Source organism: Paenibacillus sp. FSL H7-0703 (genome assembly GCF_038003485.1).
GTDB classification, from domain to species: domain Bacteria; phylum Bacillota; class Bacilli; order Paenibacillales; family Paenibacillaceae; genus Paenibacillus; species Paenibacillus polymyxa_B.
Genome location: NZ_JBBOPF010000003.1, coordinates 114,899 through 158,436 on the forward strand (window position 1 = coordinate 114,899; position 43,538 = coordinate 158,436).

Here is a 43,538-nt window from a genome sequence, read left to right on the forward strand (position 1 = left end):
GCTGTGGCTGTACGGTACTTTGAGCAGGCAGCTTACTACCTTTTTCATACACAGGAACAGAACCGATAAGTTTACCTTCTATAAGGAATTCGACCCGCCCTCGTAAGCCAAAAGATACGTCCGCTCTGTCTGCAGAAGCAGAATTTTTATACAACACCAGTCTTTTGTGCAACTGGGTCTTCTCACCATCATGTAAAGGATAGGCAAAGCTTGTACCTGTTAATAGTGGGTAACCATCGATAGGTTGCTGCTTGTCCGTAATCGGAATGAGCGGATAATATCGGAATCCGTAATCAAGCATACGTGCATGATCGTTCCAATCGTCCCCGTCATTCAAGGTAACGGCAGCGAGCTGGCGGCCGTCCCGTGTGGCAGAGCTGACCAGACAGCGAAACGCTTTTTTGGTAAAGCCTGTTTTCACACCGTCAGCTCCCTCATACAGCCGCAGCATTTTGTTTTTGTTGTGCCATGAGTAGTCCCAAGAATCGTTGGGATTCGGTGCTTTTTTCAGTTCTGTTTTTACGATACGGGCAAAAGTTGGATTATGCAGCGCATAAGCAGTAAGTCGGGCCATATCATTGGCTGAGGAATAGTGTCCCTCGGCATCCAGCCCGTGAGGATTAGCAAAATGTGTGTGGCTTAGCCCAAGCTGAACCGCCTTGTCATTCATCAAATGGACAAATCCCTCTTCCGTCCCCCCCACATGCTCAGCAATGGCAGAAGCGGCATCATTTCCAGAACGGAGCATTAAGCCGTACAGCATATTTTCCAGCGACATTTGTTCACCCATTTGCAGAAAAAGCGAGGACCCTTCTTTGGCATACGCGGTTGGACTCACCTTTACCCGGTCCTGCAAGCGTCCATGTTCAATGGCCACGATTGCAGTCATAATCTTGGTCAGGCTGGCAATACGTAGCTCCCGGTCACCCTCGGTAGAATAAATGATTCTTCCTGATGTGACATCAATTAAAGAAGCAGCCTGTGCATGGGTTCCTAATGCGGGCGGCGCTGCTTCTGTTTTTATCGCTCCCCGAACGGGCTGTGGACTCAGCAACGTAAGCGGCAATGACAAAATAAGTAGAACCACCAGCGGCAAAACAAATGCGCGTGCCTTGTTCAAGAAATGGCTGTGGTCCGCGTGAATGTGTTGCTTTTTTTTAAACATTTGGATTCCTCCGGTTTTGAGCAAGTCTTGTACCAGTATATGTCCAAGCTGTTCAAAGTATGTCCACCTTTATAACAGAAAATTCCTTTACGGTACAGCCATTAGCTGCTCTCTTTTTGCTTTCTTTCTGCATAAACCAAGCAACTTGCCCTCCCGAGTACATATATATTAGTTACCAAAGTTAAATATGGATTTGGGGGTTACATCATGCTGCGTCTCCAGTTTGAAATGATTTTAAGATCACGGATTGTAGAGTCCGCAGAAGCATTGCATCGAAGCGGTGTATCCTTTGCCACTTTTGCTACCGCACGTTGCAACCAGCAATTTTGGGATTTAACGGAAAAGGGTGGTTTTCAGATTAAAGCAGGTGTCACTCCGGCAGAGGGGATCAGAGACATTTTTTTAAACGGTCATCAATACGCTTTTGAATGTGCAACAGCTATGGTTATTGTGCTGTACAAAGGAGTGCTGGATTCCATTCTGGAAAGTGAGTTTAATCGGATTTTTGCAGGTATGCTGCTGTATGACTGGCATTATGACAGTGACCTCAGGCTCATACAGCAGCAAGGGAGTCATAAAGCAGCTCCTGGCGATATTCTGTATTTCAACAATCCGGATGTGTCATCTGAAACATTGGAATGGAAAGGAGAAAATGTCGTTAAGCTGAAGGAAGACTTGTTTTATGGACATGGGATTGGCATCTTGCCGGCGAAGGGTATTATCGATTCCCTGAATCAACATCGTCGGCCGGAAGCCACGGTATCTGCTTATTTGACGAATGAAGTGGTCTATCCGGACTTCATCTACTTATCGCAGTTCGCTACCGAAGGAAATCGAAAAAATGAATTGTCGCTGCCTACTTTGTATCACCAGGAATACAGTCACCGTATACATGCTGTCATTGGGGGAAGGCAGTATATTCGGGGATAGGGCCAAGTGTAAGCAAAAAAGAAGGTATTCCTTAGCCTATACTCGGCTTTGGGATACCTTCCTGAGAGAACGCTTTTCATTTCCAATGACTTTTACAAGTAAGCCGGTCCAGAATTACTCTGATCAATATTAATATCTACAGGTACCTGTGGGGGTGGAGTCTGCACGTTGCCGCCTGCATTCCGGAAGATAGACTGAACCTTATCAATCAGGTATGGGGTGGAGTCAATGAGTTTCTCAATCAGATGCGTTTGATTGTCCAATGGAACGATTTGTGCCCCCTGTTTGCCAACAACCAGAAAAGCAATGGGATGAATAGATACACCACCACCGCTACCGCCACCAAAAGGATGACCTTCCTTCCCGCTATGATTACCCGAAGCCGAGGAAGTATGAAGTGCCTCTTCGTCTACGTTAAAATCACTTCCCCCGGCAGCGAAACCAAATCCTACCTTACTGATTGGTAAAATAACGGAACCATCGGGTGTTTCCACCGCGTCTCCCACAATCGTATTCACGTCTACCATGGCTTTAATGTTTTCCATTGCGGTTTGCATGAGCCCTTGAATCGGGTGATCTGACATGATTAATTCCTCCTCTGCTTATCTCAAGCGTAGACTGCCTTTTCTTTCGCTATTGTGCGCAGGAGTTCAAGGAAATATGTATGTCATTCGATTCGGCTATGCATTAATCTGGAGGACACTGAAATCCCAAAGTTTAGAAAGATTAAGTTTCACCACACTTCATTGTTTATCTTTCATTGTTAGCTTGAAGATCTTCATTTTTTTTGAAAAAAACCCGCTTCCATGCCTCGGGTCCACCCGGAACGCGCCATATGCGGTAAGATAAGATGAACATGGAGAAAATTAAATAGCCGAGCGATACGTTTGCTTCACAGTTCAAAGTGGTGGTAAAACGCAAGCGATCCACCCAATACGGCACAACATACAGCTTAGGGGTACAATCCATGCGCACAAAGCTGGAAGCAAAACCGATCAAGGTCGTTTTTAATCCCCACAAAATACCGGTTGAGGTAGCTGTATAAGCCGCGTCAGCAAGACTAATATTAGTGGACCACTCCATTTTGGACATCGTCACATGTGCCAATGTATATCGCAACCATCGATTGAAGGATTTCGTTCCCTTGAGCAAAACCCGTATATCATATATAAATTGCTTGATTTTTTCTGTATCAATATTACCGCTATCCACGGAGGCATCCGTTTTATGTATGTTTTTGTTGCGATCAAGCCGATAGAGAAGCCCTTTTTTCAAACCTGTTATGAGAATGGCCGGAACATCGTAATTTATTTTAATCATCCCGTATAGAAATCTGATCTCTAGATGCGCCCGATCATCATTGTCATGTTTGGCAATATCCAGCTTCAATCGAATACGAGAGAGCAAAATAGCCAGCACAAGTAATATAACGACGATGATGGCGATACTGATCCATTTCCACACTGGCGAGTCCTCCCTACCTTTTTGCTATAAATATCATGGCAAAAATAGTATGACCGTTCGCCGGAAAATCATGCATCTTAAAATACCAACAGCCAGCCCCTAACTACTTGAGGACTGGCTGTCTATTTGATATTTTACATAAGTGAGCTGCAAGATCCGGATGAACTTTATTGGGATTCAAGATCCAGATCGTTGGCTGCAGGCTGGCTGCTCTCCAGACGCTCGAACAATAATTGAGTCTCTTCCTCCAAATTGTCCGAATCTTCGAACAACTCCGGTTGTGGTAGATCTGCCAAAGAGCCCAGACCGAAATAATCCAAAAATGATTTCGTCGTTCCGTACAATATTGGCCGTCCGATGGCTTCAGCTCGACCTTTCTCTTCAATGAGCTCCTTGTTGACCAGTGTATGTATGGCCCGCTCGGATTTGACACCCCGAATCTCTTCGATTTCAACTCTTGTAATGGGCTGGCGGTAGGCCACAATGGCCAGCGTCTCCAAAGCAGCTTGAGACAGTGAGGCACGTGCCGGAGAGTATGCGAGCTTTTCAAAGTAAGGTGCATGTTCGGATAAAGTTGCAAGCTGATAATGACCGGCAATACGGACAAGTTGCAGGCCTCTTCCTCCCTGCTCCATGTCCTGCTTCATATCTTCCAGGCACTGTTCAACCAGCTCTTGCTGCTGCTCTACAATGTCGGCGATCTGCTTGGTGGACAACCCTTCCTCTCCTGCGAGAAACAGCAGTCCCTCAATAATTGATTTCAGCTTCAGATAATCCATTAACCCGTAAATCCCCTCTCCACTCCATTACAATATCATCGAAAAGCTTCTCCTGATAACAGAAAATTTGTTTCATTTTCATCAGTTCAAGGATAGCCAAAAAGGTCACAACCACTTCATGTCGATACATATCCTCATGCATCAGCTTAGAGAACAGCAGCCGTCCTCCATTCCCCACCATCTCTAAAGCTCCGATAACTTGCCGAATACGGTCCTTGACTGAAATTTCGTCCCGATGAACACGAGTTACCGTCGTACGTCGTTCTGCTTTGCGCAAAGCACGCTGAAAGGCCGCGACCAAATCGCTTGCATGCAGCCCATGTACCGGATTTACGGGTTCAGTAGGCAGGAATGCGCTTAGATCTTCTGGCTCCTTGCCATAAATTAGACTCCGCTCCCACTCACGTTCACTTAGATGGCGAGCAATCCCTTTATATTTACGATACTCCACCAGCTTGCGGACCAGTTCCTCACGTGGATCATAATCCTCTTCCTCATAAAAATCCAAATCGTCATATTCCATCACAGGTGGCTTGGGAAGCAACAATTTACTCTTAATAGATAAGAGCGTCGCCGCCATCACCAGAAACTCGCTCGTAATGTCCAGTTCCAGCTCCTGCATACTGTGCAAAAAAGCCATATACTGATCAGTAATATCGCTAATCGGGATATCCTGAATGTCGATCTCGGCTTTATCAATCAGATGCAACAGTAGATCCAGCGGACCCTCGAATGTTTCCAGCTTGTAATTTACGACTGTCAATGTGCTTCCCCCTGCCTTACTCCAATCATCATTCAACAATACCTTTCCCTATAGCACTTATGCTCTACGTTATCAATCCCTCTTTCTGTAGTATATACGTCATCGCCTTGCTTAACAATCCAATCCCTTTTTCACCTTGCAGTTTATAGCGTTCTATTCAGCTATTCCTATAATTAAAATTGCTTGCCGAGATTGGCCATTTCAATCGCAGCCAATGCAGAATCCCAACCTTTATTACCAGCCTTCGTACCTGCTCGTTCAATAGCCTGTTCAATGTTTTCTGTAGTCACTACACCAAAAATAACGGGCACTCCCGTTTTCAGGCTGCTCGCTGCCACACCCTTGGCCACTTCATTGCAGACGATATCATAATGAGAAGTAGAACCACGGATGACCGTACCCAGCGTAATTACGGCATCATATTTGCCGCTTGCAGCCATTTTTTGTGCAATCAGTGAAATTTCAAATGCACCCGGAACCCAGGCTACATCAATTTCATCTTCCTGTGCACCATGTCGTTGAAGTGCGTCAATTGCGCCGCTTAACAGCTTGCTCGTAATAAACTCATTAAATCTGCCCACCACAATACCATATTTTAAACCGTTCGATACGAGATTACCTTCTATAAAACGTGCCATGTTTAATCAACCTCTCTTAGTTTAATTATTTAGGGACTTCGGACAATACTTCAGATTTACTTGGAACCGAGATGTATTTTTACAATGACAAACGACGACGGTAGTCCACCAAATGCTGAATACTGATCAGCTTCAATTGATGTCGCTTGGCGACCACTGCCAGATCAGGCAGGCGGGCCATTGAGCCATCTTCCTTTATAATTTCGCAAATGACCCCAGCAGGCTTGAAGCCACTGAGTCGGGCCAGATCAACAGCCGCTTCAGTGTGACCAGCACGCTGCAAGACACCACCATCGCGAGCAATCAGCGGGAACATGTGACCAGGCTTGCGGAAATCACTGCCTGTGACTGCTTCGTCTGCCAAGGCGCGTACAGTCAAGGAACGCTCGGCCGCTGAAATACCCGTTGTTGTCTCCATATGATCTACCGATACCGTAAAGGCAGTACCGTGGAAATCTGTATTTTGCTCTACCATAGGATGCAATTCCAAGGCCTCGGCTCTTTGTCGTGTAATTGGCACACAGACCAACCCGCGACCTTCTGTAATCATGAAATTAATGACCTCAGGCGACGCTTTTTCAGCCAAAGCGATAAAATCGCCTTCATTTTCGCGCTGTTCATCATCCACCACAATAACAACTTTACCGTTTTTTAAGTCCTCCAACGCTGCTTCGATGGAATCCAAACGAATCTCTTCGTCATGTTCCAACTCGCCATGCTCTATGACGTTTGCCATTGCACTTGTTTGGCTACCTCTATCCATAACACTTTCCTCCTTATGTCTTGTGCCACGAATGCTCCTAAACAGGCTTACCCTTCAATATCAGGCAAAGCCGTGTTTCGCCAAATAGTCCAAACTGAGAGGAGCTTCTTCTACTCTCTCCGCCTCCGCTGCACCTCTGTAATTTAAAAGCTGTTCTACATATTTGCCCAAAATATCGCATTCGATATTGACGGTATCTCCCTCACGTTTGGCTTGTAAGGCCGTTTCGGATAAGGTGTGGGGAATAATGGATACGGCAAAGGTATCTCTCGTACGCTGTGCGACTGTGAGGCTGATACCATCAATTGTGATTGACCCTTTGAGAAGAATATATTTAAATAATGTTTGATTTTTAGGCTCAATTTCGAACACAACTGCATTCTGATCTGATGTTACCCCGCGAATCGTTCCCGTCCCGTCCACATGTCCTTGCACGATATGTCCTCCGAACCTTCCGCTCGCCGCCATCGCTCGCTCCAGGTTGACTCGGCTGCCTGATCTCAACTCTTTCAGATTACTGCTGCGAAAGGTTTCCGGCATCACATCAACCTTAAAGTCTTTCGTACCGATCTGTATCGCCGTCAGGCAAACGCCATTCACTGAGACACTGTCTCCTATTTTCAAATCGCCCAACACCACGGAACCCGAAATCCCCAGCACCATCGCTTCACCGCTTTTGGAAATAGTTTGAATGCGACCCACTTCCTCGACCAATCCGGTAAACATGCCTTCACTCCTTTCCACTACATTCAGTTTATCCCTAATTCATCAGCTATAAGCGCAAAAAACCCCCAGTTCGGATTCAATCCGTCATGGGGGTGATGAGAGTCACATTTGTAGTATACAAGCGCAGTTCATATGCATCTTAAGACGACATGAAATCATAGGTTTGCCAATAGAAAGCATGACTGAGGATACAACCAAATACGCTCTGAACACCATCAAAAAGAAAGCTTAAGCAAGCTATCGCCCGATGCTGTCCTACAACGAAATAAGCCGTACGCACAATTGGGTATGCTAAAAATTGGCACATGTCACGTCATGCACATGCGCTTCGTATCCTTCTCCCATCCAGACTATACTGTCGGTCCCGGATTTGCACCAGGTCCACCTTCTGCCGATCATTCAGCATCCGGGTCACGGACTAAGCCATGCTGTTTCTCACAAAAACGGTCCACAAACATGTCATCACCGCCGGTGGGGAATTTCGCCCCGCCCCGAAGGATCTTGCTCTTATTTAATTGAATTAACATTAAACTTGTTACGTATATTAGCACCGACTTCTAAAAAAAGCAAGTTATCTAATAGAAGCTCCTGCTTTGGTTTTGACATATTGGCTGGAGAGTTCTTCAAACCAGGTTTTATCATTCATATGAAGCGCCAAGTCAATCAGATCGGCCAGTTCCTCGACTCCCAACTCTGTTGCATGATCAAAGGTAATTACGGCTGAAGCAACCGGTCCCCGTCCTTCCTCAGAACATGCTTCATAATCCAGTCGCACATCAACATGTCCGTCAATAAACTCGCATTTCAGAAAATAAATAATTTCGCACATTAAAATGGGGCGTACCTGTGTTTCTAACACGCAATCCATCACCTTGGCAGAATAATGCTGGTTCGTCAGCGTGAATTTGTGTTCTGTCGCTGCCAGCGATGCCCGTCCAAAATCATCCGTAAACTTTAGCTCCACTGGCTTGATGTTCATAACCTTAGGGATCTGCTTCTTTATAATTTCGATTATTTCAACTGTATTCAGCTTAATCATTTCCTGCACCTCATTGCATCTTAAAATTCAGAAGAAAACTTTTTAACGTGCCTCTTATAGGCCTCCACTCCTATATCGGAAATCATTACCTGTTTTTTTATGCTTCAACCCATAAACGATAAAAAAGATTCTTTGCGCAATAAACGCAAAGAATCTTGATTGAACCACTACAGTAACAGCGGCTAACAATGTTAATCGATGATTATGCAAAAAACGGAATTATAGCTCTGAAATTTCATGTTTCTTTTTCAGGATAGTCCAGCGACGCTCAATCTCCTGCTCAAAGGTAGCCAGCGTAGCCTCCTCCTTGAGAAGATGCTTCGTTTTACCCATTAATTTCAACCATTCAGCAGCTGGAATCCGTTTTCCCTTGTCTTCCGGATTGTACGTAATTGTCGTACTGCCTTGCTCTATTTCGTACAAAGGAAAGAAACAAGACTCGACTGCAGCGCCCACAATGCTGGTGCCCAGTCTGTCTTCCGATTTCCAATTCAGTGGGCAGGCGCACAGGATCTTACCATAGGCCGTACCCACGTTGTTCGCATACCATTGAGCCTTGGCTGCTTTGCGCAGCATATCCTGCGGATGACTTTCAGCTGCTGTAAAAGCATACGGAATGTTACAAGCAGCCATGATTTGCACGGTATCCTTGTGATGTCCTTGCTTTCCTTTTTGCATTTTCCCTACACCTGACGTACTAGTCATGTGACCAACCGGAGTGGAGTATGATTGCTGTGAACCTGTATTCATGTACCCTTCGTTATCATATTCCAGCATGATCAGCTTATGATTACGCAGAGCCGCACCAATCGCAGAACCCATACCTATATCCATCCCACCGTCACCACTGATCATGATAAAAGTCGGATCGTCTGACATTTCAATTTCATTACGGCGCTTCATTTCCATATAAGCTTCCAGCGCTCCTGAAAGTGTAGCGGCCCCGTTTTGAAAAAGATTGTGGATCATCGGTTGTTTATGTGATGTATATGGATACCCTGTCGTCGTCACATATACGCAGCCTGTCTGGAACAGCACGACAATATCCCCTTCAATACCTTTGAAAAACAGTTCCAGCGCAGATAATGCCCCACATCCTGGGCAAGCCCCGTGACCTGGTGTAAGACGGCGTGGTTTGGTTGTCAACGACCGCAGGGGTGGCACCTTGACTTTGAGCTTCCCGGTCGCCTCGTCCGGCGTAACTTGAATCATGCCCGTACGGTATGCATTGCCACGTGGCGGCTGCATAACTTGCAGCATCACTTTGTCCGGTGAACCCGGATTAATACCGTAATAATCAAAGGGCTTCTCCGCTCGGCCGGCCTCGGCCGCCTCAATCGCAAGCTGGAAGAACGCCTCTGCATCTTCCGCATAAAAATCCTTGCCGCCCAAGCCAAAGATACGGCTCAACACGAGTGTCCGATTCAGCGGGTCCTCCTGCAAGGCCGCCTTAATTTCATGCGTTAAATTCCCGCCGTCTGCCCCATACGAATCTGCACGTTCACCTACCAACAGCGCCTTGACATCACGTAAGGCTTCCCGCAGTTGTGCGGCTGGGAACGGTCGGATGATATTCGGACGTATCACACCAGCTTTAATCCCGCGCGCACGGAGTTGATCCGCCACATCCTTAGCCGATTCAGCCGCCGAATTCAACAGGAATACCGCGACCTCAGCATCCTCCATTTGATACAGATCTAAAATTGGGTATTCCCGACCGGATAAAGCGGCATACTCTGCTGCTACCTGCTCATATACTCCTTCTGACAGCTTTAGTGCTTCGGACAGCTGAACATGATTATTCGTCAGGTCATCGCCGTTCATATGCGCACCTACGGTAACAGGATGATCAAAATCCGTAATATTCGGATAATTTAAGTTCGGGTTAGGACCTACAAAACCGCGCACGGTCTCAGCATCGGCAAAATATTGCACTTTACGTTTTTGATGGGACGTATAAAAACCGTCATATGCGACCATTACAGGCAGCCGAACATCGCTATGCTCTGCGATTTTTAGTGCCATGATGTTCATATCATACACAGCCTGTGGTGTACTTGCCGTCAAAATGACCCAGCCTGTATTCAAACCATAGTACAGGTCCGAATGATCCCCGCGAATATCCAGGGGACCACTGACAGCTCGTGTCACCAGATTCATAACCATTGGAAAACGGGTACCTGACTGAACAGGTAACTGCTCCAGCATGTACAGGAAACCTTGCGAACTAGTGGCGTTCACAACCCTCGCTCCGGCTGCGGCAGCTCCATAACAAATCCCTGCCGATCCGTGTTCTCCGTCTGCTGCAACCAGCTTAATATTATGCTGACCTCTCGTTCTCATCTGATCCAAATACTGCGCTACCTCAGTAGAGGGAGTAATCGGGAAATATCCCATCATATGATAATTAATTTGCGCAGCCGCCGTAGCTGCCATTTCATTACCGGATTCGAACGTTGTCACTTGCGCGGCGCCTGTCTGTTTGAGTTCTTCCTCCAGTTTTGCCATTACGCACGCCCTCCTTCATATACCGGAAATTGGTGGGCAACTCGATTCTGTTCCGCCCATCCCCATTGCTCACGACGCGAGCTTAATGCCCCCGATGGGCAAATATCTACACATTTCAGACATCCTTTGCAATACTGGTAATCAATCCCTTGCAAAAATGGCATCACTCTTCCGCGTTTGTCTGCTTGCTCTTCCCATACAAAACAGTAATCCGGGCAAATCGAATCACACTTGGCACAATGGGTACATTTATCAGCTTCATATTCAGGCACATACCCCTGACGTGAACCACTAACATCTCTCGTCATGCTGTTTCCCTGAGTCGCAATAACGCCCCCCAGTAGTTGCGTTTCGTATCCCAGCAATGGCTGCGGACGTTCATAAACCCGATCCTCTGCGTCATCAGTAACTGGATATACGTGCAGTTCCATTTCCTCATAACCACGGTTAAACGTACGGAGATTAGGTTCCACTAACAGTGGATTTTTCTTTTCAAAGGTACTGCGTATAACCGATCTCATCGCTTCCGGGTCCAGGAAATCACAGACACGGAACAAGGCACCGAGCATGGACGTATTTAGTTTGGTTCGCTCTTCCAGTGCGATGCCCATCGCATCCACCACCGCTAGTGTACCGGATACCAGTCCCAAATCAGCCCGTATTTCTTCTGCTGGACGCGTGGAATTAACCACTACAATCCCATCCGCTGGCAGTCCGCTGATTACATTTACCGTTTTGTATAACGTTTCATGGAAAATGCCTACCACATGCGGTTGCTCAATCGGACTGTGATCCCGAATATCGACCTCCGGCTCACAGAAGCGGACGAAGCTTTTAACCGGAGTTCCCTTTTTTTCCGAACCGTAGGACGAAAAATTTGAAGCATTCAGCCCCAGACCAAGCACCCCGGTTTCGGCCAACATTTTGCCAGCCAGATTAGCGCCGAGTCCACCAATGGATTCCAGCCGGATTTCAAAAAATCCGAGTCGATTTGTGCGCGTTAAAATAGACAATGTGATAAGCCCCCTTCTTTTCCAATCCTTACTGAGTTTGAATACTCATATAAAATAAATGGAAAATGCATTCTTATCGAAAGGCTATCACAACACTTACTTTTCGAATGTGATCTTACGCACTGTAATGCCTACGTGATTGCGAAAATCAATAAACCGTCAAACAAAAGACAACAAAAGCCGCCCTGTCCAAAGACAGAACGGCTTAGGTGCAACGCTATTTGAAAAAGATCATGTAATTAACGGTAAAATTACACGTCAAATACTTTAACCTCTTTCATTTTGTCGCCTTGTTTTACAGCATCAATGAATTCCATACCTTTGGTTACTTTACCAAATACAGTATGTACTCCATCTAAATGTGGTTGTGGAGCGTAGCAGATAAAGAATTGGCTACCACCTGTGTTGCGACCTGCATGAGCCATGGACAGAACGCCTTTGGCATGCTTTGTTGTATTCGTAGCTGTTTCACAGTCAATCGTGTAACCAGGACCGCCTGTACCGTTACCGATTGGACAACCACCTTGAGCAACAAAGCCCGGAATGACACGGTGGAAGCTCAAACCGTTGTAGTAACCGCTGTTTGCCAGCTTTTCAAAGTTAGCAACGGTGTTTGGAGCTTCTTCTGGGAAAAAGTCAATTTCAACGATACCGCCGTTTTCAAGATCTATTCTACCTTTTTTCATTGTTTGTATCTCCTTTTCAACCTGTTTTGAGAACTAAATAACATCAAGTTCCAGTTTACTATGAATTGCCGCGCTTAGCAAAGTCTTGTCCAAAAAAAGAGCCATTGTCCCCGGTGTATTATTACCGACTCAATGGCCTGCTTGATCTTACAAGTCTAAAATCAGGACGAAACGGTAATCTTGGCGTTGGGCTGAACCACTGGACTAGCTTGATCACGAATCAAGCGCTGTGGCACAACATCGTTGCGTACGATATCTTCGTAGGTTTCCCGACGCACTACCAACTCGGCCTCACCGTTGTTGACAAATACAACTGCTGGTCGACGTATTCGGTTATAATTACTCGCCATGGAGTAATTGTAGGCTCCGGTTGAGGCAACAGCGAGCAAATCGCCGCTATTTATACGAGGCAGCTCTACATCCCAAATCAGCATATCGCCGCTTTCACAGCATTTGCCCGCAATGGACACCGTCTCTTCGTTCGTATCCTGCGCTCGGTTAGCCAGCATCGCTTCATACTTGGCCTGATACAGTGCAGGGCGTGGATTATCTGTCATCCCGCCATCTACCGAGACATATTTACGTACCTGCGGAATATCCTTGATGCTTCCTACCGTATATAAGGTCGTGCCTGAATCGCCTACAATACTGCGTCCCGGCTCAATCCAAATTTCTGGAAGTTCATCGTAAAGTCCTGAAAAATAAGTTTTCACTGCTTCGCCGATAGCCTGTACATAGGTTGATACTTTCAGTGGTGTGTCCTCTTCTGTGTAGCGAATGCCAAATCCCCCACCCAGATTAATCACTTTGAAAGAAAACTGAAGCTGTTCCTTAATTTCTCTGGAAAAAGCTGCAACCCGTTCAGCAGCCATTTGGAAGCCATTCACTTCGAATATTTGCGAGCCGATATGAGAATGTACCCCCAGCAGGTTAAGATGGTCTAGCTTGATAGCCTGTTCCACTGCTTGGCGTGCTGTACCGTTTCCAATGTCAAAGCCAAATTTCGAATCTTCTTGACCTGTGGCCATATATTCATGCGTATGCGCCTCAACCCCTGGTGTAACCCGCAGTAAGATATTCACCTGCTGTTCTTTCTCGGAGGCAAGGGCCTGCAACAAATGCAACTCCATTTCGCTATCGACGACGAAGCAGCCAATTTGCGCATCTAACGCCATTTCAATTTCTTCCGGTGTTTTGTTATTGCCGTGGAAATGGATTCGCTCTGCCGGGAACCCTGCTTGTAGCGCAGTAAACAATTCTCCACTGGAAACTACGTCAAGCGACATCCCTTCTTCAGCAGCTAAAGCGCACATCGCCATAACACAAAACGCTTTGCTTGCATAAGCGACTTGAAACTTCAATCCGGTTTCACGAAAAGCTTCTATATACTCCCGGCAGCGCCGGCGGACTAACTGTTCGTCTACAATATATAGCGGTGTCCCAAAACGCTCTTTCAAAAGTGTTGTATCACAACCGCCGATTTCCAAATGTCCATTGCTGTTAATTTTACTGCTTCCATGCAAATACATGTTCTGGCGCCTCTCTTTCTGGAACAAGCTAGTCATATTCCATCGAATGTTTACACCAGTATAGCAAAAAAAACATCAAGAACAATGGATTTTTATGCAGATCATTTATATTAATGCTCCTGTCCATTGCCTGAGTTCGAATCTGTGTCGGCATCCGTATGGGGCATACGCGTATTGTCCCTCGTTTTGTTAGATGACGGGCGGTTAGGTGCATCTAGTACAGGCATACGGAACAAGATGGAAGCTAACGCTTTGGCATTAAAAGGAATGAACGGCCACAAATACGAAGAATTGTATGACCGATGCAGCGTCAGCATCAAAATGATCAGTGTCGTACCCACGACAAAGCCCGGTACGTGGAAAATAGCTACAGCAATCAGTAGGAATAGTCGGATCAGTCTATTCGCCAGACCCAGCTCGTAGCTCGGTGTTGCGAACATTCCTATCGCAGCGACAGCCATGTACAGCACGACCTCGTTCACGAAAAGTCCCGTCTGAACCGCAATATCGCCGACCATAATGGCTGCGATCAAGCCCATAGCGGAAGCCAGTGGTGTCGGAGTATGCACAGCCGCCATTCGCATAAGATCGACCCCAAGTTCTACAATGATAAACTGGGCAATCAGCGGAAGATGTGCTTCCTTTTGAGGACCAATAAAATCAAGAAACGCAGGTTTTAATTCGGGATTGATGACCATTAGCAGCCACATCGGAAGCAGAAACATCGAGGCGAATATACCTATAAAACGTACCCAGCGCAAATAACTTCCCATAAAAGCGGTTTGCCGATTCTCTTCTGCATGCTGACACAAGTCAAAAAAAGTAGTAGGCAAGATCATCACGCTGGGTGAGGTATCGACGAAAATAACGAGCCTTCCTTCCATAATATGCGATGCCACGACATCTGGTCGCTCCGAATATCGTACTAATGGATATGGATTCCAACCTTTATTGATAATCGTCTCCTCTAATTGCTTGTCGGCCAGCGGAATACCATCCAAATTAACATTTTTAATTTTGTCTCGTACAGTATCCACCATCACCTTATCCACAATATCGTCAATGTAACCCAAACAAACGTCTGTTCGAGTTCGACGACCGACCTGCATAGCCTCAAATTTAAGTCCTGGGTCCCGCAAACGCCGGCGCACCAGACCTACATTTGTAAGCATTGTTTCAGTAAACCCGTCGCGGGCACCGCGCACAACCCGTTCCAAAGAGGGTTCCTCCGGACTACGCACCGGATAATTACGGGTATCCAGAATAAGGGAAAAACGCTCTCCTTCCATGAAAAAGGCACTCATCCCCGTCAGCACCTTGTTAATGACGACAGACATCTTATCTGTCTTCTCCACCTGAATATGTGGAATAAAATTTTCGAAATACGCTTGTAGTCCATCCGAAGAGAGATTATCCGGCGTCAGATAGGTGAGACGCTTTAGCACTTCAAGCATGATCTGATCCTTCGCAAAGGTATTTAGGAACAGATATCCGGTATGACGCCCACCCAGTGTCATTTCCCTGAATACAACATCAAAGGTCTCCCCCAAACCTAATACTGTTTCAAGTGTATTCTTATTATCCTTCATCCTCGGCGATATATCATCTTCGGCCTGCCAGTAGCGAACGGACTCCTCTACGTTATCAGACCGCTCACTCTCTTTTTTGTGTTTAAAACGTGCAGATTCCTGCGCCTGCTTTTCCTTCCATGGACTCAACTCTTCTCCGTCAGTATGATATTCCTTTCCGATTCCCCCGTCTTCTTGATGTTGCTCTTGATCCGCTCTGTGATCCATATTCCTTGCCCCCTTCGCTTTCGTTGTTAACGGTTGTATACAAACCAGTCAAATAAGGAACCCGTCACCTTTCCAAGCACCATTGCCATTAATAGGCCGAACATATACACGGTCATGTGGAGTCGCTTGGCGAGTATAGGCAGGAGATTCAATACCTCCGTTAAAGCCGCGGCGAGCAAACCAATAAACACTCCGCAAAATAACCCAGGTATCCATGTAAATATGCCCGGTAGTGGCAAGCAGATGTTCCAAAAATCGACCACAGTCCCCAGCACTGAACCTATAATCATTGCCTTTTCGTATGCACGTGATTTTTTATACGTACGGGTGAGTTGTGCTAATCGCGGCATGATATCCAGCACAATAAAAAAAGCAATTACACCGCTACCCACCGCAAGGCCCCCAGCAATACCTAAAATAATCTGAAGTGCAGCCTGTACAAATATCATGGTTTCTTATCCTTTGTGTGCAAACGGGCCATCTTTTCATACTCCTCTGCCACAACATACTGATCCACATTTTCCTGGTACAGATACATTTCCACCTCCAGCGGCGTCGGCTCCTCGTTCCAATGTTTCTTGAACAAGTGATTAAAAAAAACGATCATGCCAAAGCCGATGCCGATCGAGTAAGCAATTTGAAACAGGTACGGATGTTCATCTTTATGTCCCGTAATCATCTCCACAATCCGAACCTGTACCTCCATCATGCTAACGTCGGCATGAAAATTCATAATTGTCAGCGCAGAGCCAAAAAACAGAAGCACCCATACCAAAACAAACAGTATTTTGGACGGCTTACGGGGTTTCTCCACGAGTTCCACAAGTACATGTGGCTTTCCGAGAGATTCAACTACGACCCCCGGAATATGATCTCTAATTTTTGCTATGATCTGCAGCATGTCTATCAGTATCAGATTACCGTCCTGGTGCTGCGGGCGCTTGAGAACAAGCTCAAGCAGATCCTTTTCCCATTCAGGATTAGTCAGCAGATGGGCTACATCACCCAAATGTAAATCCTGCCCTTGTATCATGCGGACACGGCTACGGAGCCGCAAGTAGACAATAGGAGCTACTGTAGGAGCCGGACTATGAGTCATCCGATCCCCTCCTTATCCTCGTAATTATCGATTAGTATGGAACGAAGCGAGGAAACCTATTCTGTGTATTGTCTTTTATCCCACGCAAAAAAGAGTACCCCTGGCCATTAAAATGGCTTTGGAATACCCTTTATAAATACGTAAGCATAAGGATTTCACTAAGATCCTGACTGTTATTATTGGGCAATCTGATCGCGGATCAGTTGTAAAATCTTTTTTTCCAGCCGTGATACCTGTACCTGAGAAATACCAAGCCGACTTGCAACTTCTGATTGAGTCTGATCCCGGTAATAGCGCAGGTACACAATCAACCGCTCCCGCTCAGATAGTCCGCCAATGGCTTCATTGAGTGCCAGCTTGTCGAACCACCTTTCCTGTGATTCGTCAGCAATCTGATCCATAAGTGTAATCGGATCACCGTCATTTTCGAACACCGTTTCGTGAATGGAGGTAGGCGGCTTATTGGCCTCCTGCGCAAAAACAACATCCTCCGGTGTCACTCCCAGCTCATCAGCAACTTCCTTGACTGTAGGCAGACGGTTGAGCCGTTTGGATAGCTCATCTTTCATTTTACGGACCTTATTAGCCGTTTCCTTCAAGGAACGGCTAACTTTGAGTGTACCGTCATCACGCAGGAACCGTTGAATCTCACCGATAATCATCGGTACTGCATATGTTGAAAATTTGACTTCGTAGCTGAGATCGAATTTATCCACCGATTTTAACAAGCCGATGCAACCAATTTGAAAAAGATCGTCAGGTTCATACCCCCGGTTCATAAAGCGCTGCACGACAGACCAGACGAGCCGGATATTACTATTGACCAGTGTCTCACGAGCCTCATTATCACCGGATTGACTCAGTGCAATAAGCCGCTTGACTTCCGCATCCTCCAAATAGCTGTGCGAAGTTTTTTTTCCTCCTGCTTCCATAGGATCAACTCCTAATTATATAAAGCTTTCTTGGATTCAATCCTTTTCTTCATCCGGACCGACGTGCCTCCGCCCGGCTCACTGACTGCTTCAAACTCATCCATGAAATTTTCCATAATCGTAAAGCCCATGCCGGAGCGTTCCAATTCAGGTTTGGACGTATATAGAGGTTGCTTGGCAAGTTCCAGATCCTCAATTCCTCGGCCTGCGTCCTCAATAACCAACGTAATCACGTCCGCTTCAATCCCGACTTTGATCGTTACGACACCTGACGGGTCGCTGTCATAACCGTGAATAATACTGTTTGTCACCGCTTCAGACACCACGGTTTTCAAATCACTTAGCTCATCCATTGTGGGATCAAGCCTGGAAATAAATGCCGCGACAGCCACACGAGCAAATGCCTCATTCTCCGATTTGGCAGCAAACTGCAAGCTCATGAAATTGTTACCCGTGCCTTCTCTCATGACACTACCTCCAGTTCCGTGAGCGCATTTCCCTCATTGTCATATATGGGCATGATTTTGAACAGCCCTGACATATCCAGCAGTCGGTGTACTGGCGGATTGACATCACAGACTGCCATTTTCCCGCCCTTTTGCTTGATCAGTTTGTACCGTCCCAAGATAACGCCAAGGCCGGAGCTATCCATAAACTGAAGATTCTTCAGGCTGAGCACAATATGCTCGCATTGCCGACGCTGAATCGCCTCATCCATTTGCATACGGACCATGTCCGACGTATGGTGATCAAGCTCACCAGACAGCCTTACAATCAGTACCCCCCGGTGATGCTCCATTTCAATTTGCAGGTTCATGCTTACTCACTCTCCTCCCGGTCTTGGACAAGGATTTCTACGTAGCCGCAGACGATTCCTGCCCTCCGACAAAACTAGAAGAAAACCCCGTAAAATCTACAAAGAAAATAGGTTCGACATGGTACGTTTAAACAATTTCCACCATCCGGCCTTTTCGATAGCCACAGGCGAAGTGATATTAAACTCCTTAAGACGTTGTCCATCCTGATAGACGACCAGCTTACCGATTGGATCACCAGCCCGGACAGGAGCTTTGAGGCTTGGGGCCAGTTGTAATTCATGACGCAACGTTTGTTTGTTGCCACCTTTTTTCACCAACACGCTGTAAGAACGCTCAGCCTGAATTTTCAGCTCTGGCAATACGCCTTTTTCAACTTTTACACTACCCAGCAATTCACCCGGCTTGTATATGGATTTCATAGTATATTGAGAAAACGCATAGTCGAACATGGAAGATACTTCATTGTTGCGTATCTTCGTATTCGGCTCCCCAAGCACGACAGCTACGACACGCAAGCCATCACGCTTCGCAGTAGCGGAAAGACAGAACTTTGCTTCTCCCGTATAGCCTGTTTTCAGCCCGTCTGCTCCAGTATAGAAACGGACAAGCTTATTCGTATTCACCAGCCAAAAGGGTTTTACCGAGGATTTGCGCAAATAGTCCTGATAGGCTCCCGTATATTTCGTAATTTGCGGGTATTTCAACAACTCCCGGCTCATAACCGCAATATCATGCGCAGAAGAATAGTGATTCTCGACAGGCAAACCGTTGCAATTGGCAAAATGGGTATCCTTGAGCCCGAGCTGCTGCACCTTGGCGTTCATCATGTCGACAAAAGCCTGCTCAGACCCTGCAATTTTCTCAGCCATCGCCACAGAAGCATCGTTGCCGGAAGCCATCGCGATTCCCTTCAGCATCTCATCAACCGTCATTTCCTCTCCCGGCTCCAAGAAAATTTGCGAGCCCCCCATTGAAGATGCATATTCGCTGGCACGAACTTTATCGGTCAGCTTAAGCTTGCCATCCTGAATGGCCTCCATGGTCAGCAACATCGTCATAATCTTGGTGATGCTCGCTGGAGGAAGCTTTTCACGACTGTTTTTTTCATAGATGACTGTGCCCGTATCTGCATCCATCAGGATCGCCGAGAGAGCCTGGGGAGCTAGCTCAGCCGCTGATCCCTCTTTGGTTTTGCTTTCAGGTATGCTTTCTTCGGCCCAACCGCCGACAGGGACGGCAGTCAAGGCTACCAGGCAAGCCAGGATGAACGCCACCACTTTTTTCTTCACAATCGGTTCCCTCCTCAACATATTGGCGTAAAGCACCGGAGCCCATTTACTTAACCCTCCGGCCTATTCGCGTGCTGCTAACCATTGTCGTCAGAATGAAAGAAAAATATTCCATATGAATAAAAACATCAAATAGCACCAAGCTGAGTCAGCATGGTGCGCATTTTCCAATATATAAAAAGACAGAACACATCTATCGTCTGTGAAATAATGGTTTAAATTCGGCTTACGGTGAGATATGTGATTCCTCCACCCGGTAGAATATCCATTGTATTTTGACTGAACACCCGTATATCAATAAAAGAATTCGCTTCCAGTCTAAGTTCCATTGCTCCACTCAATGCACTATAGTTCAGTCCACCAATTACCCTATCATCGAGATAAGCATAGGCTGAACTCCCGGCTACTTGTTCATCATTCAGATGAAGTGCCAGCCGTGTGCGGTTGCCGTCCACTTGGGGATCGGTCGAAATGTAAACTTGTATTCTGTATTTCCCAGCTCGCTTGGCTCGCCATCGGCTATTCACCGCATCGAATTCGATCAGCTCATCATTGTTGATTTGATTGAACTTCACCTTCTGCCAGCTACCTGCGGGGAGATTTTGCCTCAATCCCAGGTAGGCTTTAACAAAGGTTTCGTCCAAATGCTCAATCCCGTTGTTCGAGTATTTCTCGACCAGCAGCAAAGCCTGCCCTGTCCCATTATTCTCGTCATAACGATTATTGCTATAGCTAAAATCCAAATGTGAGCGAAGTGTCACCTGCTGTGTGGAAGAGCTACCAGAGAAAGAAATAAGCTGCTTTAGATTACGGGGATACCCTCCCACCTCGTCCACCAAAACTTTTTTGCCAATGACCACATCCACAAAATAGTTACATACGGATTGGGTGTCATCGAATTTGTCCGCTATCGCTAAAATGGAGTCACGCAAGGCCACATTTTTCGTTTCTTTGGTAGCACCAATTTGAATAAAAGAAGGCACTGTCATCTTATGCTCTCTACTTAGTCCCTCAAACCAGCAGCCTATAAATTCAGCGTTCATAAAATCATTAATTAGAATGGGAATATCATTGGAACTTCCATCCTTAATGTGCTGGCTAGCCAAAAATCTGGCTCCGTTGGAGCTGTTCAGATCCAATGCCGTATCGTTCCCCAATGTAAAAAGCGCTATGCTAGTAAACTGTGAACTTCTATTCTGCAAGTGAATCCCTGTTTTATTGTAATTAATCTCCGTGCATTTAAATAAATTCACATCACTTTCGTAGCCCCAAAAAGCCGTTTCAAAATGCTCAATTAGGACGTTATCTAGGGCAACTCCGCCGCCCTTCCAATCCTGAATACCTAAAGTACCTTTGCCATAATATCCACGCTTCACTGACTGCGAAAACGGATTATTTAATGTGGATCTGTCAGCCCCCTCGTACCGAATCGATAAGTCATGAAACTGCACATTTTGAAATCCGCTAAACGATGGTAGACTTTCATCTCCAATTTGAAAACAAGGACCCGTACCATAATATTCAATCGACGTAACACCTTTGCCTTGTCGGTATCTGCCCTTATGAATGCCAAAAATGCGTATACCCTGCTTGCGAATCTGTAGGGTGGAGGTTATTTTGTATCGTCCACTGGGGATGTGAAGAATGGAATAATCGGGGGTCTTATTAATCAACTCCTGCAAAGCTGCCGTGTCATCCTGAATACCATCACCAGCAGCTCCAAACCAACTTACGTTTACACTGCGTTCAATGAATTCTTTTTCAATGGTTTTAAAATTTTCATTTAATTGCTGCGGCGTTAAGTCTTTGCCTGTACCACTCAAATTCAACTTCAAACGGTCTGTAAAATGATCCTCCACCCGAACACCCCCATGTTTAAAAACGTAAAAAGTTCCTTTTTAACCAAGCCGAAGAATTCTTCATTTTCTTAGCATGGACTGAGTATATGCACAATAAGGCTTGCTCTAGGCTTGAGAAAAATGAAAATAAATATTTTATTATTATTGTACAAGAAGATACGTTTTGTATATTATAGATACATAATGTATCTAGGTGGTGAAATCGTGAAACATGTACTTACCGTAGCTGGTTTACTGGCTTTTTCGATTCCTTATGCTTGTCAGGGTTTGTCCCCCAGAGTTATCACGATTTCCCTGCTTATTCTGTTGTTCAGCTATACCATGTTACTACCTTCACTCAAGTCATTGATCGCAACCTTAGTCGAAAATCCGTTGCTGACTTTACTCATGCTGTACATCGCTGCCTCCTGTTTATGGGCTGAACAAGAGCAGACCTCTTCCTTGCTGATGGTTCTCAAATTTCTTGCCTTCTCTACCTTTGGACTCTATTTGGTCACCCATTATACAACACAGGGCTGCATTCGCCTCTTAGTCGTTACGTTAAGTATTTTGAGCATACTCAATCTACTCGCCGTTTTGCTCGTTCCCTCCTTTGCTATTCATGGTGGCGTAGAACATACTGGGCTATGGAAGGGCATCTCTGGTCATAAAAATACACTTGGAACTCTCTCTCTGTTAAGTTTTGTTTCACATGTTATTTACTTTTTCAGGGGTAAACATAAAGTTTTGCATATTGGCTTCATCTTACTCAATGCCTTATTGCTCATCGAGTGCCAATCTACCACCTCTTTGGTGCTGACATCTTCGCTCTTCGTATTTATATTGTTTATATTGCTATTCAAGAGAATCCGAAGCATTGCATTACGCGGTTTCTTCATTAGCTGTTCCTGCTTGTTCGTTCTTTTGGGTTTGGTATTCATCTTTACTTATGGAGATGCGATTGCGTCGGAATTTGGAAAAACAACGACCTTAACTGGAAGAACGGAAATCTGGCAGGGGATTGGTGGTGCTATTCAGAGCCATTACTGGTTCGGACATGGTTACGGCTCCTACTGGGCAGCCCGGCCCAGTATCTATGCGAATGGAATTCGATTTGATCTGACAAGCAGCCATAGCGGTTTCCGAGATCTGTGGATCGATGTGGGCCTTACAGGACTACTGGCAACCATTACACTTGCCATCACCACTTTATTTAAATTCAGAATTGGTAAAGCAGATATGTATACATGGCTGACGGCAGCGGTTTTTTTCCTTTTTATCGTATTGAACAATATAACGGACAGCCGTTTCCTGAACTCGCTATCTATTTACTGGATTATTTTTATGGTTATTGTGATCAAGGTGCAAGAACGACATAAACTGGCTGTAGCAGAAAAAGCGAATTCAACTGCATTGAGCAGACAGCCTCTTCATTAGGAGATCATACTCAGCTCAACCGCTGTATGTGAAAAAGAACCCCGTACCCACGCCAACAAAAGGCGTTCGGATACGGGGTTCTTGGGGTATATGTCCACCGCTTCGGTTGAACATGATCTCCAATCTACATTTGTGGAATAATCGCTAGCACAAGTTTTAAAAATTGCTCACGTACCTTCTCTGCCGTCTCCATCACTTCACCATGGGACAAAGGCTGATCCAGAATGCCTGCGGCCATATTCGTGATACAGGAGAAGCCCAGTACCTCAATACCTGCATGACGGGCTACAATAACCTCAGATACGGTCGACATACCCACCGCATCTGCGCCCAGTGTACGCAGCATAACGATTTCAGCAGGCGTTTCATAGTTAGGGCCCAGCAATCCAGCATATACACCTTCTTGCAGGCTGAAGCCCTGTTGGTTAGCCGTTTGCTTGGCAATTTCACGCAAGCGGCGGCTGTACGCCTCCGACATGTCTGGAAAACGAACGCCCAGACCGGCATCGTTCGGTCCGATCAGCGGATTTTGTCCTGTCAGATTAAGATGATCCGAGATGACCATCAGATCGCCTGCTTCGTAGGAAGTATTTACACCACCTGCTGCATTCGTCACCAGCAGACTTTGAATCCCCAATTGCTTCATCACCCGAACTGGGAAAGCCGTCAGTTGCGGGCCATAGCCCTCATACATATGGAAGCGCCCTTTCATCATGACGACAGCGCGACCTTCAATCGTGCCTAACAGTAATTCTCCCTCATGACCTTCTACCGTCGATACAGGAAAATGGGGAATATCCTGATAAGGAATACTAATTCCATCCTGAATTAAATCGGCCAGAATACCGAGACCCGATCCCAGAATAAGACCAATCTCTGGACGTATTCCGCTTTTGGCACGGATATATTCTGCTGCTTCCTGAATTGTAGCTTGGTTGGCTGTTGACATTAGTATCTCTCCTGACTTGTACAATCGTAAAGTTATAGTCATAAACACATTTTCTATGAAAGTAAAGTATCGTTACGTTCGATCTTCGCTTTCATGAGAAGTGCGGTTGCCGCCGTGCGGGTGATGCTTTTCATATACTTCCTTCATATTCCGTCTTGCCGTCTGCGCATATACCTGCGTCGTTGACAGATCAGCATGACCCAGCATTTCCTGTACAGAGCGTAAGTCCGCTCCGCCCTCCAGCATATGTACCGCAAAGGAATGCCGCAGCGTGTGGGGCGTGATATCCTCGCTTATGCCTGCTTCCTGGCCGTACTTCTTAATCATTTTCCAGAAGCCCTGTCTACTGAGACGCTGTCCAGATACGTTCAGGAACATGGCTTCCTGCTCTACCTGAGCTTCTTCACCTTGCCCGGATCTCAGCAATAATAGACGCTGCTCGTCCATGTAGGCTTGTGCCCACTGTGATGCCTCACGGCTGATCGGTACAACACGCTCCTTGCCTGCCTCGCCGCCACAGTGCACAAAGCGCAGATCGGTGCGCACATCACGCACGTTAAGGGCAATCAGCTCCGATACGCGAATGCCCGTCGCATATAACAACTCCAGCATCGCCTTGTCTCGCACCCCTTGCGGGGCAGTCACATCTGGCGCGGCCAGCAAACGCTCTATCTCATCCTGCGTTAGCACCGAGGGCTTCTTTTTAGTCGCTTTAGGCAACTCCAGCAGAACGGACGGATCATGGATCGTAATTCCCTCCCGAATAAGAAAATGAAAAAAGGAGCGAATGGAGGCGACGCTACGTGATATCGTCGCCGCAGCTTTTCCCTGTTCCTTCAAATGGCCCAAATACAGTACCAGATGTGACCGTTGGACATTATCCGGCTGCTCAATACCACAGCTTTCTGCGAACTCGACAAACTGCTGTACGTCTCGTTGATACGCTTCCAAAGTGCTGCGCGACAAACCCTTTTCCTCTTCCATATATTGAGCGAAAGGTTGAATGTACATTTTCATGAGTTCCAAAAGTCTCCTTGTTCTGCATACAGCGGTTCAGTCTCAGCGTCTGCTTCTTCGTGTACTGCCTTCATTTCATAAGCTCATCAAGACCGATTACTTAGACTATTCACCATACCAGTAAAAGAAACGTAAACGTTCCAACACTGCTATTCGATGCTCGGACCCTTCATTTACTTTTTGTCCGCCAAATACCTTAACTGCATGTCCTTCCGGTATTCGGTAATGATCTACAGGTGTTATCCAATCTGTAAACAGCCTGAGGCTAAAAAAGAACATACATGCCAACACCCCGAACAAGATTACCAAACGCAGCCATTTTAGTCCTCTCCGCAACGATAGTACCATGTGAATCAGCCGCCTTTTCCCCAGAATATGGCCCTAATTAGGACTCTCTATGGAAGGGTATGACAAGCTATTCCTTTTTATACCGCTTAATCCCGAACCAAAAAAGCTCTCCCGAACGCATCTTCGTCGGTGAGAGCTTGGGTAGTCAGCTTTTAGTCCTGAGATTTGTTTTTTCTGGATTTGCCCAAAGATTTCTGAGCGGTCGTATCGTTCTTCGCCTTACAACGATAACAAATACCGTGGAAGTCCAAACGATGATCCACTACGGTAAAATTATATTCCCGTTCCAGGCGCTCCTCCAATGGTCCAAGCCAATCTTCCAGTATTTCATCTACACTGCCACACTGCACACATATCAAATGGTGATGGTGATGTTTGGTTGTATCGCCGCGCAAATCATAACGCGCAACGCCATCACCAAAATTAATTTTCTCCACGACATGCAGTTCACTTAGCAGTTCTAGGGTACGGTATACGGTTGCCAGACCGATTTCGGGAGCTTTCTCTTTGACGAGCATAAATACATCTTCCGCACTCAGATGATCATCTTCGTTCTCAAGTAAAACTCTGACGGTGGCTTCCCGCTGAGGCGTTAGTTTGTAGCCCTGGGATTGCAGTTGCTGCTTAATTTTTTCGATCCGTGCTTCCATGTGTCTCCCTCCCCCTGCAAAGCTACTGCCTACTGCACTTTTTTCACTCCTATTATTATAGGGGGTCTATACAAATAAAGTCAAACATTTTGAAACGGATCAAGATGACACGGAAGCTGTCAGCATAGGAGTGACCCATTGCATCATAACCGGGGTGATCCAAGTTTCAAAGGACGCGCTACCAATAAGAAGCACCATCATCACAGCAGTCAATCCTGCGTAAGACAGCAACGGACGCAGCATTCCGTCTGACGGCCGGGTAGCGAGTATTTTGGTTTTGATCATATGGATGGAAAAAGTCATCGCAGCCACGCTGCAGACGAGCAGTACCGGAATCACGAGCAGGTTATGGGGAGCAACTGAAACCAAAGAAAATAGCAGTCCTTTCCACGAATATTGCCCCACCATATAACCTACTGAAAATCCGATTAGCACACCCTTGAGGAAATTTAATACAAGAATGCCCGGTAGACCAATAACCGAAAGGCCACACACCCAAATTAGGCCGACCCATTTCAGATGTAAAGATACGCTATCCCAAAAGGTCGAGGCCGCCTGCGAATCAGCGAAGCCCTGTTCGTTTTGATTGACCGTTACAAAAAAATCCTTCAGGTAACGGGACAAATCCTGTAACTGCTCCAGCGAGAGTGCGTTTACCATAAGTGCGCCAAAGACGACTCCCACCAGAAACAGCACAGCCAAGAAAACATAATACGGCGTCTGATCCTTTAACGTATGACGAAACCATTGCATCGGCGTCCTGCCCCTTTCATCTGCTTGTTTGTCCAAAAAACAACCGTAATCCGACGGCTGATGGCTAGAAATGGGGCAGCTTTCGCTGCAGATCAAACATCACGAATGATGTGCCAGGCCAGCGGCATAGATAATTTATGGTTATGAACAAGCAGACGCTGATATGCCTTTAGTGGGACAAGACTTTACTAGGACTTAGCTATTTTTCCGTATGTTCCACCACCACCGGACACAAGCGACAGTCGTCCCTCGCGTGAAAGCACAATTTGCTCTGCTAGCACTTTTCCGACGACTGCTGCTAACTGCTCCTGTGTAACCTCATGTAAAATATTCATTTCTGTTCCAAATGCAGCCAATAGCTGGTTCAGCTTGGCTTTGCCCAGACCTGGAATAAACTCCAGTGGAATCTGGTAAATGTACGGCGGACGATGGGACGGAATCATGGGTTGCTCGCGGTCGGCAATGCTCCATATTCGATCCAACACACCTCGCACAAGCTTGGTATGACCACAGTCAGGACAACGTTCATCCGCCATCTGTTGCTCGTCAATAATCGTACCGCAGCTTTGACAGTAAGAACGATGGTATTTGCCCAGTTTCGGATTTAATCCGTAATTGGCACGCACCCGTCGTCCTTCCCGCCGCTCCAAAGCCATTCTGAATTCATCAAAACACGGCTTTGCCAGTGATAATTTATTGTATTCTCGTCCGATTTTCCCAAGTGAATGGGCATCTGAATTCGTGAGAAAGCTGAAGCGATCCAGTTCCGAAATCAAACCGGCCATAGATGAATCTGCGCTCAGCCCCAGCTCCACCCCACTGATGAGCTCCATATCCAGCAGTTCCTCCATACGAGCCGCTGAACTGCCGTATATGCCCTTATGAGGAGTAAAGACGTGTGCAGGCACCATAATGCCTCCACGTCCGTAAATTTGCTGCTGCAACTCACGTGGCGGTGCATAGATTCGTTGTGAGCTGAGATTAACATTTTTCATATGCCGGGCCAGCCATTGGGTAAAATCCTCCATCGCCGCCAGATCTGGAAAATAGGCCAGTACGTGCGCCTCAGGACGACCTTCAGCACGTATTTCCAGCTCCGTGCCAAGGAGAATGACCGTATCCCGGTATGCGATACCTCCGCCGCTGATTTCCTTCATTTCACCCGTATGTAAATAGGTACGAATATCCTCCTGTACATTAGGTGCATGGCAGTCAATGATACCGATCAGCCCAATTCCTTTGCGACCGGAGGCTTCCTTAGCTATGTTGGCAAAGGTCAGATCGCGGCTGCCACTAATTTTGACCGGATTTCCCTTCTCTGTCCTGCCAATATGAATATGCAAGTCTGCAAAGTAGTCGCTAAGTTCTACTATATTTTCATCCATACGCTCAGAAGCTCCCTGTAAGTTGGCGGAGTTGCCATGCATAGACGGCCAGAATCGTTTTAGCATCACTAATCCGTCCTTCACGAATCAGCGTCTGTGCTTCTTCCAGCGTCACCTCAAACAGCTCCAGAAATTCATCCTCATCCGGTTCCATCTCACCTAACTCCAGTTCTTCGGCCACATACAGATGAATGATTTCATCCGCAAAGCCAGGAGAGGTGTAAAAGGAGTGCAGCAGCTTCAACGACTTAGCAGTATAACCTGTCTCTTCTCTCAGCTCACGCCCCGCTGCTTCCATCGGGTCTTCACCCCGCTCTAGCTTACCTGCAGGAATTTCTACCTCACAGCGCCCCATCGCCTGTCTGTACTGGTCCACGACCAGCATTTTCCCTTCATGTAGTGCCAAAACAGCCACCGCACCTGGATGCTTTACGATCTCACGCTTGCCAGTGGAGCCGTCGGGAAGCTCTACCGTGTCTACCTGTAATGTAATGACCTTTCCCTCAAAGATAGGCTGTGTGGACACGGTCTTTTCCTCCAGCGCAGGATTGGAATAAGGCTTGCGATGTGCATCGTTTGTTGGATTGTTCAATTGTCCGTTCGTTTGCTCGTTCATCGGTAAGTTTCCTCCTTCATATCTATCTTTCTTTGTTAATTATCACCAAAGTTAGTCTAACTTGTCCACTTTGTACATATGCTGGTGGTAGAATAACAAACTTCCTGTCCTGAGGAGATGCAGAAATGAAAAGCTACCGTACTGAAAGCACCCTCCATATCGTTGGTAAAGCCTGGCAGATTCAAGCACTCTTGCGTCAATGGCAAAAGGAACATGGACCTACAGCCACCATCGCTTCGCTAGCTGTTCCAAAAAAGGTTCAGGTCTAAAGACGAAGGAACGCTGTTCCTGTCTTTAACCTGAACCTTTTTTCAGTATGTTGCAAGTGTATAATACAAATTTATTTTGTGGTTTCTTGAATCAGAGCTACGACTACTTCAGCAACCTTCACCAGGTCATCAACCTTAATCTTTTCCTCTGTTGTATGGATGTTCTGGTAGCCCACAGCCAAATTCACCGTTGGAATTCCAAGCCCGTTGAATACATTAGCATCTGAGCCACCACCGGAATGGAAGGTTGGTGTTGCCAGTCCCAGTCTTTGAATCGCACGCTGAGCAACCTGTACAACTTCATCATGCTCCGTAAAGCTGAATGCCGGATAGATGACTTCACTGCGGAACTCTCCCTGTGCACCAAATTCACGTGTGGTGGTTTCCAACGCTTCACGCATATGCTGGATTTGATGATTAACCTTTTCTTGCACAATACTACGTGCCTCTGCACGGATCAATACAAAATCGCATACCACATTTGTCGCGCCGCCGCCCTCGAAACTGCCAATGTTAGCGGTCGTTTCCTTATCAATCCGTCCTAGTTTCATTTTAGAAATTGCTTTAGAAGCGACCTGAATGGCACTAATGCCATCTTCGGGATTTACCCCCGCATGAGCGGACTTCCCAGTTATCTTCATTTCAATACGTGCCTGCGTTGGGGCAGCTATACAAATAGAGCCGACCTCACCATTTGAATCCAAAGCATATCCGAAATCAGAATCTAGCACTTCCGGCTTCATCGCCCGTGCACCCATCAAACCAGATTCCTCGCCAGCCGTAATCACGAACTGGATTTGACCATGGGGAATATTCTGTTCGCGCACGACACGAATCGCCTCAAACAAAGCAGCAATTCCCGCCTTGTCGTCAGACCCCAGAATCGTTGAACCGTCACTACGAATCCAGCCATCCTCACCCAACTGCGGCTTAATGCCTTTACCCGGAGTAACGGTATCCATGTGGCAGGTAAAAAACAATTTGGGTGCTTGCTCCACACCTTCCGCTTTCCAGGTGACGATCAGATTGCCTGAACCATGTCCGGTTCTTTCACGAGAATCGTCTTCCATTACTTCCAGCCCGAGTGCATTAAACTTTTCTTTTAGAACACGTGATATTTCCTGCTCATTTTTCGTTTCGCTATCCACCTGTACAAGTTCCATAAATTCCTGTACGATTCGGTCTTTTACTACTTTTACTGTCATTAAACTTTCCTCTCTTTCCCGATTACGCTACAATACGGATAGATGTTCTTATCTATGACTTAAACCTATCCTAAAGGAGTTACACATGTCGAACAAAAAATGGGTTCGTTTTTTCGTCTACATTATGCTCGCAGCTATGATTGGTTCTACGCTGTTCATGGTAATTGAGCCGTTTATTATGCCACTATAATAAAATCCCACTCAAGGTATCCGGCTGCTCTAAGGCACTATTGAAGCCTTGAAGTGGACGAGCTGTTACGTAAAGCAAACAGGCGGGCTTCCGTGTAGATACACAAGCCCGCCTTACTTTATTGGAAAGAATGCGTTTGCCATTGCGCAACAAATGAAAATTGCTGTTCAAAGTACGGTACAATTTCCTTCGCAATCTGCTCCACCGATATAGGCTTCTGTATACAGTCCTCCAATGATGTCACACCGTATTCCTGAATTCCGCACGGGACAATACCCTCAAAGCCCTCATGCTGTATCCCTGATTTGATGTTAAAGGCAAAGCCATGGCTGGTTACGAAGCCCCGACGGTGCTTACACTTGTTGAATTTGACGCCAATGGCCGCAATTTTAAGATTCCCGATCCATACCCCCGTATATTCAGGCTTACGGCTTCCCTCAACTCCATAAGATGCCAACAACCGGATGATCACTTCTTCCAGACTTCGAAGGTATCCGTGCAGATTTAGCGCCTCCCGGTTGCCGAGCATAAGGAGAGGATATCCGACAAGCTGCCCCGGCCCATGATATGTAATGTCTCCCCCACGGTCAATCTGAAAGACGCTGATTCCCTGCTCCTTCAGTTGCTCTGGTGTGAGGAGCAAATGTTCAGGATGCCGCTGAGAACCAATCGTATAGGTCGGCGGATGCTGGAGAAGCATAAGCGTTTCTCTTGCCTCTCCCGCATCCAGCTTTCCCACAATCTCCTTCTGGACATCCCATGCATGGGCATATTCCATCCTATTCGTATAGGTTACATCAAGCGGTCGTCTGTTCACGGCCTGTCACTTCCTCTCCGTACATTTCCCCCACCGTTCGGATGATTAGTACAGCTTCGTATCTAAAGTGTAGCCTTCTAGATTTTCTTTAACCCGTTGCAAGAATCGTCCGCAAATCACTCCGTCCAAAATGCGATGATCCAGCGACAAGCACAAATTAGCCATCGAGCGGACCGCAATCATATCATCAATAACCACGGGTCTTTTGACAATGGATTCAAAGGTAAGAATTGCAGCCTGCGGATAGTTAATCACCGGATAAGATAAAATTGAACCAAAGGAGCCTGTGTTGTTTACAGTGAACGTTCCGCCTTGCATGTCGTCCAGCTTGAGCGTGCCTTCCCGGGTTTTACGTGCCAAACCGTCAATTTCACGAGCTAATCCAGCAATATTTTTCTGATCCGCTTTTTTAATAACAGGGGTAAGAACGGAGTCCTCTGTACCCACGGCTAGCGAAATATTGATGTCTCTTTTGACGATAATTTTGTCCACTGCCCACACCGAATTCATAATCGGATATTCCTTGATTGCATTCACGACTGCTTTCATGAGGAAAGCCAAATACGTAATATTAATTCCTTCTTGTTGCTTAAATTCGTTTTTGATCTTGTTGCGGAGCATCACCAGGTTGGTCACATCCACCTCAATCGTCGTCCAAGCATGTGGAATTTCGGAAACGCTTTGTCGCATATTGCGAGCAATTGCACTGCGAATGGGTGTAACATCAATAAAATACTCGGATCTGTTATTGTTGCCACCCTCAACTTCGATCACAGGAGCTTTTGGAGCCTCCGTCAAATGAATCCCACTGTTACGAACCGGAATAGTAGGGTCCATATTTTGAATCGGTGCACTGTGCTGAGTAGCAGACTGCTGCTGTCTTCCTGCAAAAGGAGAGCCTTGTCCTGATGTCGTCGCAGTCGGCTGTCCAGATACTCCAGTGGGAGCAGAACCGCCCTGCTGCACATAATTCAGCACGTCTTTGCGGGTAATTCTTCCCCCCATGCCCGTGCCTGGTACTTGGCTTAAGTCCACATTATGCTCAGCAGCCAGGGTTTGTACCGCTGGGGAAAAACGTCCTCTCATGGACTGATCCGATCCAGCACTCTGCTGAGATTGTGTTTGTACAGTACTTTGAGATGCTGGTGCAACAGGTGTCGCCCCTGATGCCGCCGCAGGTGCAGCCGACTTCGTCTGGATACGGCAAATTAACTCGCCTACCGCTACTGTCTGACCTTCCTCTGCCAACAAATCACCCATAATGCCGTCCAATGTGGATGGGATTTCTGCATTCACTTTATCTGTAATAACCTCGCAAATCGGCTCGAATTGCTCTACCGTTTCACCAGGTTGTTTGAGCCATTTGGCAATTGTCGCCGATACGAGCGATTCTGCCAATTGTGGCATGGTCACGTCGTTCCATTGTGTTTGGTCTGACATTTTTTCAACTCCTTAACATCATAGGAGGGCGCGTTTTACCGCTACCCCCGCTATACTTTTGGAATGCTTTCGTCCAATCTGCCCTATATTAATACATTGCAAGACGGCGCATGGCTTCCTTAACTTTATCCTTGTTTAACATATAAAACTTCTCCATCGGTGGACTGATCGGCATGGCTGGTACATCAGGAGCACATAGACGCTCAATCGGCGCATCCAGCTCGAACAGACACTCCTCATTAATAATAGCCGATACCTCGGCACCGATGCCGCCCGTTTTGTTGTCCTCATGCACGATTAATACCTTACCTGTAAGTCGTGCAGCCTCTACAATGGCTTCGCGGTCCAGCGGTTGAAGTGTGCGCAAATCCACAACATGTGCGGTAATGCCCTCTTCTTTCTCCAATTCCTCAGCAGCCTGCATGACAAAATGCAAAGGCTGGCTATAACCGATGACCGTAATATCGTCACCCTCACGTAATAGATTAGCCTTGCCAATCGGAACGATATAATCATCCTCAGGCACTTCACCCTTGATCAGCTTGTAGGATTTTTTATTTTCAAAAAACAGCACCGGATCAGGGTCACGAATGGCTGCTTTCAGCAATCCTTTTGCGTCATAAGGGGTAAATGGAGCAACAATTTTCAAACCCGGCGTACCAAAAAAGATAGATTCTGGACACTGAGAGTGATACAAACCGCCAAAGATCCCACCACCGATTGGCGCGCGGATTACCACAGGACAGTTCCAATCGTTGTTAGAGCGGTAGCGGATTTTAGCAGCCTCACTAATAATCTGATTGGTCGCCGGAAGCATGAAGTCCGAATATTGCATTTCGGCAATTGGCTTCATTCCGTACATGGCCGCACCAATCGCAACCCCGGCAATAGCCGACTCAGCCAATGGCGTATCCATGACACGTTGCTCACCGAATTGGTCCATAAGCCCCTTTGTCGTTGTAAAGACACCGCCCTTCACTCCGACATCCTCACCTAATACAAAAACCGTTTCATCCTGCTCCATCTCTTCTTTCATGGCAAGACGAATCGCATCAATATATTCCATAATCGCCATCGTTACCGGCCCTCCCCATCGCTATCTGCATACACATGCAGCAGCGTATCTTCGGGCTTTGGAAAAGGCGCTTTATCTGCATATTCAATTGCTTCCTTGACTTCGAGCAGCAGCTCAGCCGACAGATCCGCATCCTTGGCCTCATCCCAAATGCCGCATTCGATCAAGTAGCTTTTCATACGGGCTACGCCATCCTTGGCCCAGTTCTGTTCCACTTCCTCCTTGGTCCGGTAAGCCAGATCATTATCCGAGGTGGAGTGAGGAGACAGCCGGTACATCATGGCTTCGATCAGCGTAGGACCTTCACCGCGGACAGCACGTTCGCGTGCTTCCTTCACCGCCGCATATACCGCCAATGCATCATTACCATCGACTCGAATACCTGGAAATCCATATCCCAAAGCACGGTCGCTTACCTTGCCTGCCAACTGTTTATGAATCGGAACCGATATCGCATATTGATTGTTTTCGCACATAATAATGACTGGCAGCTTTTGCACACCAGCAAAGTTACAGCCTTCGTGAAAATCTCCCTGATTGCTGGAGCCTTCTCCAAACGTAACAAACGATACAAAATCCTTTTTCTGCATTTTGGCAGCCAAAGCTACACCTACTGCATGCGGAACCTGTGTTGTTACTGGGCTGGAGCCAGTCACAATACGCAACCGTTTACTACCAAAATGTCCTGGCATCTGGCGACCACCGCTATTGGGATCATCTGCCTTGGCAAATGCCGACAGCATCAGTTCGCGCGGCGTCATTCCTACCGCTAGCACGAATCCATAATCCCGATAATAGGGAAGAAAATAGTCCTTTTCCCGGTCAAGGCCGAAAGCCGCACCTACTTGTGCCGCCTCCTGTCCAATGCCGGAAACGTGGAAATTAATTTTCCCTGCCCGTTGCAGGAGCATGTTGCGCTCGTCAAATCTTCTTGCGAGCAACATATATCTGTACATATCAATAACTTGTCCGTGAGTAAGTCCCAGCTGTTCATGTCTGAAGCCAGCGTCTACAGCGCCTTTAGAACTCATTGAGGCACCTCCCTTAAGTGTCAAACATTCTACTTCCATTACCTAGTACCATCTTGTCTTAAAACCTGGTACTAAACTCTGACTAACCCCATTATAATCCTTTTCTCCCCAAAAAGAAAAGCACCGATTTATTTGAAACGTTTATATGCCAATCGCCTGTCCATCAACGGCCAGCATCGCTTCTCCCAAAATCTCCGACAGCGTCGGATGCGGATGAATAAGCTGTCCGACTTCCCACGGCGTAGCATCCAGCAGTTGCGCAAGAGCCGCCTCGCTGATCAGGTCCGTCACATGCGTACCGATCATATGTACACCGAGAATATCATTGGTCTTCTCGTCGGCCACTACTTTGACGAAGCCGTCCCGACTGCCGTATACTAGCGATTTTCCGATAGCTTGAAAAGGGAACTTCCCTGTCTTCACCTGATGTCCACGCTCGCGGGCTTCTTGCTCCGTTAAGCCGACGCTTGCGGCTTCAGGACGTGTATAAATACACCGCGGAATCAGATGGTTAGGTACACTGTGAAAATCTTCGCCCGCCAGATGATGAACCGCCTGCAAACCTTCATGGCTCGCTGCATGCGCTAGTTGTAAGCCGCCGATGCAATCCCCAATGGCGTAAATATGTGGTTCATTCGTCTGCAAATGTTCATTAACTGAGATAAAGCCACGCTCTACGCGGATATCCGTATTTTCCAGCCCTATATTTTCCACATTTGCCTGACGCCCTACAGAAATGAGCAGTTTGGAAGCGCTGAGGGTTTCGGTTTCTTCCCCTTTTTGCACGTCAATCTGCACACCTTCCTCATCTTTGCCGTATGTTTTAGCCAGCACTTGTGAACCCGTCAGCACCTTGACACCACGCTTGGTTAACAAGCGCTGCATTTCACGCGAAACGTCTTCGTCTTCAGTGGGAATAAGTCGATTCGCAGCTTCAACCACCGTAACCTCCACGCCAAAATCATTTAGCATGGAAGCCCACTCCACGCCAATAACACCACCGCCCACGATAATCAGGGATGCTGGCAACTCCTCCATAGTTAACGCTTCGTCACTGCTCAGAATAAATTCGCCATCTGGCTCTAGTCCGGACAGCACACGCGGGCGTGATCCTGTTGCAATAATGAGATGTGCAGGAACAATCGTTTCCATCTCACCATCTTCTAGTTCCACGGCAACTGCCCCGCTTTTTGGAGAAAATATAGACGGACCAATCACGCGCCCCTTACCGCTCAGTACCGTAATTTTATTTTTACGCATCAAAAATTGAACGCCCTGATGCAGCTGTTCCACAACGGCTTCCTTACGTTCCTGAACCTTGGGAAATACAAGCTGTGCTCCCGATGTCTCGATACCGTATTGTGCACTTTCTTTAATCGTGGCATATACTTCCGCACTGCGTAGCAAGGCCTTACTCGGAATGCAACCACGGTGCAGACAGGTTCCGCCAAGCTTGTCCTTTTCGATGATAACCACTTCTTTGCCTAGCTGGGCGGCACGAATGGCTGCTACATACCCCCCGGTTCCTCCACCCAAAATAGCGACATCACAATGTATAGTCATGTTTCTCCTCCATTAACAATTGATTATATATAGCTTATTGTACTCTCTTTATTTCACTGTACAAAATATAGCGTTTAGGCATAGGCTACAAAAAAGCTAACCCTTTAATCCAGATATCTTTCCATATCATTCATACAGCGCATCTCGTAATTTGGTAGACATCCTTGGACTTTGTGCTGATTTGGCTCGCAGCGCCTTGCGAAATGATTCATTTTGCTTGCGCAGAAAGTTCAGCTCTGTCTCCAGCTCAGTGATGAGTTCTAGAGCTTGCGGACTGATCAGCCCTTGCTCCAGTAATGCTCCTTTTTTGGCACTATAATCCGTATTTTTTTCGTCCATGCCTTTCACTCTTCCCTTCATTCCACTACGCTTCACCATATCATGCCCGCGGCGGCAGAGCAATGACGACCACATTTACGTTTTAGGAATGGACATACAAAAACATGTCGAAAATCAATATATTTTCTCTAGTCTGTATACGGCTGGTTATGGTAATCTATAATGGCGTTTTCTTTCGGAGAAGAAGATTTACAGTGTTATGTACATGTTACAGAGAGGGGAATTCGCTTTGCCTACAGGACGAATTACGATTATTACAGGCCCCATGTTCAGTGAAAAATCCGGCGAATTGATTCGCCGCTGTCAAAAACTAATCCAATACGGGCATCGTAAAGTGGTAGCTTACAAACCCGCTGAAGATAACCGCTATGCCGAGGACGAAATAGTAAGCCGGATCGGATATCGGCTGCCCGCTATCTCTATCCCAAGAAAACTTACAGATGAGCTCGTTCAGCGTATTTTGCAAGAAACAAAAGATGCCGACGTGGTTGCCTTTGACGAAGTCCAGTTTTTCAGTCGTCATATTATGTCGCTTGTACAAGAGCTAGCTTATTGCGGCAAGCATGTAATTGCCGATGGGCTGAATCTGGATTATCGAGGCAAGGAGTTCGGCTATGTCGGTGGTCTGCTCGCCATGGCGGATGACATCGAGAAGCTGACTTCCTTTTGCGCCGTATGCGGTAGCTCGGAAGCAGTATTTACGCAACGTATGGTAAATGGTAAACCTTCCACTGTGGGACCTATTGTGATGATCGGCGACTCTGAGGCTTATGAGCCTCGTTGTCGAAAGTGCTTTATACCTCCTCATAAAGTGAACTGCGATTAGTGGACAGATAGCTCGACAAGCTGCAATATGCCTACGTGAGTACCAGTGACTTTTTTCTTGCATTTTTTTGGAACGAATCGAACCATTGCCCCGTATATCCGGTTAAGCTGTACAAGTTTTTAGTTTTCGTTTGTATATCATGACCATGAGGTTATCTGGGGGGACGGAATAATGAGTTTTTTCAACAAAATCTTAGCAAGCGCAGGAATCGGTTCAGCTAAAGTCGATACACTGGTAGATCAAGCCGTATATGTGCCTGGGGAAGAACTTAGTGGGATCATGCGCATCAAAGGCGGCAAAATTGATCAGGAAATCGGCAAAATTGACATCGAGCTCAAGACTGAATATATCGTGGAGCACGATGATAAAAAAACTATCAGCACCTGCTGCATTGCACGGATTAAGGTATCTGACGGCTTTCATCTAGAACAAGGACAGGAGCTTGAAATTCCTTTTTCCTTCAGATTGCCGTTGGAAACTCCTGTTACTCACGCCAAACAGCCCGTCTGGCTGGAAACAGCATTAGATATTGGCATGGCTTTGGACCCGACCGATCGTGATTCACTCAAAATCGAGCCACATCCCTATATGAATACAGTGTTTGAGGCGGTTAACCTGCTGGGCTTCCGATTCCGCTCCTCCACCTGCGAACGTCATCCTAAGCTGGGACGCGGCGTTCCGTACGTACAGGAATTTGAATTTACGCCCGGATCAGAATATGCACGTGATATCGAGGAGCTAGAGCTGATTATGCAGTTGGAACCCGAGGGTGTGCATGTGCTTGTAGAAGTAGACCGCAGGGGAAGAGGGTTATCTGGTTGGCTTGAGACTGCATTTGATATGGATGAGCGTCATGCCTGGTTGAGTTTAAGCCGGGAAGAGCTCTCCTATGGACCCGATCACATAGCAGATGCGCTCGAGGAACTGATTGACAGGCAAATTAGATAACGATGTAAAGCCAAACAAAAAACTCCTAACCAATTTACTACATCGGTTGGGAGTTTTTATTAAATAAAAGAATTCTTTAATGATGGTCATCAATCGTCTGTATAGACTAAAGTGGCAACATATCCTGTCTTTCCGCCTTATGCTTACACTCTTTGCATACCCCATACAGCGATCCATTGTCATCCGCATAGAAGGTTAATTTGTCTTCTTTTTTACAAAAGGAGCATTTTTGCTTGCCTGTGCCCTGGATAGAGTCAGACAGTCCAAACCCAGTTTGGGCCTGAATACCTGCTGCTTTTGCATTCGTGCGTGGACCGGAAGACACTTTAGACTTAGATTCATTACCGGTGCGGGATTGTCGAGCGGACTTACGAGGACGAAATTCAACGACATTACTGTCCCGCTGTTCATTCACTTGTTTGTTGCTGCTGCGACTACGCCTTACTTTAATAATCCAACCCAACGCCACCAACAACACGCCGAAGAATATCCAAGTCAGACTATCCCACATACTCTCATCCCCGCCTTTGCTTTAGAATCAATTGGGTTAATACCACTAGCCCGTTCAATGCGATGACTTAGCCTATAGCTTTATTCATTGAAATATACCCGTGTATACAGCCTCTGTGCTGTTCATCCGATTGTCTCCATATAAAAATCGTACCCTCCCGTGCAACTCCGACTCGTCTCTAAGCAAGAAACTGAGCATATTAGGTAAATCATCTTTTCCTGAGGAGTACATTGACCCGTTTTACAAATTGTACATCATCCTTTTGAAAAACGATAATACCCTTCTATGAAGATCGTTCTCCTTATCATAGCCCAATGGTGAGAATAAAAATGGCCCAGATGGCTACATTACTCCCCTTGATAATAAAAATCAATGAATCTTTTCGTCAACGGATTAAACTTATCAAAGCGTTTGCGGTGCGGTAAAAAGCCTGACTTATGTACTTGTTCTGCTAGTGTTTCTACATGTTCAAATCGCTTGAAAAAGGGCAACGCGAAAGTGTAAATATCTTCAATAATCTCTTGGATCACCCGTTCTCTTTCAGCTTCTGTGGACACAAGGTAATCCCTGTTTTCCGTATATTTCTTGGTGAGAGCAATCAACTCACTGTGAAAACAAGCGCCAGTATTATACTTCTTTTTTATTCTTTTGGATTCTACGATAATATAAACTTTTAATGCACCATATTTCGTCGCACCAAAACTAATTTCAAATATAAATTCCTTGGTTTCTTTTTTCAAAACTTTTCTGCTTTTCAGATATTTAAAATCATTCAAAAATGGTGTAGCTATGATTTTTTCTATCGCTAACTGACGTAGGTCATTTGCTTTAAGTTCAGTCTTATTGTCCATCATGTCACTCCAACCCAAAGAAGTTCCCACCATTATATCATATCTTTCCAATTACAGATTCCTCATATCTCCACCCTTTAATCACAATATATTAATAAAAAAAGAAAAAAGCCGCTCACAATAGAGCAGCTAGTTCCTCTGAAACATAAAAAGCAGTATACGAATTATACTTTGAATTTACCAATTTGCCCTTGCAGGTCTTCCGCCATTTGGGACAGATTTCTTGCAGAAGAAGCAATTTCCTCCATAGATGCCAGCTGTTCCTGAGTTGCGGCAGATACGTGTTGTGTCCCTGCTGCGGCTTCTTCAGCAATCGCTGAAATTTGTCTGACAAAACCAACAATCTCATCAGTACTTGCAGACATTTGTTCTGATCCGGCAGAAATCTCTTCAATTTCACTGGCCACTTTATTTACAGTTTCCTGAATGAGTTCAAAGGATGCGCCTGCATTTTGTACAACTTCACGACCTGTCATGACATCCTTCCCGTTGGACGCTACCGCTTCAATAGCATGGGTAGTATCCTTTTGAATCAATCCCACAAGCTCCGTAATTTGTTGAGCAGAATGAGCCGATTGTTCAGCCAACTTGCGAACTTCGCCTGCAACTACAGCAAATCCGCGACCATGTTCTCCTGCACGGGCCGCTTCGATCGCAGCGTTCAAGGCAAGAAGGTTGGTCTGACTAGAAATATTGGTGATAACATCAATGATCTTGCCAATTTCGTCTGAGCGCTCTCCCAATCCAGCCATGAGATCTGCCAATCCATTCATCGAATCATTTACGGCATTCATCTGCGTAACTGCCTGTTGAATCATCTGGTTACCTTCAGCCGATTTATGGGCCGCATCTTGCGCAGATGCGAATACATTTTGCGCGCGGATGGCGATTTGCTCAACACCGATAGACATTTCTTCAATAGCTTGGGACGATTTCGTCACCATATCTACCTGATCTCCTGTTCCAGTAGCTACTTCTTGCACCGTTTCGGTTATTTGTGCAGAAGCTTGGCTATTTTGCTCTGCGCTGGCCGTCAATTCTTCTGAGGAAGTGGTTACCAACTCAGTCGTTTTACTCACTGATTGAATCAGTTGGCGAAGGTTCTCAACCATGACATTGAAGGAATGTGCCAACGTACTGATCTCGTCCTTGCCCTTCACAATGATAGCTTCACTTGTAAGATCACCCGATGCGATACTTTCAGCGGCACGACTGATTCGCAAGATAGGTTTAGAAATAATTTGAGCTATGATGATTGCCATGATCAATGCCAATATAACGGCTGCTATACTCAAAACGATGACCAATTGTCTACCTGAAATAAAGTTGTCAACAGCTTCCTTCGTAGTCTGTTTAGATCCATCTGCATTCAATTTAATGAGCTGACTGATCATATCGTTTGAACTATACCACAACTTATAGGACTCCTGATGAAGGATGCTTGATTGAGTGTAATCATTAGCTTTCCCCGCTTCAATCACTTCTGGCAACTTAGCCAAATACTCCGTATAATTTTTGGAGAATTCTTCGTACATTTCGCGTTCTTTAGGGGTAGCAATTAATTTTTCGTATGTTTTTCGGCCTTCCTCAACCTTTTTTAAAACCTTATCATATTCACCCTGAACCTTCTCCATTTCCTCTGGGTCACGTTCTACAATAATATTTAATGAGAGCCGTTCAACATCAGATACATCACCATTTAGTGTTCCCAGGATGGTCACACTAGGCATCCAATGGCTATCAATTTCCATCGAAGTGTCGCCTAGGTTTTTCATTTTTGAGATAGATACTGTACTAATTACGATCAGCAGGATTATTACCGCAAGAAAACCCAATATCAATTTTGTTCGGATGTTAAATTTCATATATTCGCTCCTCAGTTCTCTTTATATTAGATACTATATCGACAAGAAACGACACATTGTTTATATCAAATGTAAAGAGAATTTCAGAACTGTTTACTAAAGGAAAATTTTTCATTGTGAAAGTTAGTGCAACTGATTCAGGTTTATTTTATAAACAGTGTGAAGGGTATTATGTCTCATAATTCCCAATGGTTCTGCCATTTAGCGAGGGCGATGCTGAAAATCTTTATTCACTCATTCCATCAAACTTTAAAAAAAGGATACCCAAAAACGGGTATCCCTTTATGTTTTACTTCCTAGCAATCACCATAAATCGTTCTGAATTTGTCCTTATTCCTAATTCGGTTTGATTGTCCAAAATAAATTGTTGGAGTATTTGAAAATCAATTTCTTCTTCTCCGAAGTTGGGAATAATTGGTGTGCGTTTCAAGAGAGATATTAAGTCTGCAGGAGTCTGATAATATTCGGTTGCATTGAATTCAAATGACTGTATATCGTTAAAGCCCGCATCACTTAATTCGGTAATATATTGAGCTTTTAACGAATCTTTCTTAGCACCCCATGCCTGTCCCCTTCCAAACGCTTCTTTAATATTTAATTTGTCGTTTTCGCTTACTTGCTGTGTCAGGAACATACCACCCTTTACTAACACCTTTGCTATTTCTTTTGCATAAAAACATGAATGTCGAGAAGAGATTACATTAAAGAAGTTCTCAGGAAAATTTAGATTTTCAGCATCCATCTGGAGAAAACGAACATTTGCTATGTCTGATTCAGCAGAATTCTTGGTTGCTGTTTCAATCATTCCGGTGGAATGGTCAATCCCAACTAGAAGTAATGCAGAATCTGCTATTGATAAAATTGCTTCCCCGCCGCCAGTACCGATATCAAGCAATATATCCGACTTCTTGCATGTCTTCGCCACTTCATTGTAGAAGTCCCATTTTACTCCTTTGGAGATACATTTCACATGGCTGAAATTCCAGCCGTTGATTTTTCCACTCTTATTATAAAACTCTTTATACTCTATTGAATTCATTTTCTTTCCACCTTCCAATTAGGGATAAATACTACGGGATAGCAGACCGATATCATTCAGTATTTTGTATTTTAACAACTTTCTACCTTAATAGAACGACCACTGATAGCATGAAAATGATGATAATTGAAGAAAACTTTAAATTGTCCAATTGAAATTCAAAATCGTTCATAAAAAATACCGCTCCTTTACTGGTTCTTGGAAGAACCAATAAATAGGCGGTATTAGTTGTTTACTATTCAGAAGTTTATCGGATCGGGTCGGCAGTTTTGGAAATTAGTAGCCATCCCTGCAATTATCATTGATAAACGTAAAACCACAAAAATCCCTTGCTTTCTCAATCATTCTGACCCTTTCAGGACACCTTGTTCTCAATTCTCAGCTTATCTGCTACCATCGCTATGAATTCACTATTGGTTGGTTTGGACTTACTGATATTAATGGTGTAACCGAACAGGTGTGAAATGCTGTCGATATTTCCACGGGTCCATGCTACCTCGATAGCATGACGAATTGCGCGTTCTACGCGAGATGCCGTCGTTTTGAACTTTTCGGCGATTGCCGGATATAATGTTTTGGTGATGGCTCCCAAGATTTCGATATTATTGTACACCATCGTAATGGCTTCGCGTAAATATT

The 43,538-nt window shown here is 45.9% G+C and carries 46 protein-coding genes and 1 riboswitch (1 of these 47 cut by a window edge); of the genes, 6 read left to right on the forward strand and 40 right to left on the reverse strand.

What is annotated here, in order from left to right; all coding sequences use genetic code 11:
- Window positions 1-1,165: the 5' portion of a D-alanyl-D-alanine carboxypeptidase family protein gene (locus MHB46_RS25920; RefSeq protein ID WP_341163927.1), read on the reverse strand. 98 nt of this gene lie to the left of the window's left edge; the window shows 1,165 of its 1,263 coding nt (coding positions 1-1,165); it begins with the start codon at window positions 1,163-1,165; its stop codon lies beyond the left edge, outside the window.
- A gap of 207 nt (window positions 1,166-1,372) precedes the next feature.
- Between MHB46_RS25920 and MHB46_RS25925 the strand changes: the two genes are divergently transcribed.
- Complete coding sequence (locus MHB46_RS25925) at window positions 1,373-2,095, forward strand: protein-glutamine gamma-glutamyltransferase (RefSeq protein ID WP_165177255.1); 723 nt, start codon at window positions 1,373-1,375, stop codon at window positions 2,093-2,095.
- A gap of 92 nt (window positions 2,096-2,187) precedes the next feature.
- Here the strand turns inward: MHB46_RS25925 and ytfJ are convergent, their stop codons facing one another.
- The 20 genes from ytfJ to MHB46_RS26025 form a co-directional block, all read right to left on the reverse strand.
- Window positions 2,188-2,679, reverse strand: coding sequence for a GerW family sporulation protein (ytfJ, locus tag MHB46_RS25930; protein WP_039271014.1), 492 nt, complete (start codon window positions 2,677-2,679; stop codon window positions 2,188-2,190).
- A 166-nt stretch (window positions 2,680-2,845) separates the two neighbouring features.
- Window positions 2,846-3,559, reverse strand: coding sequence for a DUF2953 domain-containing protein (locus MHB46_RS25935; RefSeq protein WP_341163928.1), 714 nt, complete (start codon window positions 3,557-3,559; stop codon window positions 2,846-2,848).
- Between the two features lie 167 nt (window positions 3,560-3,726).
- Entirely contained in the window at window positions 3,727-4,338 is a 612-nt protein-coding gene (gene scpB, locus MHB46_RS25940; RefSeq protein WP_013310766.1) for an SMC-Scp complex subunit ScpB, read from the reverse strand.
- Complete coding sequence (locus MHB46_RS25945; protein WP_029517304.1) at window positions 4,307-5,101, reverse strand: segregation and condensation protein A; 795 nt, start codon at window positions 5,099-5,101, stop codon at window positions 4,307-4,309. The genes scpB and MHB46_RS25945 overlap by 32 nt, the downstream gene beginning before the upstream one ends.
- A gap of 173 nt (window positions 5,102-5,274) precedes the next feature.
- The gene (gene ribH / locus MHB46_RS25950; protein WP_341163929.1) at window positions 5,275-5,739 is read right to left on the reverse strand and encodes a 6,7-dimethyl-8-ribityllumazine synthase; all 465 of its coding nucleotides are present in this window, start codon (window positions 5,737-5,739) and stop codon (window positions 5,275-5,277) included.
- Window positions 5,740-5,818: 79 nt separating this feature from the next.
- A complete protein-coding gene (gene ribB / locus MHB46_RS25955) occupies window positions 5,819-6,502 on the reverse strand; it encodes a 3,4-dihydroxy-2-butanone-4-phosphate synthase (protein WP_080710688.1) in 684 nt (227 codons plus the stop codon).
- Window positions 6,503-6,562: 60 nt separating this feature from the next.
- Entirely contained in the window at window positions 6,563-7,228 is a 666-nt protein-coding gene (ribE, locus tag MHB46_RS25960; protein WP_165177259.1) for a riboflavin synthase, read from the reverse strand.
- 329 nt (window positions 7,229-7,557) lie between these two features.
- Window positions 7,558-7,731: riboswitch (FMN riboswitch) on the reverse strand.
- A 68-nt stretch (window positions 7,732-7,799) separates the two neighbouring features.
- Window positions 7,800-8,267: an IDEAL domain-containing protein gene (locus MHB46_RS25965; RefSeq protein WP_013310772.1), complete on the reverse strand. Its 468-nt coding sequence runs from the start codon at window positions 8,265-8,267 to the stop codon at window positions 7,800-7,802.
- A 219-nt stretch (window positions 8,268-8,486) separates the two neighbouring features.
- Window positions 8,487-10,775, reverse strand: coding sequence for a thiamine pyrophosphate-dependent enzyme (locus tag MHB46_RS25970; protein WP_341163930.1), 2,289 nt, complete (start codon window positions 10,773-10,775; stop codon window positions 8,487-8,489).
- Complete coding sequence (locus tag MHB46_RS25975; protein ID WP_341163931.1) at window positions 10,775-11,788, reverse strand: 2-oxoacid:acceptor oxidoreductase family protein; 1,014 nt, start codon at window positions 11,786-11,788, stop codon at window positions 10,775-10,777. Before MHB46_RS25975 ends, MHB46_RS25970 begins: the two co-directional genes overlap by 1 nt.
- A 251-nt stretch (window positions 11,789-12,039) precedes the next feature.
- The gene (locus MHB46_RS25980) at window positions 12,040-12,474 is read right to left on the reverse strand and encodes a peptidylprolyl isomerase (protein ID WP_013310775.1); all 435 of its coding nucleotides are present in this window, start codon (window positions 12,472-12,474) and stop codon (window positions 12,040-12,042) included.
- Between the two features lie 161 nt (window positions 12,475-12,635).
- Window positions 12,636-14,003 carry a diaminopimelate decarboxylase gene (gene lysA, locus MHB46_RS25985; RefSeq protein ID WP_061829240.1) on the reverse strand — a complete coding sequence of 456 codons (1,368 nt, stop codon included), beginning with the start codon at window positions 14,001-14,003 and terminating at the stop codon, window positions 12,636-12,638.
- 110 nt (window positions 14,004-14,113) lie between these two features.
- On the reverse strand, window positions 14,114-15,799 hold the full coding sequence (locus MHB46_RS25990) for a spore germination protein (RefSeq protein WP_209947357.1): 1,686 nt from the start codon (window positions 15,797-15,799) through the stop codon (window positions 14,114-14,116).
- 26 nt (window positions 15,800-15,825) lie between these two features.
- The gene (locus MHB46_RS25995; protein ID WP_039271000.1) at window positions 15,826-16,248 is read right to left on the reverse strand and encodes a stage V sporulation protein AB; all 423 of its coding nucleotides are present in this window, start codon (window positions 16,246-16,248) and stop codon (window positions 15,826-15,828) included.
- On the reverse strand, window positions 16,245-16,898 hold the full coding sequence (locus MHB46_RS26000; RefSeq protein WP_250261084.1) for a stage V sporulation protein AA: 654 nt from the start codon (window positions 16,896-16,898) through the stop codon (window positions 16,245-16,247). Before MHB46_RS26000 ends, MHB46_RS25995 begins: the two co-directional genes overlap by 4 nt.
- Before the next feature lie 176 nt (window positions 16,899-17,074).
- Window positions 17,075-17,830, reverse strand: a complete 756-nt coding sequence (sigF, locus tag MHB46_RS26005) for an RNA polymerase sporulation sigma factor SigF (RefSeq protein ID WP_023989213.1) — start codon at window positions 17,828-17,830, stop codon at window positions 17,075-17,077.
- Between the two features lie 11 nt (window positions 17,831-17,841).
- On the reverse strand, window positions 17,842-18,297 hold the full coding sequence (spoIIAB, locus tag MHB46_RS26010) for an anti-sigma F factor (protein ID WP_007430887.1): 456 nt from the start codon (window positions 18,295-18,297) through the stop codon (window positions 17,842-17,844).
- Window positions 18,294-18,647, reverse strand: a complete 354-nt coding sequence (gene spoIIAA / locus MHB46_RS26015; RefSeq protein WP_013310782.1) for an anti-sigma F factor antagonist — start codon at window positions 18,645-18,647, stop codon at window positions 18,294-18,296. The genes spoIIAB and spoIIAA overlap by 4 nt, the downstream gene beginning before the upstream one ends.
- A gap of 96 nt (window positions 18,648-18,743) precedes the next feature.
- A complete protein-coding gene (locus MHB46_RS26020; protein ID WP_061829243.1) occupies window positions 18,744-19,937 on the reverse strand; it encodes a D-alanyl-D-alanine carboxypeptidase family protein in 1,194 nt (397 codons plus the stop codon).
- Between the two features lie 215 nt (window positions 19,938-20,152).
- Window positions 20,153-21,796, reverse strand: coding sequence for a glycosyl hydrolase family 28-related protein (locus MHB46_RS26025; RefSeq protein ID WP_341163932.1), 1,644 nt, complete (start codon window positions 21,794-21,796; stop codon window positions 20,153-20,155).
- 204 nt (window positions 21,797-22,000) lie between these two features.
- On the opposite strand from MHB46_RS26025, the gene MHB46_RS26030 reads away from it, so the two are divergent.
- A complete protein-coding gene (locus MHB46_RS26030; RefSeq protein WP_341163933.1) occupies window positions 22,001-23,212 on the forward strand; it encodes an O-antigen ligase family protein in 1,212 nt (403 codons plus the stop codon).
- A gap of 124 nt (window positions 23,213-23,336) precedes the next feature.
- Here the strand turns inward: MHB46_RS26030 and MHB46_RS26035 are convergent, their stop codons facing one another.
- From MHB46_RS26035 to MHB46_RS26065, 7 genes are all read right to left on the reverse strand, one after another.
- Window positions 23,337-24,161, reverse strand: a complete 825-nt coding sequence (locus tag MHB46_RS26035) for a purine-nucleoside phosphorylase (RefSeq protein ID WP_209947348.1) — start codon at window positions 24,159-24,161, stop codon at window positions 23,337-23,339.
- Window positions 24,162-24,233: 72 nt separating this feature from the next.
- Window positions 24,234-25,178, reverse strand: a complete 945-nt coding sequence (xerD, locus tag MHB46_RS26040; protein ID WP_341163934.1) for a site-specific tyrosine recombinase XerD — start codon at window positions 25,176-25,178, stop codon at window positions 24,234-24,236.
- Window positions 25,179-25,283: 105 nt separating this feature from the next.
- Entirely contained in the window at window positions 25,284-25,526 is a 243-nt protein-coding gene (locus tag MHB46_RS26045; RefSeq protein WP_043882230.1) for a YqzK family protein, read from the reverse strand.
- Window positions 25,527-25,678: 152 nt separating this feature from the next.
- Window positions 25,679-26,176 (reverse strand): ferric iron uptake transcriptional regulator, encoded by a 498-nt coding sequence (gene fur / locus MHB46_RS26050; protein ID WP_013310789.1) that lies wholly within the window; start codon window positions 26,174-26,176, stop codon window positions 25,679-25,681.
- 99 nt (window positions 26,177-26,275) lie between these two features.
- A complete protein-coding gene (gene spoIIM, locus MHB46_RS26055; protein ID WP_023989222.1) occupies window positions 26,276-26,929 on the reverse strand; it encodes a stage II sporulation protein M in 654 nt (217 codons plus the stop codon).
- A 188-nt stretch (window positions 26,930-27,117) separates the two neighbouring features.
- Window positions 27,118-28,314: an endonuclease Q family protein gene (locus tag MHB46_RS26060; protein ID WP_341163935.1), complete on the reverse strand. Its 1,197-nt coding sequence runs from the start codon at window positions 28,312-28,314 to the stop codon at window positions 27,118-27,120.
- Window positions 28,315-28,318: 4 nt separating this feature from the next.
- Complete coding sequence (locus MHB46_RS26065) at window positions 28,319-28,930, reverse strand: NUDIX domain-containing protein (RefSeq protein ID WP_061829249.1); 612 nt, start codon at window positions 28,928-28,930, stop codon at window positions 28,319-28,321.
- 125 nt (window positions 28,931-29,055) lie between these two features.
- On the opposite strand from MHB46_RS26065, the gene mciZ reads away from it, so the two are divergent.
- Window positions 29,056-29,199 (forward strand): Z-ring formation inhibitor MciZ, encoded by a 144-nt coding sequence (mciZ, locus tag MHB46_RS26070; RefSeq protein ID WP_076159536.1) that lies wholly within the window; start codon window positions 29,056-29,058, stop codon window positions 29,197-29,199.
- 71 nt (window positions 29,200-29,270) lie between these two features.
- Here mciZ and MHB46_RS26075 read toward each other — a convergent pair whose 3' ends face one another.
- A complete protein-coding gene (locus MHB46_RS26075) occupies window positions 29,271-30,404 on the reverse strand; it encodes a tripeptidase T (protein ID WP_341163936.1) in 1,134 nt (377 codons plus the stop codon).
- An 85-nt stretch (window positions 30,405-30,489) separates the two neighbouring features.
- Between MHB46_RS26075 and prli42 the strand changes: the two genes are divergently transcribed.
- The gene (gene prli42, locus MHB46_RS26080) at window positions 30,490-30,594 is read left to right on the forward strand and encodes a stressosome-associated protein Prli42 (protein ID WP_023989226.1); all 105 of its coding nucleotides are present in this window, start codon (window positions 30,490-30,492) and stop codon (window positions 30,592-30,594) included.
- Between the two features lie 118 nt (window positions 30,595-30,712).
- Here prli42 and lipB read toward each other — a convergent pair whose 3' ends face one another.
- The 6 genes from lipB to MHB46_RS26110 form a co-directional block, all read right to left on the reverse strand.
- Entirely contained in the window at window positions 30,713-31,411 is a 699-nt protein-coding gene (lipB, locus tag MHB46_RS26085) for a lipoyl(octanoyl) transferase LipB (protein WP_039270978.1), read from the reverse strand.
- 45 nt (window positions 31,412-31,456) lie between these two features.
- Window positions 31,457-32,851, reverse strand: a complete 1,395-nt coding sequence (locus tag MHB46_RS26090; RefSeq protein WP_341163937.1) for a dihydrolipoamide acetyltransferase family protein — start codon at window positions 32,849-32,851, stop codon at window positions 31,457-31,459.
- 88 nt (window positions 32,852-32,939) lie between these two features.
- Window positions 32,940-33,926 carry an alpha-ketoacid dehydrogenase subunit beta gene (locus MHB46_RS26095; protein WP_341163938.1) on the reverse strand — a complete coding sequence of 329 codons (987 nt, stop codon included), beginning with the start codon at window positions 33,924-33,926 and terminating at the stop codon, window positions 32,940-32,942.
- Between the two features lie 2 nt (window positions 33,927-33,928).
- Window positions 33,929-34,957: a thiamine pyrophosphate-dependent dehydrogenase E1 component subunit alpha gene (locus tag MHB46_RS26100; protein ID WP_341163939.1), complete on the reverse strand. Its 1,029-nt coding sequence runs from the start codon at window positions 34,955-34,957 to the stop codon at window positions 33,929-33,931.
- Window positions 34,958-35,098: 141 nt separating this feature from the next.
- The gene (lpdA, locus tag MHB46_RS26105; protein WP_134904810.1) at window positions 35,099-36,520 is read right to left on the reverse strand and encodes a dihydrolipoyl dehydrogenase; all 1,422 of its coding nucleotides are present in this window, start codon (window positions 36,518-36,520) and stop codon (window positions 35,099-35,101) included.
- A gap of 126 nt (window positions 36,521-36,646) precedes the next feature.
- Window positions 36,647-36,880 (reverse strand): hypothetical protein, encoded by a 234-nt coding sequence (locus tag MHB46_RS26110; protein ID WP_013310799.1) that lies wholly within the window; start codon window positions 36,878-36,880, stop codon window positions 36,647-36,649.
- A gap of 208 nt (window positions 36,881-37,088) precedes the next feature.
- On the opposite strand from MHB46_RS26110, the gene MHB46_RS26115 reads away from it, so the two are divergent.
- Together MHB46_RS26115 and MHB46_RS26120 are read left to right on the forward strand one after the other, a co-directional pair.
- Window positions 37,089-37,685 carry a thymidine kinase gene (locus tag MHB46_RS26115; RefSeq protein ID WP_341163940.1) on the forward strand — a complete coding sequence of 199 codons (597 nt, stop codon included), beginning with the start codon at window positions 37,089-37,091 and terminating at the stop codon, window positions 37,683-37,685.
- A gap of 171 nt (window positions 37,686-37,856) precedes the next feature.
- Window positions 37,857-38,633, forward strand: coding sequence for a sporulation protein (locus MHB46_RS26120; protein WP_341163941.1), 777 nt, complete (start codon window positions 37,857-37,859; stop codon window positions 38,631-38,633).
- A 106-nt stretch (window positions 38,634-38,739) separates the two neighbouring features.
- Here MHB46_RS26120 and MHB46_RS26125 read toward each other — a convergent pair whose 3' ends face one another.
- The 5 genes from MHB46_RS26125 to MHB46_RS26145 form a co-directional block, all read right to left on the reverse strand.
- The gene (locus tag MHB46_RS26125; RefSeq protein ID WP_209947335.1) at window positions 38,740-39,144 is read right to left on the reverse strand and encodes a hypothetical protein; all 405 of its coding nucleotides are present in this window, start codon (window positions 39,142-39,144) and stop codon (window positions 38,740-38,742) included.
- Window positions 39,145-39,491: 347 nt separating this feature from the next.
- Window positions 39,492-40,046 carry a hypothetical protein gene (locus MHB46_RS26130; RefSeq protein ID WP_226887756.1) on the reverse strand — a complete coding sequence of 185 codons (555 nt, stop codon included), beginning with the start codon at window positions 40,044-40,046 and terminating at the stop codon, window positions 39,492-39,494.
- Window positions 40,047-40,159: 113 nt separating this feature from the next.
- A complete protein-coding gene (locus MHB46_RS26135) occupies window positions 40,160-41,860 on the reverse strand; it encodes a methyl-accepting chemotaxis protein (RefSeq protein WP_341163942.1) in 1,701 nt (566 codons plus the stop codon).
- A 289-nt stretch (window positions 41,861-42,149) separates the two neighbouring features.
- Window positions 42,150-42,899 (reverse strand): class I SAM-dependent methyltransferase, encoded by a 750-nt coding sequence (locus MHB46_RS26140; protein WP_341163943.1) that lies wholly within the window; start codon window positions 42,897-42,899, stop codon window positions 42,150-42,152.
- A 355-nt stretch (window positions 42,900-43,254) separates the two neighbouring features.
- On the reverse strand, window positions 43,255-43,538 hold a 284-nt coding region (locus MHB46_RS26145), incomplete at its 5' end, for a sporulation initiation factor Spo0A C-terminal domain-containing protein (protein ID WP_341163944.1).

Excerpts from the sequence above, each read along its gene's own strand:
- spoIIAB (WP_007430887.1), bottom strand. The coding sequence starts at position 18,297 with ATGAGAGAAGGCACGGGTAACAATTTCATGAGCTTGCAGTTTGCTGCC.
- ribB (WP_080710688.1), bottom strand. The coding sequence starts at position 6,502 with ATGGATAGAGGTAGCCAAACAAGTGCAATGGCAAACGTCATAGAGCAT.
- xerD (WP_341163934.1), bottom strand. The coding sequence starts at position 25,178 with ATGAAAATGTACATTCAACCTTTCGCTCAATATATGGAAGAGGAAAAG.
- ribH (WP_341163929.1), bottom strand. The coding sequence starts at position 5,739 with ATGGCACGTTTTATAGAAGGTAATCTCGTATCGAACGGTTTAAAATAT.
- MHB46_RS26125 (WP_209947335.1), bottom strand. The coding sequence starts at position 39,144 with ATGTGGGATAGTCTGACTTGGATATTCTTCGGCGTGTTGTTGGTGGCG.
- MHB46_RS25925 (WP_165177255.1), top strand. The coding sequence starts at position 1,373 with ATGCTGCGTCTCCAGTTTGAAATGATTTTAAGATCACGGATTGTAGAG.
- lpdA (WP_134904810.1), bottom strand. The coding sequence starts at position 36,520 with ATGACTATACATTGTGATGTCGCTATTTTGGGTGGAGGAACCGGGGGG.
- MHB46_RS26090 (WP_341163937.1), bottom strand. The coding sequence starts at position 32,851 with ATGTCAGACCAAACACAATGGAACGACGTGACCATGCCACAATTGGCA.
- MHB46_RS26035 (WP_209947348.1), bottom strand. The coding sequence starts at position 24,161 with ATGTCAACAGCCAACCAAGCTACAATTCAGGAAGCAGCAGAATATATC.
- MHB46_RS25970 (WP_341163930.1), bottom strand. The coding sequence starts at position 10,775 with ATGGCAAAACTGGAGGAAGAACTCAAACAGACAGGCGCCGCGCAAGTG.
- scpB (WP_013310766.1), bottom strand. The coding sequence starts at position 4,338 with ATGGATTATCTGAAGCTGAAATCAATTATTGAGGGACTGCTGTTTCTC.
- spoIIM (WP_023989222.1), bottom strand. The coding sequence starts at position 26,929 with ATGCAATGGTTTCGTCATACGTTAAAGGATCAGACGCCGTATTATGTT.
- ribE (WP_165177259.1), bottom strand. The coding sequence starts at position 7,228 with ATGTTTACCGGATTGGTCGAGGAAGTGGGTCGCATTCAAACTATTTCC.
- MHB46_RS26110 (WP_013310799.1), bottom strand. The coding sequence starts at position 36,880 with ATGAAGGGAAGAGTGAAAGGCATGGACGAAAAAAATACGGATTATAGT.
- MHB46_RS25980 (WP_013310775.1), bottom strand. The coding sequence starts at position 12,474 with ATGAAAAAAGGTAGAATAGATCTTGAAAACGGCGGTATCGTTGAAATT.
- spoIIAA (WP_013310782.1), bottom strand. The coding sequence starts at position 18,647 with ATGAACCTGCAAATTGAAATGGAGCATCACCGGGGGGTACTGATTGTA.
- fur (WP_013310789.1), bottom strand. The coding sequence starts at position 26,176 with ATGGAAGCACGGATCGAAAAAATTAAGCAGCAACTGCAATCCCAGGGC.
- mciZ (WP_076159536.1), top strand. The coding sequence starts at position 29,056 with ATGAAAAGCTACCGTACTGAAAGCACCCTCCATATCGTTGGTAAAGCC.
- MHB46_RS25965 (WP_013310772.1), bottom strand. The coding sequence starts at position 8,267 with ATGATTAAGCTGAATACAGTTGAAATAATCGAAATTATAAAGAAGCAG.
- prli42 (WP_023989226.1), top strand. The coding sequence starts at position 30,490 with ATGTCGAACAAAAAATGGGTTCGTTTTTTCGTCTACATTATGCTCGCA.
- ytfJ (WP_039271014.1), bottom strand. The coding sequence starts at position 2,679 with ATGTCAGATCACCCGATTCAAGGGCTCATGCAAACCGCAATGGAAAAC.
- MHB46_RS26065 (WP_061829249.1), bottom strand. The coding sequence starts at position 28,930 with ATGAACGAGCAAACGAACGGACAATTGAACAATCCAACAAACGATGCA.
- MHB46_RS26100 (WP_341163939.1), bottom strand. The coding sequence starts at position 34,957 with ATGAGTTCTAAAGGCGCTGTAGACGCTGGCTTCAGACATGAACAGCTG.
- MHB46_RS26060 (WP_341163935.1), bottom strand. The coding sequence starts at position 28,314 with ATGGATGAAAATATAGTAGAACTTAGCGACTACTTTGCAGACTTGCAT.
- MHB46_RS25995 (WP_039271000.1), bottom strand. The coding sequence starts at position 16,248 with ATGATATTTGTACAGGCTGCACTTCAGATTATTTTAGGTATTGCTGGG.
- MHB46_RS26135 (WP_341163942.1), bottom strand. The coding sequence starts at position 41,860 with ATGAAATTTAACATCCGAACAAAATTGATATTGGGTTTTCTTGCGGTA.
- lysA (WP_061829240.1), bottom strand. The coding sequence starts at position 14,003 with ATGTATTTGCATGGAAGCAGTAAAATTAACAGCAATGGACATTTGGAA.
- MHB46_RS25990 (WP_209947357.1), bottom strand. The coding sequence starts at position 15,799 with ATGGATCACAGAGCGGATCAAGAGCAACATCAAGAAGACGGGGGAATC.
- MHB46_RS26095 (WP_341163938.1), bottom strand. The coding sequence starts at position 33,926 with ATGGCGATTATGGAATATATTGATGCGATTCGTCTTGCCATGAAAGAA.
- MHB46_RS26075 (WP_341163936.1), bottom strand. The coding sequence starts at position 30,404 with ATGACAGTAAAAGTAGTAAAAGACCGAATCGTACAGGAATTTATGGAA.
- MHB46_RS26140 (WP_341163943.1), bottom strand. The coding sequence starts at position 42,899 with ATGAATTCAATAGAGTATAAAGAGTTTTATAATAAGAGTGGAAAAATC.
- MHB46_RS26000 (WP_250261084.1), bottom strand. The coding sequence starts at position 16,898 with ATGACTCATAGTCCGGCTCCTACAGTAGCTCCTATTGTCTACTTGCGG.
- sigF (WP_023989213.1), bottom strand. The coding sequence starts at position 17,830 with ATGGAAGCAGGAGGAAAAAAAACTTCGCACAGCTATTTGGAGGATGCG.
- MHB46_RS26045 (WP_043882230.1), bottom strand. The coding sequence starts at position 25,526 with ATGGTACTATCGTTGCGGAGAGGACTAAAATGGCTGCGTTTGGTAATC.
- MHB46_RS26120 (WP_341163941.1), top strand. The coding sequence starts at position 37,857 with ATGAGTTTTTTCAACAAAATCTTAGCAAGCGCAGGAATCGGTTCAGCT.